Source organism: Streptococcus mitis (genome assembly GCF_946190065.1).
In the GTDB taxonomy this organism is placed as follows: Bacteria; Bacillota; Bacilli; order Lactobacillales; family Streptococcaceae; genus Streptococcus; species Streptococcus mitis_DE.
The window spans coordinates 1-53,861 of record NZ_CAMHZD010000017.1 but is presented as its reverse complement, the minus strand read 5'-3'; the positions used below and the strand labels follow the sequence as shown (position 1 = coordinate 53,861).

At 41.2% G+C, this 53,861-nt stretch carries 65 protein-coding genes, 1 pseudogene and 1 riboswitch; of the genes and pseudogenes, 60 read left to right on the top strand and 6 right to left on the bottom strand.

Annotated elements, in window-relative coordinates; translation table 11 throughout:
- Positions 1-75: 75 nt before the first annotated feature.
- The 4 genes and pseudogenes from OCF96_RS08130 to nrdI all read left to right on the top strand — a co-directional run.
- Positions 76-1,218, top strand: a pseudogene (locus OCF96_RS08130) (sensor histidine kinase); the annotation flags it as partial.
- Between the two features lie 11 nt (positions 1,219-1,229).
- Positions 1,230-2,516 carry a response regulator transcription factor gene (locus tag OCF96_RS08125; protein ID WP_261446882.1) on the top strand — a complete coding sequence of 429 codons (1,287 nt, stop codon included), beginning with the start codon at positions 1,230-1,232 and terminating at the stop codon, positions 2,514-2,516.
- Between the two features lie 60 nt (positions 2,517-2,576).
- The gene (locus OCF96_RS08120) at positions 2,577-3,110 is read left to right on the top strand and encodes an ABC transporter permease (RefSeq protein WP_261446881.1); all 534 of its coding nucleotides are present in this window, start codon (positions 2,577-2,579) and stop codon (positions 3,108-3,110) included.
- Between the two features lie 74 nt (positions 3,111-3,184).
- On the top strand, positions 3,185-3,664 hold the full coding sequence (gene nrdI, locus OCF96_RS08115) for a class Ib ribonucleoside-diphosphate reductase assembly flavoprotein NrdI (RefSeq protein ID WP_261446880.1): 480 nt from the start codon (positions 3,185-3,187) through the stop codon (positions 3,662-3,664).
- Between the two features lie 275 nt (positions 3,665-3,939).
- Here the strand turns inward: nrdI and OCF96_RS08110 are convergent, their stop codons facing one another.
- Together OCF96_RS08110 and OCF96_RS08105 are read right to left on the bottom strand one after the other, a co-directional pair.
- Entirely contained in the window at positions 3,940-4,398 is a 459-nt protein-coding gene (locus tag OCF96_RS08110; RefSeq protein ID WP_261446879.1) for a DUF3021 domain-containing protein, read from the bottom strand.
- The gene (locus OCF96_RS08105; RefSeq protein ID WP_261446878.1) at positions 4,395-4,835 is read right to left on the bottom strand and encodes a LytTR family DNA-binding domain-containing protein; all 441 of its coding nucleotides are present in this window, start codon (positions 4,833-4,835) and stop codon (positions 4,395-4,397) included. Before OCF96_RS08105 ends, OCF96_RS08110 begins: the two co-directional genes overlap by 4 nt.
- 206 nt (positions 4,836-5,041) lie before the next feature.
- On the opposite strand from OCF96_RS08105, the gene mutL reads away from it, so the two are divergent.
- The 3 genes from mutL to OCF96_RS08090 are packed head-to-tail and all read left to right on the top strand — an operon-like array spanning position 5,042 to position 8,173.
- The gene (gene mutL / locus OCF96_RS08100; protein ID WP_261446877.1) at positions 5,042-6,991 is read left to right on the top strand and encodes a DNA mismatch repair endonuclease MutL; all 1,950 of its coding nucleotides are present in this window, start codon (positions 5,042-5,044) and stop codon (positions 6,989-6,991) included.
- A 15-nt stretch (positions 6,992-7,006) separates the two neighbouring features.
- Positions 7,007-7,600 carry a Holliday junction branch migration protein RuvA gene (gene ruvA, locus OCF96_RS08095; RefSeq protein WP_033685590.1) on the top strand — a complete coding sequence of 198 codons (594 nt, stop codon included), beginning with the start codon at positions 7,007-7,009 and terminating at the stop codon, positions 7,598-7,600.
- A 9-nt stretch (positions 7,601-7,609) separates the two neighbouring features.
- Entirely contained in the window at positions 7,610-8,173 is a 564-nt protein-coding gene (locus OCF96_RS08090; RefSeq protein WP_261446876.1) for a DNA-3-methyladenine glycosylase I, read from the top strand.
- An 83-nt stretch (positions 8,174-8,256) separates the two neighbouring features.
- Here OCF96_RS08090 and OCF96_RS08085 read toward each other — a convergent pair whose 3' ends face one another.
- From OCF96_RS08085 to OCF96_RS08070, 4 genes are all read right to left on the bottom strand, one after another.
- The gene (locus OCF96_RS08085; protein WP_000166114.1) at positions 8,257-8,520 is read right to left on the bottom strand and encodes a SemiSWEET family transporter; all 264 of its coding nucleotides are present in this window, start codon (positions 8,518-8,520) and stop codon (positions 8,257-8,259) included.
- Between the two features lie 105 nt (positions 8,521-8,625).
- The gene (locus OCF96_RS08080; RefSeq protein WP_261446875.1) at positions 8,626-9,660 is read right to left on the bottom strand and encodes a S66 family peptidase; all 1,035 of its coding nucleotides are present in this window, start codon (positions 9,658-9,660) and stop codon (positions 8,626-8,628) included.
- 138 nt (positions 9,661-9,798) lie between these two features.
- Positions 9,799-10,476, bottom strand: coding sequence for a DUF1129 domain-containing protein (locus tag OCF96_RS08075; protein WP_000078011.1), 678 nt, complete (start codon positions 10,474-10,476; stop codon positions 9,799-9,801).
- A gap of 11 nt (positions 10,477-10,487) precedes the next feature.
- Positions 10,488-11,432 (bottom strand): magnesium transporter CorA family protein, encoded by a 945-nt coding sequence (locus OCF96_RS08070; RefSeq protein ID WP_000815623.1) that lies wholly within the window; start codon positions 11,430-11,432, stop codon positions 10,488-10,490.
- A gap of 131 nt (positions 11,433-11,563) precedes the next feature.
- Between OCF96_RS08070 and uvrA the strand changes: the two genes are divergently transcribed.
- The 53 genes from uvrA (at position 11,564) to OCF96_RS07805 (ending at position 53,650) form a co-directional block, all read left to right on the top strand.
- On the top strand, positions 11,564-14,395 hold the full coding sequence (uvrA, locus tag OCF96_RS08065; protein WP_261446874.1) for an excinuclease ABC subunit UvrA: 2,832 nt from the start codon (positions 11,564-11,566) through the stop codon (positions 14,393-14,395).
- Complete coding sequence (locus OCF96_RS08060; RefSeq protein WP_247932515.1) at positions 14,388-15,449, top strand: M24 family metallopeptidase; 1,062 nt, start codon at positions 14,388-14,390, stop codon at positions 15,447-15,449. The genes uvrA and OCF96_RS08060 overlap by 8 nt, the downstream gene beginning before the upstream one ends.
- Before the next feature lie 57 nt (positions 15,450-15,506).
- A riboswitch (M-box (ykoK) riboswitch) is annotated at positions 15,507-15,657 on the top strand.
- A 194-nt stretch (positions 15,658-15,851) separates the two neighbouring features.
- The gene (mgtA, locus tag OCF96_RS08055; protein WP_261446873.1) at positions 15,852-18,512 is read left to right on the top strand and encodes a magnesium-translocating P-type ATPase; all 2,661 of its coding nucleotides are present in this window, start codon (positions 15,852-15,854) and stop codon (positions 18,510-18,512) included.
- Between the two features lie 135 nt (positions 18,513-18,647).
- Positions 18,648-19,046 carry a transcriptional regulator Spx gene (gene spx / locus OCF96_RS08050; RefSeq protein WP_000591165.1) on the top strand — a complete coding sequence of 133 codons (399 nt, stop codon included), beginning with the start codon at positions 18,648-18,650 and terminating at the stop codon, positions 19,044-19,046.
- A 60-nt stretch (positions 19,047-19,106) separates the two neighbouring features.
- Positions 19,107-19,676 (top strand): SP0191 family lipoprotein, encoded by a 570-nt coding sequence (locus OCF96_RS08045; protein WP_261027252.1) that lies wholly within the window; start codon positions 19,107-19,109, stop codon positions 19,674-19,676.
- A gap of 86 nt (positions 19,677-19,762) precedes the next feature.
- Positions 19,763-20,029, top strand: a complete 267-nt coding sequence (locus tag OCF96_RS08040) for an IreB family regulatory phosphoprotein (RefSeq protein WP_000507059.1) — start codon at positions 19,763-19,765, stop codon at positions 20,027-20,029.
- A gap of 3 nt (positions 20,030-20,032) precedes the next feature.
- Positions 20,033-20,452, top strand: coding sequence for a Holliday junction resolvase RuvX (gene ruvX, locus OCF96_RS08035; protein WP_004269741.1), 420 nt, complete (start codon positions 20,033-20,035; stop codon positions 20,450-20,452).
- A 15-nt stretch (positions 20,453-20,467) separates the two neighbouring features.
- Positions 20,468-20,773: a DUF1292 domain-containing protein gene (locus tag OCF96_RS08030; protein ID WP_000017620.1), complete on the top strand. Its 306-nt coding sequence runs from the start codon at positions 20,468-20,470 to the stop codon at positions 20,771-20,773.
- 305 nt (positions 20,774-21,078) lie between these two features.
- Complete coding sequence (locus OCF96_RS08025; protein ID WP_261446872.1) at positions 21,079-22,329, top strand: folylpolyglutamate synthase/dihydrofolate synthase family protein; 1,251 nt, start codon at positions 21,079-21,081, stop codon at positions 22,327-22,329.
- A gap of 86 nt (positions 22,330-22,415) precedes the next feature.
- Complete coding sequence (locus OCF96_RS08020) at positions 22,416-22,880, top strand: SP_0198 family lipoprotein (RefSeq protein WP_033682416.1); 465 nt, start codon at positions 22,416-22,418, stop codon at positions 22,878-22,880.
- A gap of 254 nt (positions 22,881-23,134) precedes the next feature.
- Entirely contained in the window at positions 23,135-24,667 is a 1,533-nt protein-coding gene (cls, locus tag OCF96_RS08015; protein ID WP_115904525.1) for a cardiolipin synthase, read from the top strand.
- 254 nt (positions 24,668-24,921) lie between these two features.
- Positions 24,922-26,472, top strand: a complete 1,551-nt coding sequence (locus tag OCF96_RS08010; protein ID WP_261446871.1) for a damage-inducible protein CinA — start codon at positions 24,922-24,924, stop codon at positions 26,470-26,472.
- A gap of 119 nt (positions 26,473-26,591) precedes the next feature.
- A complete protein-coding gene (gene nrdD / locus OCF96_RS08005; protein ID WP_261446870.1) occupies positions 26,592-28,799 on the top strand; it encodes an anaerobic ribonucleoside-triphosphate reductase in 2,208 nt (735 codons plus the stop codon).
- Positions 28,800-28,810: 11 nt separating this feature from the next.
- On the top strand, positions 28,811-28,951 hold the full coding sequence (locus OCF96_RS08000) for a hypothetical protein (protein WP_000521618.1): 141 nt from the start codon (positions 28,811-28,813) through the stop codon (positions 28,949-28,951).
- A gap of 43 nt (positions 28,952-28,994) precedes the next feature.
- Positions 28,995-29,501 (top strand): GNAT family N-acetyltransferase, encoded by a 507-nt coding sequence (locus OCF96_RS07995; protein WP_261446869.1) that lies wholly within the window; start codon positions 28,995-28,997, stop codon positions 29,499-29,501.
- Entirely contained in the window at positions 29,494-30,084 is a 591-nt protein-coding gene (gene nrdG, locus OCF96_RS07990; protein WP_261446868.1) for an anaerobic ribonucleoside-triphosphate reductase activating protein, read from the top strand. Before OCF96_RS07995 ends, nrdG begins: the two co-directional genes overlap by 8 nt.
- Before the next feature lie 253 nt (positions 30,085-30,337).
- Positions 30,338-30,646 (top strand): 30S ribosomal protein S10, encoded by a 309-nt coding sequence (gene rpsJ / locus OCF96_RS07985; RefSeq protein WP_001284513.1) that lies wholly within the window; start codon positions 30,338-30,340, stop codon positions 30,644-30,646.
- 81 nt (positions 30,647-30,727) lie between these two features.
- Positions 30,728-31,354 carry a 50S ribosomal protein L3 gene (gene rplC / locus OCF96_RS07980; RefSeq protein ID WP_000160197.1) on the top strand — a complete coding sequence of 209 codons (627 nt, stop codon included), beginning with the start codon at positions 30,728-30,730 and terminating at the stop codon, positions 31,352-31,354.
- A gap of 24 nt (positions 31,355-31,378) precedes the next feature.
- Positions 31,379-32,002 carry a 50S ribosomal protein L4 gene (gene rplD, locus OCF96_RS07975; RefSeq protein WP_000024549.1) on the top strand — a complete coding sequence of 208 codons (624 nt, stop codon included), beginning with the start codon at positions 31,379-31,381 and terminating at the stop codon, positions 32,000-32,002.
- Positions 32,002-32,298 carry a 50S ribosomal protein L23 gene (locus tag OCF96_RS07970; protein WP_001055347.1) on the top strand — a complete coding sequence of 99 codons (297 nt, stop codon included), beginning with the start codon at positions 32,002-32,004 and terminating at the stop codon, positions 32,296-32,298. The genes rplD and OCF96_RS07970 overlap by 1 nt, the downstream gene beginning before the upstream one ends.
- A gap of 17 nt (positions 32,299-32,315) precedes the next feature.
- Positions 32,316-33,149 (top strand): 50S ribosomal protein L2, encoded by an 834-nt coding sequence (gene rplB / locus OCF96_RS07965; protein WP_000512911.1) that lies wholly within the window; start codon positions 32,316-32,318, stop codon positions 33,147-33,149.
- Positions 33,150-33,252: 103 nt separating this feature from the next.
- Positions 33,253-33,534 carry a 30S ribosomal protein S19 gene (gene rpsS, locus OCF96_RS07960; protein WP_000533766.1) on the top strand — a complete coding sequence of 94 codons (282 nt, stop codon included), beginning with the start codon at positions 33,253-33,255 and terminating at the stop codon, positions 33,532-33,534.
- Positions 33,535-33,545: 11 nt separating this feature from the next.
- Positions 33,546-33,890, top strand: coding sequence for a 50S ribosomal protein L22 (gene rplV / locus OCF96_RS07955; RefSeq protein WP_000818137.1), 345 nt, complete (start codon positions 33,546-33,548; stop codon positions 33,888-33,890).
- Between the two features lie 12 nt (positions 33,891-33,902).
- Positions 33,903-34,556 (top strand): 30S ribosomal protein S3, encoded by a 654-nt coding sequence (gene rpsC / locus OCF96_RS07950; RefSeq protein WP_000529936.1) that lies wholly within the window; start codon positions 33,903-33,905, stop codon positions 34,554-34,556.
- A 3-nt stretch (positions 34,557-34,559) separates the two neighbouring features.
- Positions 34,560-34,973, top strand: coding sequence for a 50S ribosomal protein L16 (rplP, locus tag OCF96_RS07945; protein ID WP_000960946.1), 414 nt, complete (start codon positions 34,560-34,562; stop codon positions 34,971-34,973).
- A 9-nt stretch (positions 34,974-34,982) separates the two neighbouring features.
- The gene (gene rpmC / locus OCF96_RS07940; RefSeq protein ID WP_000772918.1) at positions 34,983-35,189 is read left to right on the top strand and encodes a 50S ribosomal protein L29; all 207 of its coding nucleotides are present in this window, start codon (positions 34,983-34,985) and stop codon (positions 35,187-35,189) included.
- A gap of 24 nt (positions 35,190-35,213) precedes the next feature.
- Positions 35,214-35,474: a 30S ribosomal protein S17 gene (rpsQ, locus tag OCF96_RS07935; protein WP_000440801.1), complete on the top strand. Its 261-nt coding sequence runs from the start codon at positions 35,214-35,216 to the stop codon at positions 35,472-35,474.
- Positions 35,475-35,499: 25 nt separating this feature from the next.
- Positions 35,500-35,868, top strand: a complete 369-nt coding sequence (rplN, locus tag OCF96_RS07930) for a 50S ribosomal protein L14 (protein ID WP_000616545.1) — start codon at positions 35,500-35,502, stop codon at positions 35,866-35,868.
- Between the two features lie 78 nt (positions 35,869-35,946).
- Complete coding sequence (rplX, locus tag OCF96_RS07925; protein WP_000497691.1) at positions 35,947-36,252, top strand: 50S ribosomal protein L24; 306 nt, start codon at positions 35,947-35,949, stop codon at positions 36,250-36,252.
- 23 nt (positions 36,253-36,275) lie between these two features.
- Positions 36,276-36,818: a 50S ribosomal protein L5 gene (gene rplE / locus OCF96_RS07920; RefSeq protein ID WP_000013542.1), complete on the top strand. Its 543-nt coding sequence runs from the start codon at positions 36,276-36,278 to the stop codon at positions 36,816-36,818.
- 17 nt (positions 36,819-36,835) lie between these two features.
- The gene (locus OCF96_RS07915) at positions 36,836-37,021 is read left to right on the top strand and encodes a type Z 30S ribosomal protein S14 (protein ID WP_001085697.1); all 186 of its coding nucleotides are present in this window, start codon (positions 36,836-36,838) and stop codon (positions 37,019-37,021) included.
- Between the two features lie 284 nt (positions 37,022-37,305).
- Complete coding sequence (gene rpsH / locus OCF96_RS07910) at positions 37,306-37,704, top strand: 30S ribosomal protein S8 (RefSeq protein WP_000245504.1); 399 nt, start codon at positions 37,306-37,308, stop codon at positions 37,702-37,704.
- Between the two features lie 192 nt (positions 37,705-37,896).
- Positions 37,897-38,433 (top strand): 50S ribosomal protein L6, encoded by a 537-nt coding sequence (gene rplF, locus OCF96_RS07905; protein ID WP_000086626.1) that lies wholly within the window; start codon positions 37,897-37,899, stop codon positions 38,431-38,433.
- An 83-nt stretch (positions 38,434-38,516) separates the two neighbouring features.
- A complete protein-coding gene (gene rplR / locus OCF96_RS07900) occupies positions 38,517-38,873 on the top strand; it encodes a 50S ribosomal protein L18 (protein WP_000624044.1) in 357 nt (118 codons plus the stop codon).
- A gap of 17 nt (positions 38,874-38,890) precedes the next feature.
- Positions 38,891-39,385, top strand: a complete 495-nt coding sequence (gene rpsE / locus OCF96_RS07895; protein WP_000874202.1) for a 30S ribosomal protein S5 — start codon at positions 38,891-38,893, stop codon at positions 39,383-39,385.
- Between the two features lie 13 nt (positions 39,386-39,398).
- Positions 39,399-39,581 carry a 50S ribosomal protein L30 gene (gene rpmD, locus OCF96_RS07890; RefSeq protein ID WP_000057241.1) on the top strand — a complete coding sequence of 61 codons (183 nt, stop codon included), beginning with the start codon at positions 39,399-39,401 and terminating at the stop codon, positions 39,579-39,581.
- 144 nt (positions 39,582-39,725) lie between these two features.
- Positions 39,726-40,166, top strand: coding sequence for a 50S ribosomal protein L15 (rplO, locus tag OCF96_RS07885; protein WP_000766087.1), 441 nt, complete (start codon positions 39,726-39,728; stop codon positions 40,164-40,166).
- A 12-nt stretch (positions 40,167-40,178) separates the two neighbouring features.
- Positions 40,179-41,489: a preprotein translocase subunit SecY gene (gene secY / locus OCF96_RS07880; RefSeq protein ID WP_261446867.1), complete on the top strand. Its 1,311-nt coding sequence runs from the start codon at positions 40,179-40,181 to the stop codon at positions 41,487-41,489.
- A gap of 150 nt (positions 41,490-41,639) precedes the next feature.
- Positions 41,640-42,278, top strand: coding sequence for an adenylate kinase (locus OCF96_RS07875; protein ID WP_001050436.1), 639 nt, complete (start codon positions 41,640-41,642; stop codon positions 42,276-42,278).
- 116 nt (positions 42,279-42,394) lie between these two features.
- Positions 42,395-42,613, top strand: a complete 219-nt coding sequence (infA, locus tag OCF96_RS07870) for a translation initiation factor IF-1 (protein WP_001029883.1) — start codon at positions 42,395-42,397, stop codon at positions 42,611-42,613.
- Positions 42,614-42,637: 24 nt separating this feature from the next.
- Positions 42,638-42,754, top strand: a complete 117-nt coding sequence (gene rpmJ / locus OCF96_RS07865; protein ID WP_001808836.1) for a 50S ribosomal protein L36 — start codon at positions 42,638-42,640, stop codon at positions 42,752-42,754.
- Positions 42,755-42,771: 17 nt separating this feature from the next.
- Positions 42,772-43,137 (top strand): 30S ribosomal protein S13, encoded by a 366-nt coding sequence (gene rpsM, locus OCF96_RS07860; RefSeq protein WP_000090781.1) that lies wholly within the window; start codon positions 42,772-42,774, stop codon positions 43,135-43,137.
- 17 nt (positions 43,138-43,154) lie between these two features.
- Positions 43,155-43,538, top strand: coding sequence for a 30S ribosomal protein S11 (rpsK, locus tag OCF96_RS07855; RefSeq protein ID WP_001118385.1), 384 nt, complete (start codon positions 43,155-43,157; stop codon positions 43,536-43,538).
- A gap of 42 nt (positions 43,539-43,580) precedes the next feature.
- Positions 43,581-44,516: a DNA-directed RNA polymerase subunit alpha gene (locus OCF96_RS07850; protein ID WP_000568987.1), complete on the top strand. Its 936-nt coding sequence runs from the start codon at positions 43,581-43,583 to the stop codon at positions 44,514-44,516.
- 11 nt (positions 44,517-44,527) lie between these two features.
- Positions 44,528-44,914, top strand: coding sequence for a 50S ribosomal protein L17 (rplQ, locus tag OCF96_RS07845; RefSeq protein WP_000331493.1), 387 nt, complete (start codon positions 44,528-44,530; stop codon positions 44,912-44,914).
- Positions 44,915-45,178: 264 nt separating this feature from the next.
- A complete protein-coding gene (locus tag OCF96_RS07840) occupies positions 45,179-45,445 on the top strand; it encodes an ACT domain-containing protein (protein ID WP_000644130.1) in 267 nt (88 codons plus the stop codon).
- A gap of 9 nt (positions 45,446-45,454) precedes the next feature.
- Entirely contained in the window at positions 45,455-46,792 is a 1,338-nt protein-coding gene (locus OCF96_RS07835; protein WP_261446866.1) for a PFL family protein, read from the top strand.
- 244 nt (positions 46,793-47,036) lie between these two features.
- Positions 47,037-47,729, top strand: coding sequence for a histidine phosphatase family protein (locus OCF96_RS07830; protein ID WP_084930196.1), 693 nt, complete (start codon positions 47,037-47,039; stop codon positions 47,727-47,729).
- A gap of 160 nt (positions 47,730-47,889) precedes the next feature.
- Positions 47,890-50,391, top strand: a complete 2,502-nt coding sequence (gene leuS, locus OCF96_RS07825; RefSeq protein WP_261446865.1) for a leucine--tRNA ligase — start codon at positions 47,890-47,892, stop codon at positions 50,389-50,391.
- Between the two features lie 92 nt (positions 50,392-50,483).
- Complete coding sequence (locus OCF96_RS07820) at positions 50,484-50,939, top strand: MarR family winged helix-turn-helix transcriptional regulator (protein ID WP_261049874.1); 456 nt, start codon at positions 50,484-50,486, stop codon at positions 50,937-50,939.
- 56 nt (positions 50,940-50,995) lie between these two features.
- Entirely contained in the window at positions 50,996-52,228 is a 1,233-nt protein-coding gene (locus OCF96_RS07815) for an acyl-CoA thioesterase/BAAT N-terminal domain-containing protein (RefSeq protein WP_261446864.1), read from the top strand.
- Between the two features lie 298 nt (positions 52,229-52,526).
- Positions 52,527-53,222, top strand: a complete 696-nt coding sequence (locus OCF96_RS07810; protein WP_261446863.1) for a GNAT family N-acetyltransferase — start codon at positions 52,527-52,529, stop codon at positions 53,220-53,222.
- Between the two features lie 11 nt (positions 53,223-53,233).
- Positions 53,234-53,650, top strand: a complete 417-nt coding sequence (locus tag OCF96_RS07805; protein ID WP_261446862.1) for a GNAT family N-acetyltransferase — start codon at positions 53,234-53,236, stop codon at positions 53,648-53,650.
- Positions 53,651-53,861 lie beyond the last annotated feature (211 nt).

Below are 53,861 nucleotides of genomic sequence, written 5' to 3'. Positions count from 1 at the left end.
ATCTTCATAAGTTAATTTCATAATAAAACACCCCAAAAGTTAGATTTTTTCTGTCTAACTTTTGGGGTGCAGTTCAATCAATCTATAGGGGTTGTTTATATTTCCTTGGATCCAGAAATCTTATACCATGCTGTGGATAATACCCGAGGTCATATCCCGATGGCTGTTACTGTGACATCGCCTTTTGATACGGAGATTTTTCATATTGGTGAGAGAGTCAATAGGGAGCATGAAAACTGGTTTGTTAGTGTGACCTCTCATGGCTATCAGGTTCAGGTGGCAGTTCCTAAGAACTTTGTTTTACAAGGAACAGTGACCAGCTCTGCTTTGATTGTGGGCTTAAGCCTTCTCTTTATTGTTATTCTCTATCTGACTTTGAGGAAGACCTTTGCTAATTACCAAAAGCAGGTAGTGGATTTGGTGGATTCCATTCAGACTATTGCCCAAGGACAAGAAGGTCTTCGCATTGACACGCTTGAAAAGGATCAGGAATTGCTCTTAATCGCAGAGACCACCAATGATATGTTGGATCGCTTGGAAAAGAATATCCATGATATTTATCAGTTGGAGCTTAGTCAAAAAGATGCCAATATGCGAGCCTTACAGGCGCAAATCAATCCTCATTTTATGTATAATACGCTGGAATTTTTGCGCATGTATGCAGTTATGCAGAGTCAAGATGAGTTAGCAGATATCATTTATGAATTCAGTAGTCTCTTGCGTAACAATATTTCCGACGAAAGAGAAACTCTTCTCAAGCAGGAATTGGAATTTTGCCGTAAATACAGCTATCTCTGCATGGTTCGCTATCCCAAGTCCATTGCCTATGGTTTCAAGATAGACCCAGGGTTAGAAAATATGAAGATTCCTAAGTTTACCTTGCAACCGCTGGTAGAAAATTATTTCGCGCATGGTGTTGACCATAGACGAACAGATAATGTGATTAGCATCAAGGCTCTTAAACAGGATGGTTTTGTAGAAATTTTGGTGGTCGATAATGGCCGTGGAATGTCGGTTGAAAAACTGGCAAATATTCGAGAAAAATTAAATCAGAGACATTTTGAACACCAAGCCAGTTACAGTGATCAAAAGCAGTCTATCGGGATTGCCAATGTCCATGAGCGTTTTGTGCTCTATTTTGGAGACCGCTATGCCATTAGTGTAGAGTCTGCAAAGCAAGCAGGTGTTCAGTATCGTATTACAATTCAAGATGAGTAGAAAGGGAGAAAATGTATAAAGTATTATTAGTAGATGATGAGTACATGGTGACAGAAGGTCTGAAACGTTTGATTCCCTTTGATAAGTGGGATATGGAGGTCGTCGCAACAGCCAGTCATGCCGATGAAGCCCTAGAATATGTTCAGGAAAATCCTGTCGATGTGGTCATTTCCGATGTCAATATGCCCGACAAAACAGGGCTTGATATGATTCGGGAAATGAAAGAAATCTTACCAGATGCTGCCTATATCCTACTTTCAGGTTATCAGGAGTTTGATTACGTAAAAAGAGCTATGAACCTTAGTGTGGTGGACTATCTGGTCAAGCCTGTTGATAAGGTAGAGTTGGGAAATCTGCTGGAGAAGATTGCAGGTCAGCTCGGCGAGAGAGGAAAGAAAAGTCAGACCCTTAGTCAAGATTTAGACGAGGCTGGATTTGCTAGTTATCTAGGAGGTAAGGAGAACTGGTGGATAGGCCTATCCAAGGAAAAACAAGGCTCCTTCACCATTCCCTACTATGTCTTGGGGCAAGACTGGCAGATTTTCATTTCTGACCAACCCCTAGATGGTTTAGTCGTTACCCCTTTTGAGACTCCTTATCAAGAACACTTTGAACGCTGGAAGCTGAATGCTGAGAAAGCCCTCTTTTACGGCTCTGTAAATCTAAAACAGTCTCAGAGTCTCTTTGCCTATTACGAACCGATTTATAGGGTTATCATTCAGGGGAACCTCAATCAAATCGTGGAAGAGTTAAACCTCTTGGAGAAGGTGGTTCTTGAAAATACACCCCGTGTTCCGATTACCAAACAGCTTTTTATCCAGTTTGTCATGGATGTCTTTCACTTGTTTGAACACCTCAAAGCTGATGATATGACGGACATTGTCAAAACCATTCATGCTATTCAATCCTTCGATGAATTGGTTCCTTATATCAAGGAAACTCTGACCCGCTTTTTTGGGCAATATCGCATGAATGAAAATGTGGTCAGTGTACTGGAAGTCATTGGGCGTGATTATCAGAAAGAACTTTCGCTCAAGGATATCAGTAAGGATCTTTTTATCAATCCTGTCTATCTAGGTCAGTTGATTAAGCGAGAAACCAATTCGACTTTCGCAGAGTTACTAAACAAACAACGCATTAAGGCTGCCCAACAACTCTTGCTTTCGACTAGTGACAGTATCGAAGATATTTGTTATGCTGTTGGTTACAGTAACGTGGGATATTTCTATAAAGTGTTCCGAAAATTGTGCGGAAAATCGCCAAAAGCCTACCGAAAACAGGTAGAAACTATACTATAAGATTTGTATTCCCTTACAAAAGGTGCTATAATATCAATAATAATATCAGGAGGTTCTATCATGAAAAAGAAACCGATTTATCTATGGGTCTTGCTAATCTTGTCTGCTCTTATTTCAGCTACGTCTCTGTTTGGAATGTTGAGTCCCTTACCTAGCAAAGAAGCCCTTCGTGCCGCTCAGAAACAAGTTGCAGGGGTCAGTGCTCAGCAATTAGAAGACAACATCAATTACACCTATAGAGTAGCAGAATCAACTCATTCTATTTTTAATATGGCCTTGATTGTGCTATCTGCTATTTTAGTTGTAGTAGCGATTGTCTTCCTTATTCGTAAGAATTTGCAATATGCAAACTATACTTATGTCGGCTATGTTTTGCTAGCCATTATTGGTTCGATTTATGGCTATGTTAGTTTACAGGACGCTGTGCAGTTAGTTCACGATGAGACCATGCGTTTAGGGATAAGTGTTATTTCACAAGCCGTTAGCATTCTCTCTATCGTCATCAATGTTCTCTTCCTAGCCCTTGTTTTCTATAAGATTTGGCGTCAACAGAAAGCCTTGGCTGAAGAAGAGGAAACAGAAGAACTTGCCTAAGTATTGACAAAAAAGAACTATCAAGTTACAATCTTGATAGTTCTTTTCGATTATATAAAATGATGGAGGTACATATGAAGACAATTTCTTTAGTTTATATTAGTCTGAGTGGCAATACTGAAAGTTTTGTGACGCGCTTGAAAGACTATCTCTTGTCCCAGTACGAGGGAATTGAGGTTCAAAAGATTCATATCAAGGATTTGGTCAAAGAAGGTCAAGATTTCTATGAAATGGATCATCCCTATGTCGCTTTTTTGCCGACTTACCTAGAAGGTGGGAATGGCGTGGATAACGGAGATGTCGAGATTTTGACGACACCAGTGGGAGATTTTATCGCCTATGGTAACAATGCTAGTAAGTGTTTTGGCGTAGTTGGTTCAGGAAATCGTAACTTTAATAACCAATACTGCCTGACAGCCAAGCAATATAGTCAACGCTTTGGTTTCCCTGTCTTGGCTGATTTTGAAATGCGAGGCATGCTGGGAGATATCAAACATGTCGCAGCGATTATCGCGGATTTGTATGAGTTGGAAGAGGCTGGGACAAAAGTCTAACCTTAAATATAAAAAGCGAACAAAACGAGTTATCTGAAACTTAGAATACTGTTTTGTTCGTTTTTTTGTCTAACCTATCGATTTTATACTCAATGAAAATCAAAGAGCAAACTAGGAAGCTAGCCGTAGGCTGTACTTGAGTACGGCAAGGCGAAGCTGACATGGTTTGAAGAGATTTTCGAAGAGTATTAAAATTTTATAATAAAGAATTTCCAAAATCAAAATTTTTTTGTCTCAGCCTCTTTTTACTATCCTAGGCAGTTTTATCAGAACTCTTACTTTCTATGCTCCAAGAGTTGATTGATATGGTCTACTTTTTTTGATGCTCTTTTATAGGAAATAGTCCAAATGATGAGGTAGACAATCGCAAACTCGATAATGAGTTGGAGGTAGAAATTCCAGTGGAAGGGGAACCAACCTGCTAGGGTTGCTAATGGGATAAAGCCTACTAGCATAAGGAAGAAATGGGTCAGAGTTGCACGGAGCAAGCTCCAGTCACGGCTGAATAATCGCTTGCCAAAGTTGAAGAGAATACCGATGACTGCCCAGATCAGTGTGCAGTAGAGCAAGACCAGGGCACCGTGAATCTGATGTTGGGTCATCACTTGGCCGATGAGAGAGTCGGAACTTAGTGGAGCGTAGGTATTTGGTGCATAAATGAGTGAAAAGATGATAGAGAGGATGAGGCCGATGAGGACACCAGTAGCTGCGTCGTGGAAGATTTGTTTTTTCATAGTTCTAATTTCTCCTTGATGGTTTTTAGATAACGGCGTGAAGAGTAGGTGAAGCTTTCGTTTTTCAAGAAAATTTCTACTAGGCCGTTGGGGGTGAGCTTGAGATGAGAGATGGAATCGATATTGACGATTTCAGATTGGGAAATTTGGATAAAAGTTGTTGGCAGAATTTCAAGGACCTGATAGAGTCGCAAATCAATGCTGTAGGTCTGACTCGCTGTTTCTGCTAGAACCTTCCGATTCTCGACATAGAAGCGTTGAATCTTGCCAATCTCAACGAGATAGACCTGATTATCGATTTTCCCTTTGATTTTTTCTGTTAGATCCAGATTTTCTGCGAACTCGATGACTTTCTGGACTTTCTTGGTTTCTTGAGGTGCTTGAACAATCAGCTTTTCCTCTTCGTAAGTTTCACTAATCTGTAGTTCTACTTTCATAAATTTCTCTCCTTGTTTTTTATACAAAATTGTGATCACTTCCTGTATATCTTTATTAAACACTATTTTCCAGCCCCTTGCAAGGGAGTTTGTCTATGTGGAGGGATTTGGTTTCTATGTGGTGCTTGTTTTTCTGTCCTTTCTGAAATATGGTATAATAGCACTAATCAATTTCTAGAAAAATAGATACGGAAAGGGGCTGAAAGATGTCTCATATTATTGAATTGCCAGAGGTGCTGGCAAACCAGATTGCGGCTGGAGAGGTCATTGAACGTCCTGCCAGTGTGGTCAAAGAGTTGGTAGAAAATGCCATTGATGCGGGCTCTAGTCAGATTATCATTGAGATTGAGGAAGCTGGTCTCAAGAAGATTCAAATCACAGATAATGGTCAAGGAATTGCCCACGATGAAGTAGAATTGGCCCTGCGTCGTCATGCGACCAGTAAGATAAAAAATCAAGCAGACCTCTTTCGGATTCGGACGCTTGGTTTTCGAGGTGAAGCCCTGCCCTCTATCGCTTCTGTCAGTGTCTTAACTTTGTTGACAGCGGTGGATGGTGCCAGTCATGGGACCAAGCTCGTCGCGCGTGGGGGTGAAGTTGAGGAAGTCATACCAGCGACTAGTCCTGTGGGGACCAAAGTTTGTGTGGAGGACCTCTTTTTCAACACGCCTGCTCGTCTCAAGTATATGAAGAGCCAGCAAGCGGAGCTGTCTCATATCATTGATATTGTCAACCGTCTGGGCTTGGCCCATCCTGAAATTTCGTTTAGTTTAATCAGTGATGGCAAGGAGATGACGCGGACAGCTGGGACTGGTCAATTGCGCCAAGCTATCGCAGGGATTTACGGTTTGGCGAGTGCCAAGAAGATGATTGAAATTGAGAATTCTGACCTAGATTTCGAAATTTCAGGTTTTGTGTCCTTGCCTGAGTTAACTCGGGCCAATCGCAATTATATCAGCCTCTTCATCAATGGCCGTTATATAAAGAATTTCCTGCTCAATCGTGCAATTCTAGACGGCTATGGTAGTAAGCTTATGGTAGGCCGTTTTCCACTGGCTGTCATTCACATTCATATCGACCCTTATCTAGCGGATGTCAATGTGCACCCAACCAAGCAAGAAGTGCGGATTTCCAAGGAAAAGGAACTGATGACCCTGGTTTCAGAAGCTATTGCAAACAGTCTCAAGGAACAAACCCTGATACCAGATGCCTTGGAAAATCTTGCCAAATCGACCGTCCGCAATCGTGAGAAGGTGGAGCAAACTATTCTCCCACTCAAAGAAAATACTCTCTACTATGAGAAAACTGATTCGTCAAGATTTAGTCAAGCTGAGGTAGCTGATTATCAGGTGAATCTGACTGAAGAGAAACAGGATTTAACCCTGTTTGCCAAGGAAACTTTGGAGCAGCTGACTAAGCCTAGCAAACTCCATTTTGCGGAGAGAAGGCCTGCTAATTATGACCAACTAGACCATCCAGAGCTAGATTTAGCCAGTCTTGATAAGGCTTATGACAAGCTGGAGCGAGAAGAATCTTCAAGCTTCCCAGAGTTGGAATTTTTCGGGCAAATGCATGGAACCTATCTCTTTGCCCAGGGGAGAGATGGGCTTTACATCATAGACCAGCATGCGGCTCAGGAACGGGTTAAGTACGAGGAGTACCGTGAAAGTATTGGCAATGTTGACCAGAGCCAGCAGCAACTCCTAGTGCCCTATATTTTTGAATTTCCCGCAGATGATGCCCTTCGTCTCAAGGAAAGAATGGCACTGTTGGAGGAAGTTGGGGTCTTTCTAGCAGAGTACGGAGAAAATCAATTTATCTTACGTGAACATCCTATTTGGATGGCAGAGGAAGAGATTGAGTCAGGCATCTATGAAATGTGTGACATGCTCCTTTTGACCAAGGAAGTTTCTATCAAGAAATATCGAGCAGAGCTGGCTATCATGATGTCCTGCAAACGGTCTATCAAGGCCAATCATCGTATCGATGACCATTCGGCTAGACAACTCCTCTATCAACTTTCTCAGTGTGACAATCCCTATAACTGTCCCCATGGACGTCCTGTTTTGGTGCATTTTACCAAGTCAGATATGGAAAAGATGTTCCGACGTATTCAGGAAAATCACACCAGTCTCCGTGAGTTGGGGAAATATTAAACTAAAAGGAAAACTATGTACGAATATTTAAAAGGAATCATTACCAAAATCACTGCTAAATACATTGTTCTTGAAGTCAACGGTATCGGCTATATCTTGCATGTGGCCAATCCTTATGCCTACTCAGGACAGGTTAATCAGGAGGCTCAGATTTATGTGCATCAGGTTGTGCGTGAGGACGCCCATCTGCTTTATGGTTTTCGCTCAGAAGACGAGAAGAAGCTCTTTCTCAGTCTGATTTCGGTGTCTGGGATTGGGCCTGTATCAGCTCTTGCTATTATTGCTGCTGATGACAATGCTGGCTTGGTTCAAGCCATTGAAACCAAGAACATCACCTACTTGACTAAGTTTCCTAAAATTGGTAAGAAAACAGCCCAGCAGATGGTGCTGGACTTGGAAGGCAAGGTAGTAGTTTCAGGAGATGACCTTCCTGCCAAGGTAGCAGTGCAAGCTAGCGCTGAAAACCAAGAACTGGAAGAAGCTATGGAAGCCATGTTGGCACTGGGCTACAAGGCAACCGAACTCAAGAAAATCAAGAAATTCTTTGAAGGAACGACAGATACAGCTGAGAACTATATCAAGTCGGCCCTTAAAATGTTGGTCAAATAGGAGTAGAGCATGACAAAACGTTGTTCGTGGGTCAAGATGACCAATCCTCTCTACATCGCTTATCATGATGAGGAGTGGGGCCAGCCCCTCCATGATGACCAAGCATTGTTTGAGTTGTTGTGTATGGAAACCTATCAGGCAGGCCTGTCTTGGGAAACGGTACTAAACAAACGCCAGGCTTTCCGAGAAGCCTTTCATGGCTATCATATTCGAGCAGTCGCAGAGATGACCGATACCGAATTGGAATCCTTGCTGGATAATCCAACTATCATCCGAAATAGAGCCAAGATTTTTGCTACACGCGCTAACGCCCAATCCTTTCTACGGCTACAGGAAGACTATGTCTCTTTTGATGTCTATCTTTGGTCTTTTGTTGAGGGGAAAACGATCGTTAACGATGTTCCCGATTACCGCCAAGCCCCAGCTAAAACACCTCTGTCTGAGGAGTTAGCCAAAGATCTCAAAAAACGAGGCTTCAAGTTCACAGGCCCAGTCGCCGTCTTGTCTTTTCTACAGGCTGCAGGGCTAGTTGATGATCACGAGAATGATTGTGAGTGGAAAAGCAGGAATTAGTGAGTATAGGTAATTAGAATATCTGAGAATATATAAAAAGCTGAGAAACTTTTCCCAGCTTTTTATATATACTATTAGATTTGTTAGAGTGAAGTCAAAAAAGTGATTCCACCTAAAATAACACCGGCTGAATTTGGAATGATTAGTATCCAATCCTTCTTAGGTTCTTTTGTCCATCCATAAATAACCCAGATTAAGCAAGATATAGCAGCTGATAAAGGTTGAAATGGTTGAGCTTTATTTCCCTGTAAATTAGCGATAATTTGAGGTATGTAGGCAATAAATACTATAATTCCAATAAAGGCACCAATAGAACCTACGATTCGATTAATTTTTTGTTTTGTCATATACACCTCCTTCAAAAGGATATCATAGAAATTAGCGAAATGCAATAAATTCAGATACAAATTGTAACGAAAACCAATACAAAAGCACAAAAATAGAGAAACTATTTATTTTTTGTTATAGTCAAAGCGAATGACTTGCTCTTTTGCATCTACGTGGGCGTGGACTCCGAAGGGAATAATGGCTCTTGGAGTTGCGTGGCCGACATTGAGATTATAGACAATCGGGATATTGCTGCCAATGATATCCAATAGTGCCTCTTTATAGTCGTCATAGAAAGTTTCATCCATAGGTTTTCCGACCAGGAGTCCACTGATGCCCTCGAATATGCCAGTGTCTTTTAAAGTTCGCAACATCTTTTTGAAGTCTTCTGGCTCAGGCTTTTCTTCGCTTGTTTCTAGCAAGAGGATCTTTCCTTCCCAGTCTGACAAGTCAGGGAAAAGTTTGTATTCTTGGCAGAGCTCCGTGCTATCTGCGTATCGAGAGTTGTCAAAGATATCGTAGAGGGATTCGAGGCAACCACCGAGGATTTTTCCCTCGAACTGGGCATTTCCTTGCAACAACTCAAAACCGGTATTTGTATGACTGACACGAGGTGTCCCCAGAGCCTTGGGACTGAAGTCAGTCCTTTCATCATACCAAACGTCACTAGAGCGGATTTCTGAGATTCTTCCCGTCTCAATCAATTCTTTAAAGTAGTGAAGGCTATAGGTTAGCATTTCTTTTTCTAATTCACAAATGTCTGCTAAGAAGGATTGACCATAAAAAGTCTTGATTCCTAGTTTATGCAACATGAGATGGTTCATGGTTGTATCCGAGAAGCCAAGAAAAATTTTTTGTTTGATAACCTTTTGTAGTTGGTCATTTTCAAAAAGATAAGGTAGTAGGCGATAGGTATCATCTCCACCGATGGCACATAGGATCATATCGATGCTATCATCAGAAAAGGCATGAATCAAATCCTCTGCACGAGCTTCAGGATGGTCCTTGATAAAGTCTAATCCTTTTAGCGAATGGGGCAAAAAGATAGGATTGAGTCCCAGATCCTTGAGACGTTGGACACCCAAGTCCACTTCGTGTTTGACAAAGTCCTCTCCGATAATGCCACTAGATAAACTAACAACACCAATAGTAGAAACCATATTTCTTCCTCCTAGAAATTGATTGAGCCTATTTTATCATAAAAGATGGGAGAAAACTATAGGGAAAAGGGTAGAGGGAAGCTTGTAGGCAAGCAAGTGAAAAAGCAACCGCACCTGCAGTTGCTTTTATGATTCTTCTTAATAGCGTGTTGGTCCTGCACTTGCGCTACGGATATTCAAGCGTTTCTTGAGATAGAAGCGAAGAGCTAGGAGGGCTGCTCCGATAATAGCCAGTGGCAATGGAGCAAGTACTGGGTTAAGGCTAGCTGGTAGGAAGCTTGTTGCAAAGAAGACAAGCAGCCAAAGGAACATAGAAGCTAGGATAACCAGTACAGATTTCCAGAAAGGTGGACGTTGGCTGCGGTCCATATCTGGTCCATAGTATTGGTAAACAAAGTAGTACATCAAGTAGAAGGCAAATCCACCAACAAGTCCAACTAATAGGAGAGTGACAAATCCATAGCCGAAAGCTTGATCTGCCGCAAAGAAGGTTGTGAGGGCGCTGACAAGGGCAAAGAGGCTAGTGATGAAAAGAGCTGAGTCCATAATCATGAGTTTCGGATCATCATTTTCTTTTGGATGCTCTTTTTCATATTGCTCCTTAACAGTGAAGCTGTGCGCCCAGTGGGTCGGTGCGCCGTAGAGGGAACGAGCAGTCGTACCCTTGGCTTGCTCTTCAAGGATTTGGGGAATAACTTCCTCAAAAATAGCCTTGATTTCAGCGTCTGTTTTCCCATCTTTGATGAATTGTTGGGTAGCGATGTGGACAAACTCTTGGTTTTTCTTGGTTAATTTTTGTAGATCAATCTGAGACATAGGAACTCCTCTTAGAACCATTTTTTATGGATGAGATAGAGAGTGAGCGAGACACTCATAGCAAAAGCGATAAAGACGATTAACCAGAAGGCATTCGGCTCGCCGTTTAGGGGGATTTCATTATCCTTAAAGTTCATCCCGTAGGCAGAAAAGACCATGGTTGGGATGGACATGACGATGGTCACAAGGGCCAAGGTTTTCATGATGTTGTTCTGGTTGTTGGAAATGATAGAGGCGAAGGTCTCTGTCATAGAATGCAAGACGTTTCCATAAATGTCTGCCATCTCGATGGCCTGTTGGGTTTCAATCAGGGTATCTTCAAGCAGGTCTTCGTCCTCAAGGTATTTCTTGATATTGCTGGTTGAGCTGGTCAATTTCTTAATCACACGCTCATTTGTTTTGAGGGAAGCCTTGAAATAGACGATAGTTTTTTCCAATTCCATGAGCTCAATCAATTCTTCATTACGAGTTGATTGATGCAGTTGACTTTCGATTTGTTCACTCTTACGGTCAATCGAACGAAGGGCTGTTAGGTAAAGCTCTGCATTGCGATAGAGAATCTGGAAGATGAAACGCGAACGCATGAAGGTATAGAAATTACGCAAACGACGGTTGATAAAGACATCAAGGACTGGTAATGGTTCCAAACACGTAGTGATAATGGTTTCCTCGGTGATGATAATACCAAGAGGGATGGTTACGTAGTAGGTGCGGTTATTTCTTTCCTCTGTGACCGGCACGTCAACGATAATCAGGGTATACTCGTCTTCAATGGTAATACGAGACATTTCTTCCGCATCGAGCGGTGCTCGAAGGTCGGCAATATCGATATCGAAGGCGTTGGCGATTTCGAGTGATTCATTTTGAGTTGGATTGACGAGATTGATCCAAGTACCCGGTTCAAGTGTATCGATCTCTTTAAATTCAGTTGTTGTAGAGAGAAAAACTTGTTTCATATCCCTTATCCTTTCTCATTTTTCAGATTTTTTCACACCGTACTATTATACTACAAATTAAGTCTTTTGGGTAATAGAATCTCACTTTTTTTGGTATAATGGTAAGCAATAATGGACTAGAAAGAACAAAAATGCAAGATAAAATTGTCATTCATGGGGCGCGTGCCCATAATTTAAAAAATATTGATGTGGAGATTCCGCGAGACAAGTTGGTTGTTGTGACCGGTTTGTCAGGTTCAGGGAAATCCAGTCTGGCCTTTGATACCCTCTATGCGGAGGGGCAACGTCGCTATGTGGAGAGTTTGTCAGCCTATGCTCGTCAGTTCTTGGGGAATATGGAGAAGCCTGATGTAGATGCTATTGATGGTCTCAGCCCAGCTATTTCTATCGACCAGAAAACGACTAGTAAAAACCCTCGCTCGACGGTGGGAACAACGACTGAAATCAATGACTATCTGCGTCTCCTCTACGCACGTGTGGGGACGCCTTACTGTATCAACGGGCATGGAGCTATCAAGGCCTCTTCAGTGGAGCAAATCGTGGATAAGGTTTTAGAATTGCCTGAACGCCAGCGCTTGCAGATCTTGGCCCCTGTCATCCGCAAGAAAAAAGGCCAACATAAGAGTGTTATCGAGAAGGTTCAGAAAGATGGGTATGTCCGTGTCCGTGTGGATGGGGAAGTCTATGATGTGACCGAAGTGCCAGAGTTATCTAAGAGCAAGCAACACAATATTGATGTCGTGGTTGATCGTATTGTTATCAAGGAGGGCATTCGTAGTCGTCTCTTTGATTCTATTGAGGCTGCCCTTCGTATCGCAGAAGGCTATGTCATTATCGACACCATGGACGATTCTGAGTTGCTCTTCTCTGAGCATTATGCCTGTCCAGTTTGTGGCTTTACTGTTCCAGAGTTAGAGCCGCGTCTCTTCTCCTTCAATGCTCCTTTTGGTTCTTGTAGTGAGTGTGATGGCTTGGGCATCAAGCTGGAGGTGGATACTGATTTGGTAGTGCCAGATGCCAGCAAAACCTTACGTGAGGGAGCCTTGGCTCCGTGGAATCCTATCTCATCCAACTACTATCCAAACATGCTAGAGCAGGCTATGACAGCCTTTGGAGTGGATATGGATAAGCCTTTTGAGGACTTGTCAGAAGAAGATAAGAACTTGATTCTCTACGGCTCAGATGGTAAGGAATTCCATTTCCACTATGAGAATGAATTTGGTGGCGTGCGCGATATCGATATTCCTTTTGAGGGAGTTGTTAATAATATCAAACGTCGCTACCATGAAACTAATAGTGACTACACTCGCACCCAGATGCGCCTTTACATGAATGAGCTGACCTGCGGAACCTGTCATGGTTACCGTCTCAATGACCAGGCCTTGTCTGTCCGTGTTGGTGGTGCGCAAGGACCACATATCGGAGAAATTTCAGACCTGTCTATCGCAGACCACTTGGAGTTAGTGAGCCGGTTAACCTTGTCTGAAAATGAAACTATTATTGCTCGTCCCATTCTCAAGGAAATCAAGGACCGTTTGACCTTCCTTAATAACGTGGGTCTTAACTATCTGACTCTGTCTCGTTCGGCAGGAACCCTTTCAGGTGGGGAAAGTCAGCGTATTCGTTTGGCAACCCAGATTGGTTCTAACCTATCAGGCGTCCTCTATATCTTAGACGAGCCATCGATTGGGCTCCACCAAAGGGACAATGATCGTTTGATCGCCAGTCTCAAAAAGATGCGCGACTTGGGCAATACTCTCATCGTGGTAGAACACGATGAAGATACCATGCGTGAGGCTGATTATCTGATTGACGTTGGTCCTGGTGCAGGTGTTTTTGGTGGGGAGATTGTTGCTGCAGGTACGCCCAAACAGGTGGCTCGTAACAGTAAGTCTATCACAGGCCAGTATTTGTCAGGCAAACGTGCGATTCCAGTACCAGAAGAGCGACGTGTCGGAAATGGTCGTTTTATCGAAGTGACAGGAGCGCGAGAGAACAACCTGCAAAATGTTACTGCTCGCTTCCCACTAGGAAAATTTATCGCAGTGACAGGTGTGTCGGGCTCAGGGAAATCAACCTTAATCAACAGCATCCTCAAAAAAGCTATTGCCCAGAAGCTCAACCGTAATTCAGACAAACCTGGTAAATTTAAGACTATTACAGGGATTGAGCATGTTGATCGTTTGATTGACATTGACCAGAGCCCTATAGGACGAACGCCAAGGTCTAACCCTGCTACCTATACGGGAGTTTTTGACGATATACGTGACCTCTTTGCTCAGACTAATGAAGCCAAGATTCGAGGCTACAAGAAGGGGCGTTTCAGTTTCAATGTCAAGGGTGGTCGCTGTGAAGCCTGCTCAGGTGACGGGATCATCAAGATTGAGATGCACTTCTTGCCAGATGTTTATGTGGCTTGTGAGGTCTGCCACGGAACCCGCTACAACAGTGAAACCCTAGAAGTTCACTACAAGGAAAAAAATATTTCACAGGTCTTGGACATGACGGTCAACGATGCGGTGGAATTCTTCCAACATATTCCGAAAATTCAACGTAAACTTCAGACTATCAAGGATGTGGGACTGGGCTATGTGACGCTAGGTCAACCAGCTACCACTCTTTCTGGGGGAGAAGCCCAGCGTATGAAGCTGGCTAGCGAACTCCACAAACGCTCGACAGGCAAGTCATTCTATATTCTGGATGAACCGACGACAGGGCTTCATACTGAGGATATCGCTCGCTTGCTCAAGGTTTTAGCTCGCTTTGTTGACGATGGCAATACAGTCCTTGTCATTGAGCACAATCTAGACGTTATCAAGACAGCAGACCATATCATCGACTTGGGACCAGAGGGCGGTGTCGGCGGTGGAACTATCATCGCAACAGGAACTCCAGAAGAAGTAGCGGCCAATGAAGCCAGCTACACAGGACATTATTTGAAAGGAAAGTTACATCATGAATAAACGCGTACAAGCATTTCTAACTAAAATGCAAGAAAAAGAACTGGATGGCATTATCATCAACAATCTTAAAAACGTCTATTACTTGACTGGTTTTTGGGGTTCAAATGGAACAGTATTCATCAGCCGTGACCGTCAGGTCTTGGTGACAGACTCTCGCTATATCATTGCAGCTAAGCAAGAAACCAGTGGGTTTGAGATTGTGGCTGACCGTGATGAATTGGCTGTCATTGCAGGCATTGTTAAGGACATGGGCTTGTCTCGAATCGGTTTTGAAGATGAGATTTCAGTTTCTTATTATCACCGTATGCAGGCAACCTTTGAAGGAATTGACTTGCTTCCACAAACTCAGTTTGTCGAAGGTCTTCGAATGATTAAGGATGAAGCGGAGATTGCAGCTATTCGCAAGGCTTGTTCTATCTCAGACCAAGCTTTCCGCGACGCGCTTGACTTTATTAAGCCAGGAAAGACTGAGATTGAGATTGCCAACTTCCTTGATTTCCGCATGCGTGAGTTGGGAGCATCTGGCTTATCTTTTGACACTATCTTAGCTAGCGGAATCAACTCTTCTAAGCCCCATGCCCATCCAATGCACAAACCAGTGGAGCTGGGAGAAGCCATTACCATGGATTTCGGATGTCTTTATGACCACTATGTCAGTGATATGACACGGACTATCTATCTGGGGCATGTCAGCGACGAGCAGGCAGAGATTTACAATACGGTTTTGAAAGCCAACCAAGCCTTGATTGACCAGGCTAAGGCAGGATTAGGTTTCCGAGACTTTGACAAAATTCCTCGTGATATTATCATCGAGGCTGGCTATGGCGACTACTTTACCCACGGCATTGGCCACGGTATTGGGCTGGATATTCATGAGGAACCATACTTTAGCCAAACTTCTACAGAAACTATTAAGGCAGGTATGACCTTGACCGATGAGCCAGGTATCTATATCGAAGGCAAATATGGCGTTCGTATCGAGGATGATATCCTGATTACAGAGACAGGTTGTGAATTGTTGACCCTAGCTCCAAAAGAGTTGATAGTTATCTAAGAGTTAAACAACTCAAATGATTGACTTTTAAATTTTAAAGGTTTATACTGAAAAACGAAAACGGTAGGTGAGGCTACCATAGGGATACGGATGACTACCGCAAAGCAGTGGAGACACTACTCGTTGGTCAACAGTCCTGGTCGCGAAGGCCAAGACTAAGCTCATTACATTGCCCTATGGAGTTAAAGCTTGAACGAAAAACAGATAATTAGTTTTTTAATCCTGCCATTTTATGGTGGGATTTTCTACTGTTTAAATCAAAGAAAGGAGATAGACGATGCAAATTGACGATCATCCGGAACCGCACATACACAGCCAATCGCTGATTTGTGTCGTTCTGCCCTTATAAAGTGATTGGTCTCTGTGTATGAAACACATCATTCATACAGATAGGAGAAACCAATGAAAACTACAAAAGAAAGATTAGCAACAGCTATTCATACATCTTTAAACGAAACTCTCTCTTTTTATAAGACAAGTCTAACAGGCTTGACTGAGGAGCAGGTGGAGAAAAATCGTGACCTATATGGCGAAAATACCATCACAAAGGGTCAAGAAGACAGTATCCTCAAAAAGATTTACGAATCCATTATCAATCCTTTTACAATCATCTTACTGGTCATCGCCGTGATTTCCTTGGTGACCAATGTCTGGTTGGCAAAACCAGGTCAAGAAGATCCGACGACTTCTATTATCATCGTTGTCCTAGTCCTCATTTCTGGTGGCATACGCTTTGTCCAAGAACTCCGTAGTGATAAGGCTGCGACCAATCTATCAAAAATGATTGTCAACACAGCGACTGTCATTCGTCAAGGAGAAATCCAAGAAGTACCTATCGATGATTTGGTAGTGGGTGACGTGGTTAAATTAAGCGCTGGAGACATGATTCCAGCAGATCTTCTTTTATTTGAGTCGCGTGATTTCTTTGTACAACAGTCGGGCTTGACAGGTGAAAGTGAATCGGTTGAAAAATTGGCCTTGACCAAGGCAACAGTTCAACAATCTGATAGTCTGCTAGAAGCAGAAGCGCTCGCCTTTATGGGAACCAATGTCTTGTCTGGTAGTGCCAAGGCTGTGGTTTTAGCAGTTGGTGATGATACCATGATGGGGGCCATTGAGCAGACTTTGAACACCTATGACGAGCCTACTTCGTTTGAGCGGGAGATGAATAGTATTTCGTGGCTCTTGATTCGTTTGATGCTGGTCATGGTGCCCATCGTTTTCTTGTCCAATGGTTTAACAGATGGAGATTGGTTAGAAGCTGGCGTATTTGCTTTGAGTGTTGGTGTTGGATTGACACCTGAGATGCTTCCTATGATTATCACGGCCAGTCTAGCAAAAGGCTCCATTATCATGGCCAAGGAAAAAGTGGTTATCAAGAAACTCAATGCCATACAGGATTTAGGGGCGATTGATATCTTGTGTACGGATAAAACCGGAACCCTCACTCAAGACGAAATTGTTCTTGAATATCCTTTGGATATACATGGAGATTTGGATTTGACCGTCTTGAGACGAGCTTATCTCAATTCTTATTTTCAAACGGGCTTGAAAAATTTGATGGACAGAGCCATCATCAAACGGACTGAAAAGGAAGCAAAAGAACACACCCTCTTGCAAAATCTGGCTCAAACTTTTCAAAAAATAGATGAGCTTCCCTTTGATTTTGAACGTAGACGGATGAGTGTTATCGTTAAGGATGAACACGAAGTTGTTAGTTTGGTAACCAAGGGTGCCCTAGAGGAAATGTTGACGATTTCCAGTCATGCGGAATACCAAGGAGTGATTACTCCCTTGACAGATGCTATTAGAGAAGAAATTTTAGCAGAAGTCAGACAACTCAATCAACAAGGTTTGCGTGTCTTGGGAGTAGCCTATAAGTCAGGTTTGAGGGAAGGACATGCCTATACAGTTGATGATGAAGGGGATATGATTCTAACTGGTTATTTAGCTTTCCTAGATCCTCCTAAACCATCTGCAGCACCAGCAATTAAGGCACTGTTAGAACATGGGGTTCAAACAAAGATTCTGACGGGAGACAATGAAAAAGTTACCCAAGCAGTTTGTGAAAAGGTTGGATTAGATATTAATCAGATGCTGTTAGGGTCTGAAATTGACCAGATGAGTGATCAAGAATTGGCTCAAGCCGTAGAGGAGGTAACAGTCTTTGCCAAACTTTCTCCTGACCAAAAAGCAAGGATTATTTTGCAATTTAAGGCTAACGGTCATGCTGTCGGCTATATGGGAGATGGGATCAATGATGCTCCTTCTATGAAAGTTGCAGATGTGGGGATTTCTGTTGATACAGCAGTAGATATTGCCAAAGAAACAGCTGATGTTATCCTACTTGATAAGGATCTAATGGTGCTTGAAAAAGGACTTGTTGAAGGTCGTAAGGTCTATGCCAATATGACCAAATATATCAAAATGACAGTGAGTTCTAATTTTGGGAATATCTTATCCCTATTGGTCTCTGGAATCTTTTTGCCATTTTTACCAATGGCACCAGTCCATTTGATTATCCTAAATCTAGTCTATGATTTGTCTTGTATTGCCTTGCCTTTTGATAAGGTGGATAAAGATTTTTTGAGAAATCCGCATACTTGGGAAGCTAAGTCCATCACACGTTTCATGGTTTGGATGGGGCCTATATCTTCTGCCTTTGATATTTTGACCTTTATTTTGCTCTATTTTATCATTGTACCCATGACGACAGGTCAAGCCTATGTCCATGGAGCGGAGTCTGCCGTAGGATTTATTGTCTTGTTTCAGACAGGTTGGTTTATTGAGTCCATGTGGTCACAGACCATGGTTATCCATATGCTGCGTTCAGCTAAAATTCCCTTTTTACAAAGTCGTCCAGCTTGGCTAGTCCTTGTGACAACCTTATTGGCTGCAGCCTTTGTGACCTTCCTTCCCTACAGTCCACTATCTAGCCTTCTCCATCTAACTCCTTTAAAACCGATTTATTTCATCTTCTTACTTTTCATCATTATTTTGTATATGATTAGCGTGACAATTGTGAAAAAAATCTATATCAAGAAATATCAAGAATGGCTGTAAATTTCATTTTGTCAAGAAAAAAGTACGAAAATGACGAAAAAAGTCAAAAAAATTTAAAAATAGGTCGCAAGTCGGATGTTTTTTATGGTATAATAGACTAAACTGATAGTAACATGTAGCGAAAGGGGTAGGTACATGATTAAAATTTATACAGTCTCAAGTTGTACTAGCTGTAAAAAAGCAAAAACCTGGCTCAATGCCCACCAGTTAAGTTATAAAGAACAAAACCTTGGTAAAGAAGGAATTACGAGAGAAGAATTACTGGATATTCTAACCAAAACAGATAACGGAATAGCCAGCATCGTTTCGTCTAAAAATCGCTATGCCAAAGCCCTTGGAGTGGATATTGAAGATTTGAGCGTCAATGAAGTTCTCAATCTGATTATGGAAACACCGAGAATTTTAAAGAGCCCAATTCTTGTAGATGAAAAACGCCTGCAAGTTGGCTATAAGGAAGACGATATTCGTGCCTTCCTACCACGCTCTGTCCGTAATGTAGAAAATGCAGAAGCACGTTTGCGTGCAGCTCTATAAACATCAAGGCTGGGAGCAACTCCCAGTCTTATTTTAATTTCAAAAAGAAAGAAGAAAGAAATGAAAAAAATAGTTCTTGTTAGTCTAGCTTTCCTTTTTGTCCTAGTTGGTTGCGGACAGAAAAAAGAAACTGGAACAGCTACAAAAACAGAAAAGGATACGCTTCAGTCGGCATTGCCAGTTATTGAAAATGCTGAGAAGAATACAGTTGTGACCAAGACTTTGGTCTTGCCCAAGTCAGATGATGGTAGCCAGCAAACCCAAACCATTACATACAAGGACAAAACTTTTTTGAGCTTAACGATTCAACAAAAACGTCCAGTTTCTGATGAGTTGAAGACTTATATCGACCAACATGGAGTGGAAGAAACTCAAAAAGCTCTTCTCGAGGCGGAGGAGAAGGATGAGTCTATCATAGAAGCTCGCAAATTAGCAGGATTTAAGCTTGAAACCAAACTATTGAGTGCAACAGAACTTCAAACAACAACTAGTTTTGATTTTCAAGTTTTGGATGTCAAGAAGGCTTCTCAGTTAGAATATTTGAAGAACATTGGTTTAGAAAATCTCTTGAAGAATGAACCAAGCAAATATATTTCAGACAGATTGGCAAATGGCGCGACAGAACAATAGAAAATCCAAATAAATAGACTGCCTGATTTGTAGAACGTAAGGAATTATGCTATAATAGTAATATTCTAAGGAAAGAGGGTGTTAGAATGGGATTTACTGAAGAAACAGTACGTTTTAAATTGGACGATTCCAATAAAAAAGAAATTAGCGAAACTTTGACTGATGTTTATGCTTCGTTGAACGATAAGGGCTACAACCCAATTAACCAAATCGTAGGTTACGTATTGAGTGGAGACCCTGCCTACGTTCCTCGTTATAATAATGCACGAAATCAAATCCGTAAGTATGAGCGTGATGAAATCGTTGAGGAATTGGTCCGCTACTACCTTAAAGGACAAGGAGTCGATCTATAACCTATGAGAATTATGGGATTGGACGTCGGTTCAAAAACGGTAGGGGTGGCTATTAGCGATCCGCTCGGTTTTACGGCTCAAGGACTTGAAATCATCCAAATCAATGAGGAACAAGGCCAATTTGGTTTTGACCGAGTTAAGGAGTTGGTTGAAGCTTACAAGGTGGAACGATTTGTAGTGGGCTTGCCTAAAAACATGAACAATACAAGCGGACCGCGCGTGGAAGCTAGTCAAGCCTACGGAGCAAAGCTAGAAGAGCTTTTTGGTTTGCCAGTAGACTATCAAGATGAACGCTTGACAACAGTTGCCGCTGAGCGCATGTTGATTGAACAAGCAGATATTAGTCGTAACAAGCGCAAGAAAGTCATTGATAAATTAGCAGCTCAGCTGATTTTACAAAATTATTTAGATAGAAAATTTTAATACAAAGGAGAGGCTATGTCACACGATCATAACCACGACCACGAAGAACGTGAACTAATCACACTAGTAGATGAACAAGGAAACGAAACCTTGTTTGAAATCCTTTTGACGATTGATGGAAAAGAAGAATTTGGTAAAAACTATGTTCTTCTAGTACCAGTTAATGCAGAAGAAGACGAAGACGGACAAGTTGAAATCCAAGCTTACTCATTCATCGAAAACGAAGATGGAACAGAAGGTGAATTGCAACCAATCCCAGAAGACTCAGAAGACGAATGGAACATGATTGAAGAAGTCTTCAATAGTTTTATGGAGGAGTAAAAACGTCCGGGGGACGTTTTTAGCCCTGCTTTTAGAAAAAAGAAAGAGCAGGCAGTCTGGGAGACTGTATCACCCCAACTCCTAGAAATTGGGAAGAGTTGGAACGTCCAGTGGACGTGTTTAGCCTGACGCTAAAAATAAAAACCGTCAGTAAGTTCGGGGGATGTTTTACCCCACGTTAACTTCATAGTAGCTAGTTATTAGCTAACCAGGTGAGAGGTCGGGACGAAAATCCTGGCCTCGTTTTTGTTAGTTATGAGACTTTATTGAGGCAGTTGATTGAACCTGTAATTAAGGAGATGTATATGTTTGAAGTAGAAGAATGGCTCCATAGTCGGATTGGTTTGAATTTTCGATCAGGTTTGAGCCGAATGCAGCAAGCGGTGGATTTGTTAGGAAATCCCGAGATGTCTTACCCTATTATCCACGTCACTGGGACTAATGGGAAAGGTTCTACCATTGCTTTTATGAGGGAGTTATTTATGGGGCATGGCAAAAAAGTTGCGACCTTTACCTCCCCTCATATCGTCTCCATCAATGACCGAATCTGCATTAATGGAGAACCTATAGCAGACTCAGACTTTATCCGTTTAGCTGAGCAGGTCAAGGAGATGGAAAAAACACTTCTGCAAACTCATGACCAGTTGTCCTTTTTTGAATTGCTGACCTTGATTGCTTTTCTTTATTTTAGAGAGCAAGAGGTGGATTTGGTTTTATTAGAAGTGGGAATTGGTGGCTTACTTGACACAACCAATGTGGTAATTGGAGAGATTGCTGTCATCACCTCCATCGGACTTGACCATCAGGAGACTCTGGGTGACAGTATAGCAGCAATTGCAGAGCAGAAAGCTGGTATTTTTAAGGCTGGTAAAAAGGCAGTGATTGCTAAGTTGCCTTCAGAAGCTAGGCTTGTTTGTCAGAAAAAAACAGACTCTTTAGCTGTTGACCTTTATCAGGCAGGTCAGGATTTTTCAATGCTGAATGGGGATTTTTCAAGCTCTTTGGCTTACCTTTCACAGTTGAAAATAGGTTTGGAAGGAGCTTATCAGCAGGAAAATGCGGCCTTGGCGTTGCAAACGTTTCTTCTTTTTATGGGAGAAAGAAAGGAAGCTGTTGATGAACAGGTTGTAAGACAGGCTTTGGAGAAGACCCATTGGGCTGGGCGTTTGGAGCGTATTCGTCCTCAGATTTACTTGGACGGTGCTCATAACCTTCCTGCCTTGGCTCGCTTGGTTGAGTTTATTAAAGAAAAAGAGCAGGAAGGTTATCGTCCTCAAATCCTATTTGGAGCCTTGAAACGGAAGGATTATCAAGGGATGTTGGCTTATCTGACTGAAAAATTGTCTCAGGTGGAACTCAAGGTGACCGGCTTTGACTATCAAGGTTCTTTGGATGAAACAGATGTAACAGGTTACGATATAGTTCCTTCTTACCGAGAATTTATTAGCAATTTTGAAGCAAGAGCAGGTGCCCAGGATTTGTTGTTCGTTACAGGGTCTCTCTATTTTATCTCAGAAGTACGGGGCTACTTGCTGACCCATGAGCAGATGAATTGACCTCCTTTTTTGAACTTGTTATACTAGGGAAACTACTAGTTAGAGGGAAAAAATTCTGTAAATTGGTAGCAGAAAGGAAATTTATCATGAAATTAAAAAGATTCACACTTTCTCTTGCTTCTCTAGCAAGTCTTAGTCTTTTAGTAGCTTGTTCACAAAGAGCACAACAAGTTCAACAACCAGCAACTCACTCGCAAACACAACAAACTCAGCAATCACAATCTGCTGCTTCATCTTCTACAGAAAATAGCAGCCAGGCAGCAACAAGTTCTTCACAAAATGCTCCTGAGGCTCAACCAACTGATATTGATGGAACCTATACCGGTCAGGACGAGGGAGACCGTATCACTTTAGTGGTAACTGGTACAACGGGCACCTGGACACAGGTAGAAACTGACGGAGATCAAGAAATCAAGCAGGTTAGCTTCGATGCCGCTAATCAACGTATGATTATTGGGGATGATGTCAAGATTTATGCAATCAATGGAAATCAGATGATTATCGACGATATGGATAGAGAAGCGTCTGATCGCATTGTTTTATCAAAATAGACTAGAAGGAGACTGGTTTTGTCAGTCTCTTTTGTTTTTACGCAGAAAAATGATTATAAATACTTGCCTTCTACCGAATACCTGAGTTATACTAGTATCAATTACCTGTTTTTAGCATTCATACTCTTCGAAAATCTCTTCAAACCACGTCAGCTTCCATCTGCAACCTCAAAACAGTGTTTTGAGCAACCTGCGGCTAGCTTCCTAGTTTGCTCTTTGCTTTTCATTGAGTATCAAAATATCAAGGAGGGGATATGAAATATAGAAAATTTCAATTATTAATGTCCAAGTATGGCTTTAGTCTTTCGATTATGCTGCTTGAACTTTCTCTTGTTTTTGGTCTCTTTCTTTACTTAGGGCGTATGGCTCCTATTCTATGGGTTATTCTCTTAATCTTTATGAGTATGGCGACTATTGTCGCAATTGTCAATCGTTCAATGACACCTGATAGTAAAGTAATGTGGTTAGTGGTAACTTTTGTTCCTGTCATCGGACCCTTGCTCTATCTGATGTTTGGTGAAAGGCGATTGTCCAAAAAAGAAATCAAGCAGTTGGACAAACTTGGTTCTATGCATTTTCGGGAGGATAACAGTAAAGCTCTCCGCCAGAAATTGAAGGAAGATGATAAGGCGGCTTACGGAGTTATCAAATCTTTGCTAAGTATGGATAGCAATGCCGATGTCTATGATCGAACAGATTCACAATTCTTTTCTTCGGGTGAAAGCATGTGGCAACATATGTTGGAAGACCTCAAGAAAGCTGAGAAATTTATCTTTCTAGAGTACTATATTGTCGAAGAAGGTTTGATGTGGAATAGCATACTAGATATACTAGAGCAAAAGGCAGCTCAGGGTGTAGAGGTCAAGATGCTCTATGATGATATCGGCTGTATGGCGACTTTGCCTGGAGACTATACTATTCAACTTCGTAGTCGAGGAATTGAAGCCCATAAGTTTAACAAGGTGATTCCTCGTTTGACGGTGGCTTACAACAATCGGGACCATCGTAAAATCCTTGTCATAGATGGTCAGGTAGCCTATACAGGAGGCATTAACTTAGCCGATGAGTACATCAATCATATAGAACGCTTTGGCTATTGGAAGGACAGTGGGATTCGCTTAGATGGCCCTGGTGTCAAGGCTCTAACCCGTCTTTTTTTGATGACTTGGTACATCAATCGTGGGGAAATCAGCGATTTTGACCAGTATCACCTGGAAAATCAGCCTTGTTCTGGCCAAGGGCTCTGCATTCCTTACGGTAGTGGACCCAAGCCCATCTTCCGTACTCAAGTAGGGAAAAAAGTTTATCAAAGTTTGATTAATCAGGCTACTGATTCAGTCTATATCACAACACCCTATTTGATTATTGACTATGATTTAACTGAGAGTATTAAAAATGCAGCCATGAGGGGTGTTGATGTCCGCATCGTGACTCCTTTCATTCCGGATAAAAAATTAATCCAGCTCATAACAAGAGGAGCCTATCCGGATCTTTTGTCAGCAGGAGTCAGGATTTTTGAGTATAGTCCAGGCTTTATCCACAGTAAACAAATCCTAGTGGACAAGGACTTTGCTGCAGTTGGAACGATTAATTTAGATTATAGAAGTTTGCTTCATCACTATGAAGATGCAGTTTTGCTATATAAAACGGCATCAATCACAGAGATTCAAAAAGATTTTGAGGAGATTTTTTCAGTATCTCAAGAAATTTTCCCTCATACGATAAAAAATAGCTGGTATCAAAAATTGATTAAGGAAATTGCCCAGTTATTTGCCCCAATCTTATAAGAAATCTAGGACTTAGGACACAACCCAGTCCTATTTTTCTTGCCTTTTACGAATAGAAAGATAGAGGGGGAATGATGCTGACTCAGAAAGAATTGGATTATATCATGTCATTTAAACAGACGCATTTACACCGATTTCGGGAAATTGAAACCTTTGTGAAACTATGCAAAAAATCACTCAAACAGCCATCGCAAGCTGACAATTTTAGGTCTTTTTGATATACTAAGACAGATAAATTGAATAGGAGAAACGACATGGCTGTATATGGCAGAATCGAAGAAGTATCCGAAACGATACAGAGTAATGACATTGAAAATAGATTGGATAGGAACCTTGAATCTCATGTAGAAAAAGAAGAACAGGTAGCTTTCCCGTTTTTCAGACTCATCATTGGAAGTACGATTGCAACGTTTTTTTCTGTGGTGATACCTTTACTTTTAGATATGGTAAGTCCCTCTCAGGCGCAGGATTTGTATATAGGGTGGGCTTGGCATCAGGGAGGACAGCTCTACAGTAGCTATTATGCTAGTCACGGTCTTATTTATTACTTGCTACTTTACATCACCCAAGGAGGCATTCTTTTTGCCTTGGTAGAATGGCTAGCCCTCTTAGGAGGAGGTTATTTCCTCTTTTCTTCAACTGACTATCTGACGGGACAAAGGGAGCAAGCCAAGCAACTCTTAACCATATTTTATATTTTGGTATCCGGTCTCGGTTTTGGAGGAGGATATGCTACGATTTTAGCTTTGCCATTTCTGTTTGCAGGATTTTCGTTCATAGCAGCTTATCTATCAAATCCTAACCATGACAAGGGATTTCTACGTCTGGGGATTTTCTTGGCCCTATCATTTTTCATAGAGCCTCTTACAAGTCTTTTCTTTATTGCAGTAGTAACGATTGGTTTATTTGTCTTTAATGTTGGGCATGGCCGCCTTGCTCATGGAGTTTATCAGTTTTTTGCAGCAGCACTTGGCTTTTCTATCATCTTTTACCCAGTAGGATATTATGTTCTTGCTTCAGGTGGTTTTGGAGAGGCTCTAGGGAGTCTTTTATATCCGATTGATTCCCTTCAGGTCTTGAATCCTCAACTAATGGATAATGTTGTATTCTATGGTTTGTTGACCTTTGGTTTAGGAGCTCTCTTCCTTGTTTTTCTAGGATTGTTCCAATCAAAGGCATCAAGATTATATGTTATTTCAGTACCAGCTAGTTTTACTTTCTTATTTGTATTAGCCTTGTTGCTTTTTTCTCAAGAACCTCTTCACGGTTCGCGTTTGATTCTAATCCTTCCATTTTTACTCCTTCTTTTGATGACCAGTATTCGTGGGAAACATTCAGCTAGAGGAGCTCGTCGTCGGAGAAGAGAGGAAGTTCCTACTCTATGGAAAAAATTCATGAAAGGGAATCTCTACTTACCGATCCTAGTGGTGGTTTATCTGATTGCAATTCCTTTTGTAGCTCGTTTTGTCTTGCATCCAGCTTCTTATAGAGAACAACATCAAGTGGTAGATAGAGTCAAACAAGAGACGAGTGATGGTGACCAAATCTATATTTGGGATTCACATGTTCAGATGTATAAAGAAAGCCAGCGTTTGGCTGGATCCATGTTCCCATCACCTCTTCTTTACACGAGTACAGAAGAGAATAAAACTAGTTTAATCAATGACTTGAAAGAAAACCAACCTAAGGTGATTGTGGTGAATGATAAGGTAGCAGTCTGGTCTGAAGTGGAAACAATTTTGAAAGAAAATTACCAACAAGTAAAGACTGATTACTCAGAGTTTAAAGTCTATAAAATTAAATAACAAAATCAATATCTTGTGTATTTTTAAAAATTTTAGGATTTTTAACACAAGATATTGATTTTTCTTTTTAGAGTGGTATAATACTTTTTAGAAAGAACATTTTAGAAAAGAGCATGCATATGATTGCACTAGAAGAAAAAATTACAATTTTGCCAACTCTCTTCGTTGAAAAACGAGATGGGAGACGTGTTGTATTTGATGTGGACAAGATTGACAAGGCTCTCCACAAGGCGGCTGACAAGGTTATGGATGTGACACCCTTGGTCGAAAAACGCCTCAATGCTTTGACCGAGCGAATTGTCACAGAAATTCATAGTCGCTTTCCAAAGGGAGTTAAGATTTACGAAATCCAAAATATCGTAGAACATGAACTCCTTGAAGCTAAAGAATATGCGCTGGCTGAAGAGTATATCACTTATCGAACACAGAGGGATTTCGAGCGATCAAAAGCGACAGATATTAACTTTAGTATCCATAAACTTCTCAACAAAGATCAGGCAGTTGTCAATGAAAATGCTAATAAAGACAGCGATGTCTTTAACACCCAGCGTGATTTGACAGCAGGAATTGTTGGAAAGTCAATCGGACTGCAAATGCTTCCTAAGCACGTAGCCAATGCCCACCAAAAAGGGGATATCCACTATCACGATTTGGACTACAGTCCTTATACACCTATGACCAACTGCTGTTTGATTGATTTCAAGGGGATGTTGGAAAATGGTTTTAAGATTGGAAATGCAGAGGTAGAAAGTCCCAAGTCTATCCAGACTGCGACAGCTCAGATTTCCCAAATCATTGCCAACGTTGCTTCTAGCCAGTATGGAGGCTGTTCAGCTGACCGTATCGATGAAGTCTTGGCGCCTTATGCAGAGAAGAATTACCAAAAACATCTCAAAGATGCAGAAGAGTGGGTTTTACCTGAAAAACGGGAAGATTACGCTTGGAAGAAAACTCAAAAAGATATCTATGATGCCATGCAATCTCTTGAGTATGAAATCAACACCCTCTTCACTTCAAATGGGCAAACACCTTTCACTTCGCTAGGTTTTGGTCTAGGAACTAATCGTTTTGAGCGGGAAATTCAAAAAGCTATCTTAAACATTCGCATTAAGGGCCTTGGTTCAGAACACCGTACAGCCATCTTCCCTAAGCTCATTTTTACGCTAAAAAGAGGTCTTAACTTGGAAGAAGGGACTCCCAACTACGACATTAAGCAGTTGGCTCTTGAGTGTGCAACCAAGCGGATGTACCCAGACGTCTTGTCTTACGATAAGATTGTTGACTTGACAGGTTCCTTCAAGGTGCCTATGGGTTGCCGTTCGTTTCTTCAAGGTTGGAAGGATGAAAATGGTGTAGAAGTCAATTCAGGCCGTATGAATCTGGGTGTTGTGACAGTTAACCTACCTCGTATTGCTCTTGAGTCTGAGGGCGACATGAATAAGTTCTGGGAAATCTTCAACGAGCGGATGAATATCGCTGAAGATGCTCTTGTTTATCGTATCGAACGCACTAAAGAGGCGACACCAGCCAATGCTCCTATCCTTTATCAATACGGTGCTTTTGGCCATCGTCTAGGTAAAGAAGAAAGTGTTGACCAGCTCTTTAAGAATCGTCGTGCGACAGTTTCGCTGGGTTACATCGGTTTGTACGAAGTAGCGACAGTTTTCTTTGGAAATAGCTGGGAACACAATCTAGAAGCTAAGGAATTTACGCTGGATATCATTCGCGATATGAAACGCCGTGTAGAAGAGTGGTCTGACCAATATGGCTACCATTTCTCTATCTACTCAACACCATCTGAAAGTTTGACAGACCGTTTCTGCCGACTAGATACAGAGAAGTTTGGTTCTATTCCTGATATTACAGACAAGGAATACTACACTAACTCTTTCCACTACGATGTTCGTAAAAATCCAACACCATTTGAAAAATTAGACTTTGAGAAAGTCTATCCAGAAGCAGGTGCGTCAGGTGGTTTCATCCATTATTGTGAGTATCCAGTCCTTCAGCAAAATCCAAAGGCCTTGGAAGCTGTCTGGGACTATGCCTATGACCGTGTCGGCTATCTAGGGACCAATACACCAATCGACCGTTGCTACAAGTGTGACTTTGAAGGGGATTTTGAACCAACTGAGAGAGGATTTGCTTGTCCAAACTGTGGAAATAGCGACCCTAAAACAGTAGACGTTGTTAAACGGACTTGTGGCTATTTAGGCAATCCTCAAGCGAGACCTATGGTCAATGGGCGTCACAAGGAAATCGCTGCGCGTGTCAAACACATGAATGGCTCAACGATTAAAATAGCTGGCCATCAAGTAACAAATTAGAAAGAAATGAAATGGGAAAATATCAATTAGACGATAAGGGGCGTGCACAAGTGACCCGTTATCACGAGAAACACTCTAAAGGTGGAGCTGGTAAGAAAGAACGTTTGCTCAACCTCAGAGAACAATTTTTAAACAAGAACAAGAAAAAATAAAAGTGAGAGCCAGCTCTCGCTTTTCTCTTAGTGGGAGGTAAGAATGGAACTACGAAGACCAATATTAGCAGATAAAGTAACAGTTTTAGAGATGATGGAAGAGTTTGAAAAGAGCCAATCAGGACATGATGGAGGATTTTGGGATACAGAGAACTTTGTGTATGAAGAGTGGTTGGAAACAAATATGCAAAAAGAGATGGGAATAAACTTGCCTGAAAATCGTGTTCCTTCTATTCAATTTGTATCATTTGATGATGTAGGTCGTGCTCTAGGATTTTTGAATCTGCGATTGAGACTGAATGAGGGGTTACTGAATTATGCTGGCTACATTGGCTACACCATTCGTCTATCAGAAAGAGGTAAAGGTTATGCTAAGGAAACTCTCAGTCAGGGCTTGCAAGTTGCTAAGGAAAAGAACATCAAGAGAATTCTTGTGACCTGTAGCGTGAATAATCCTGCTAGCAGAGCAGTCATTTTAGCAAATGGAGGAATTCTTGAAGATGTTCGTAATGGAGTCGAGCGTTATTGGATAGAGGTAGCAAATGAATAATCCTAAACCACAAGAATGGAAAAGCGAGGAACTCAGTCAAGGGCGGATTATTGATTACAAGGCCTTCAACTTTGTAGATGGAGAGGGTGTGCGTAACTCTCTCTATGTAGCAGGTTGCATGTTTCACTGCGAGGGATGTTATAATGTAGCGACTTGGTCTTTCAAGGCAGGAATTCCCTATACAGCAGAATTAGAAGAACAGATTATGGCAGATCTTGCTCAACCCTATGTTCAAGGCTTGACTTTGCTGGGAGGGGAGCCTTTTCTCAATACTGGGATTCTTTTGCCACTCGTTAAGCGCATTCGGAAGGAATTGCCAGATAAAGACATCTGGTCCTGGACGGGCTATACTTGGGAAGAAATGATGTTGGAAACTCCAGATAAACTGGAACTATTGTCGCTAATTGACATCCTTGTCGATGGACGGTATGACCGAACTAAGAGAAATCTCATGCTCCAGTTTCGAGGTTCGTCCAACCAACGAATTATCGATGTGCAAAAATCGCTCCAAAGTGGGCAAGTAGTGATTTGGGATAAGCTTACTGACGGAAAAGAAAGCTATGAACAGGTGAAGAGAGAGTAACTTTCTTCCATAAAATACATAAATAAATGACCTGCTAAAAAAGAAAACATTTTCATGTTAAAAATTTTAAAAAACAGCAACAAATCCCTTGCAATCGCAGGGGCTTTGTGTTATTCTATTATGGTGCTGTAAATTACAGCTTTAGCTTTGATGCAAGAGGTTGCGACACGCTCGGTTGCATTGCCACGCAACACCGCGTCGGTTTTCTTGTGGAGCTAGCCTATTATCTTAAATAGACGAAAAGGAGAAAAAGATGGCAAACAAAAAAATCCGTATCCGTTTGAAAGCTTACGAACACCGTACGCTTGACACAGCGGCTGCAAAAATCGTAGAATCAGCTACTCGTACAGGTGCACAAGTTGCGGGTCCAATCCCACTTCCAACTGAACGTAGCCTCTACACAATCATTCGTGCGACTCACAAATACAAAGACTCTCGCGAACAATTTGAAATGCGTACACACAAACGTTTGATCGATATCGTTAACCCAACTCAAAAAACAGTTGATGCTTTGATGAAATTGGATCTTCCAAGTGGTGTAAACGTAGAAATCAAACTTTAATCTAAAGCTTGATATCTTGAGCATAAAAAACGCTCGTTAAAAACTTTTTGAATAAAAATATAGAAAAGGAACTATTTTCTCATGACAAAAGGAATCTTAGGGAAAAAAGTGGGAATGACTCAAATCTTCACTGAAGCTGGCGAATTGATCCCTGTAACAGTTATTGAAGCAACTCCAAACGTTGTTCTTCAAGTTAAAACTGTTGAAACAGACGGATACAACGCTATCCAAGTTGGTTTTGATGACAAACGCGAAGTATTGAGCAACAAACCTGCTAAAGGACATGTAGCGAAAGCTAACACGGCTCCTAAGCGCTTCATTCGTGAATTCAAAAACGTTGAAGGCTTGGAAGTTGGTGCTGAAATCACAGTTGAAACATTCGCAGCTGGAGACGTTGTTGACGTAACTGGTACTTCTAAAGGTAAAGGTTTCCAAGGTGTTATCAAGCGCCACGGACAATCACGTGGACCAATGGCTCACGGTTCTCGTTACCACCGTCGTCCAGGTTCTATGGGACCTGTTGCACCTAACCGCGTATTCAAAGGTAAAAACCTTGCAGGACGTATGGGTGGTGACCGCGTAACAATTCAAAACCTTGAAGTTGTACAAGTTGTTCCAGAAAAGAACGTTATCCTTATCAAAGGTAACGTACCAGGTGCTAAGAAATCTCTTATCACTATCAAGTCAGCAGTTAAAGCTGGTAAATAATAAGGAAAGGGGAATACAGTCAAAATGGCAAATGTAACATTATTCGACCAAACTGGTAAACAAGCTGGCGAAGTTGTTCTTAACGATGCAATCTTTGGTATCGAACCAAACCAATCTGTTGTGTTTGATGTGATCATCAGCCAACGTGCTAGCCTTCGTCAAGGAACTCACGCAGTTAAAAACCGCTCAGCTGTTTCAGGTGGCGGACGCAAACCATGGCGTCAAAAAGGAACTGGACGTGCTCGTCAAGGTTCTATCCGCTCTCCACAATGGCGTGGTGGTGGAATCGTCTTCGGACCAACTCCACGTAGCTATGCGTACAAACTTCCTCAAAAAGTTCGTCGCCTTGCGCTTAAATCTGTTTACTCAGAAAAAGTTGCTGAAAATAAATTTGTAGCCGTTGATTCTCTTGAATTTACAGCTCCAAAAACTGCTGAATTTGCAAAAGTTCTTGCAGCTTTGAGCATCGATTCTAAAGTCCTTGTTATTCTTGAAGAAGGAAACGAATTCGCAGCTCTCTCAGCTCGTAACCTTCCAAACGTGAAAGTTGCGACTGCTACAACTGCAAGTGTTCTTGACATCGCAAATAGTGACAAACTTCTTGTTACTCAAGCAGCTATCTCTAAAATCGAGGAGGTTCTTGCATAATGAATTTGTATGATGTTATCAAAAAACCTGTAATCACTGAAAGCTCAATGGCTCAACTTGAAGCAGGAAAATATGTATTTGAAGTTGACACTCGTGCACACAAACTTTTGATCAAGCAAGCTGTTGAAGCTGCTTTCGAAGGTGTTAAAGTTGCAAATGTTAACACAATCAACGTAAAACCAAAAGCTAAACGTGTTGGACGTTACACTGGTTTTACTAACAAAACTAAAAAAGCTATCATCACACTTACAGCTGATTCTAAAGCAATCGAGTTGTTTGCTGCTGAAGCTGAATAATCTAAGGAGGAAATATCGTGGGAATTCGTGTTTATAAACCAACAACAAACGGTCGCCGTAATATGACTTCTTTGGATTTCGCTGAAATCACAACAAGCACTCCTGAAAAATCATTGCTTGTTGCATTGAAGAGCAAGGCTGGTCGTAACAACAACGGTCGTATCACAGTTCGTCACCAAGGTGGTGGACACAAACGTTTCTACCGTTTGGTTGACTTCAAACGTAACAAAGACAACGTTGAAGCAGTTGTTAAAACAATCGAGTACGATCCAAACCGTTCTGCAAACATCGCTCTTGTACACTACACTGACGGTGTGAAAGCATACATCATCGCTCCAAAAGGTCTTGAAGTAGGTCAACGTATCGTTTCAGGTCCAGAAGCAGATATCAAAGTCGGAAACGCTCTTCCACTTGCTAACATCCCAGTTGGTACTTTGATCCACAACATCGAGTTGAAACCTGGTCGTGGTGGTGAATTGGTACGTGCTGCTGGTGCATCTGCTCAAGTATTGGGTTCTGAAGGTAAATACGTTCTTGTTCGTCTTCAATCAGGTGAAGTTCGTATGATTCTTGGAACTTGCCGTGCTACAGTTGGTGTTGTCGGAAACGAACAACACGGACTTGTAAACCTTGGTAAAGCAGGACGTAGCCGTTGGAAAGGTATCCGCCCAACAGTTCGTGGTTCTGTAATGAACCCTAACGATCACCCACACGGTGGTGGTGAAGGTAAAGCACCAGTTGGTCGTAAAGCACCATCTACTCCATGGGGCAAACCTGCTCTTGGTCTTAAAACTCGTAACAAGAAAGCGAAATCTGACAAACTTATCGTTCGTCGTCGCAACGAGAAATAATATTAAACTAGTCGCTTAAGCAACTAGTAAATCCGCCAGCTCGGTAGCGCTCCATAGGAGCGCAAGCCGCTGTGGTACAACATTTAAAGGAGAAAATATAAAAATGGGACGCAGTCTTAAAAAAGGACCTTTCGTCGATGAGCATTTGATGAAAAAAGTTGAAGCTCAAGCTAACGACGAAAAGAAAAAAGTTATTAAAACTTGGTCACGTCGTTCAACGATCTTCCCAAGTTTCATTGGTTACACTATTGCAGTTTATGACGGACGTAAACACGTACCTGTTTACATCCAAGAAGACATGGTAGGTCACAAACTTGGTGAATTTGCACCGACTCGTACTTACAAAGGTCACGCTGCAGACGACAAGAAAACACGTAGAAAATAAGGAGAACATAAATGGCAGAAATTACTTCAGCTAAAGCAATGGCTCGTACAGTACGTGTTTCACCTCGTAAATCACGTCTTGTTCTTGATAACATCCGTGGTAAAAGCGTAGCCGATGCAATCGCAATCTTGACATTCACTCCAAACAAAGCCGCTGAAATCATCTTGAAAGTTTTGAACTCAGCTGTAGCTAACGCTGAAAACAACTTTGGTTTGGATAAAGCTAACTTGGTAGTATCTGAAGCATTCGCAAACGAAGGACCAACTATGAAACGTTTCCGTCCACGTGCGAAAGGTTCAGCTTCACCAATCAACAAACGTACAGCTCACATCACTGTAGCTGTTGCAGAAAAATAAGGAGGTAAAATCGTGGGTCAAAAAGTACATCCAATTGGTATGCGTGTCGGCATCATCCGTGATTGGGATGCCAAATGGTATGCTGAAAAAGAATACGCGGATTACCTTCATGAAGATCTTGCAATCCGTAAATTCGTTCAAAAAGAACTTGCTGACGCAGCGGTTTCAACTATCGAAATCGAACGCGCAGTAAACAAAGTTAACGTTTCACTTCACACTGCTAAACCAGGTATGGTTATCGGTAAAGGTGGTGCTAACGTTGATGCACTCCGTGCGAAACTTAACAAATTGACTGGAAAACAAGTACACATCAACATCATCGAAATCAAACAACCTGATTTGGATGCTCACCTTGTAGGTGAAGGAATTGCTCGTCAATTGGAGCAACGTGTTGCTTTCCGTCGTGCACAAAAACAAGCAATCCAACGTGCAATGCGTGCTGGAGCAAAAGGAATCAAAACTCAAGTATCAGGTCGTTTGAACGGTGCAGATATCGCCCGTGCTGAAGGATACTCTGAAGGAACTGTTCCACTTCACACACTTCGTGCAGATATCGATTACGCTTGGGAAGAAGCAGATACTACATACGGTAAACTTGGTGTTAAAGTATGGATCTACCGTGGTGAAGTTCTTCCAGCTCGCAAAAACACTAAAGGAGGTAAATAACCAATGTTAGTACCTAAACGTGTTAAACACCGTCGTGAATTCCGTGGAAAAATGCGCGGTGAAGCAAAAGGTGGAAAAGAAGTAGCATTTGGTGAATACGGTCTTCAAGCTACAACTAGCCACTGGATCACTAACCGCCAAATCGAAGCTGCTCGTATCGCCATGACTCGTTACATGAAACGTGGTGGTAAAGTTTGGATTAAAATCTTCCCACACAAATCATACACTGCTAAAGCTATCGGTGTGCGTATGGGATCTGGTAAAGGGGCACCTGAAGGTTGGGTAGCACCAGTTAAACGTGGTAAAGTGATGTTCGAAATTGCTGGTGTATCTGAAGAGATTGCACGCGAAGCGCTTCGTCTTGCTAGCCACAAATTGCCAGTTAAATGTAAATTCGTAAAACGTGAAGCAGAATAAGGAGAAGGCATGAAACTTAATGAAGTAAAAGAATTTGTTAAAGAACTTCGTGGTCTTTCTCAAGAAGAACTCGCGAAGCGCGAAAACGAATTGAAAAAAGAATTGTTTGAACTTCGTTTCCAAGCTGCTACTGGTCAATTGGAACAAACAGCTCGCTTGAAAGAAGTTAAAAAACAAATCGCTCGTATCAAAACAGTTCAATCTGAAGCGAAATAATAGACTAGGGAAGGAGAAATTTCAATGGAACGCAATAATCGTAAAGTTCTTGTTGGACGTGTTGTATCTGACAAAATGGACAAGACAATCACAGTTGTAGTTGAAACAAAACGTAACCACCCAGTCTATGGTAAACGTATTAACTACTCTAAAAAATACAAAGCTCATGATGAAAACAATGTTGCCAAAGAAGGCGATATCGTACGTATCATGGAAACTCGCCCGCTTTCAGCTACAAAACGTTTCCGTCTTGTAGAAGTTGTTGAAGAAGCGGTCATCATCTAATCAAACCTGAAAGGAGAAAACTGAAATGATTCAAACAGAAACTCGTTTGAAAGTCGCAGACAACAGCGGTGCTCGTGAAATCTTGACTATCAAAGTTCTTGGTGGTTCAGGACGTAAATTTGCAAACATCGGTGATGTTATCGTGGCATCTGTAAAACAAGCTACTCCTGGTGGTGCGGTTAAAAAAGGTGACGTTGTTAAAGCAGTTATCGTTCGTACTAAATCAGGTGCTCGTCGTGCTGATGGTTCATACATCAAATTTGACGAAAACGCAGCAGTTATCATCCGTGAAGACAAAACTCCTCGCGGAACACGTATCTTTGGCCCAGTTGCACGTGAATTGCGTGAAGGTGGCTTCATGAAGATCGTGTCACTTGCTCCAGAAGTACTTTAATTTTTAGAAACAAACTAGTCCCCTGGATTTACCTCCAGGGTGCCCTTATGGGCGTAAGAAAAATCAAGGAGAAACCTAATGTTTGTAAAAAAAGGCGACAAAGTTCGCGTAATCGCTGGTAAAGATAAGGGAACAGAAGCTGTTGTCCTTACTGCCCTTCCAAAAGTAAACAAAGTTATCGTTGAAGGTGTTAACATCGTTAAGAAACACCAACGTCCAACTAACGAGCTTCCTCAAGGTGGTATCATCGAAAAAGAAGCAGCTATCCACGTATCAAACGTTCAAGTTTTGGACAAAAATGGTGTAGCTGGTCGTGTTGGTTACAAATTTGTAGACGGTAAAAAAGTTCGCTACAACAAAAAATCAGGCGAAGTGCTTGATTAATCACGAAGGAAAGGAGAAGTATAATGGCAAATCGTTTAAAAGAAAAATATCTTAATGAAGTAGTTCCTGCTTTGACAGAACAATTCAACTACTCATCAGTGATGGCTGTGCCTAAAGTAGATAAGATCGTTTTGAACATGGGTGTTGGTGAAGCTGTATCAAACGCTAAAAGCCTTGAAAAAGCTGCTGAAGAATTGGCACTTATCTCAGGTCAAAAACCACTTATCACTAAAGCTAAAAAATCAATCGCCGGCTTCCGTCTTCGTGAAGGTGTTGCGATCGGTGCAAAAGTTACCCTTCGTGGTGAACGTATGTACGAATTCTTGGATAAATTGGTTTCAGTTTCACTTCCACGTGTACGTGACTTCCACGGTGTTCCAACAAAATCATTTGATGGACGCGGAAACTACACACTTGGTGTGAAAGAACAATTGATCTTCCCAGAAATCAACTTCGATGACGTTGACAAAACTCGTGGTCTTGACATCGTTATCGTAACAACTGCTAACACTGACGAAGAGTCACGTGCATTGCTTACAGGCCTTGGAATGCCTTTTGCAAAATAATATAGGAGGTAAATCTAATGGCTAAAAAATCAATGATTGCTAAGAACAAACGTCCAGCGAAGTTCTCTACTCAAGCTTATACTCGTTGTGAAAAATGTGGTCGTCCACATTCAGTTTACCGCAAATTTAAACTTTGCCGTGTTTGCTTCCGTGAATTAGCTTACAAAGGACAAATTCCTGGTGTAACAAAAGCATCTTGGTAATTTAAGATATCAAGGGCGTCAAAACTCTAAGTGAAAATAGGAAACTTGACGAAGAAACTGAAGTTTCTAGGAAAGTTTATCTTTTTCACACAGAGTTTAGCCCGGGTTCAGTTGGACTTGCCAATTTGAACACGAGCTACAGCTTTGGCAAAACAGACCAATTTTCTTTGGAGCATCGCTCCTGTATCAAATTGCCTATTTTTGCTCTTGCTGTTACGCTCTTTGTATCATGTATTAACTAGCAAGTGCAACTTGCAAACTACTAGTAAGAGGAGAAAAACAAAATGGTTATGACTGACCCAATCGCAGACTTCCTAACTCGTATTCGTAACGCTAACCAAGCTAAACACGAAGTACTTGAAGTACCTGCATCAAACATCAAAAAAGGGATTGCTGAAATCCTTAAACGCGAAGGTTTTGTAAAAAACGTTGAAATCATCGAAGATGACAAACAAGGCATCATCCGTGTATTCCTTAAATACGGACCAAACGGTGAAAAAGTTATCACTAACTTGAAACGTGTTTCTAAACCAGGACTTCGTGTCTACAAAAAACGTGAAGACCTTCCAAAAGTTCTTAACGGACTTGGAATTGCTATCCTTTCAACTTCTGAAGGTTTGCTTACTGATAAAGAAGCACGCCAAAAGAATGTTGGTGGAGAAGTTATCGCTTACGTTTGGTAAAATCAAGATACAAAGCTCGTAAAGAACAAAGCAAAATTAGGAAGTTGGAGAAGTTTGTTTACAAACAAGCCAACTTATCTATTTTGCACAGTTCTTAGAGCGTGTTCAATTTAGCTATTGAACTCAATAAGTATCTTTAACCCCGTGAAAACTGGCCATTATGGCCTGACAATTTAACAGGAGAAAATAAACATGTCACGTATTGGTAATAAAGTTATCGTGTTGCCTGCTGGTGTTGAAATCACTAACAATGACAACGTTGTAACTGTAAAAGGACCTAAAGGAGAACTTACTCGTGAGTTCTCAAAAGATATTGAAATCCGTGTGGAAGGTACTGAAGTAACTCTTCACCGTCCAAACGATTCAAAAGAAATGAAAACTATTCACGGAACTACTCGTGCCCTTTTGAACAACATGGTTGTTGGTGTATCAGAAGGATTCAAGAAAGAACTTGAAATGCGCGGGGTTGGTTACCGTGCACAACTTCAAGGATCTAAACTTGTTTTGGCTGTTGGTAAATCTCATCCAGACGAAGTTGAAGCTCCAGAAGGAATTACTTTTGAACTTCCAAATCCAACAACAATCGTTGTTAGCGGAATTTCAAAAGAAGTAGTTGGTCAAACAGCTGCTTACGTACGTAGCCTTCGTTCACCAGAACCATATAAAGGTAAAGGTATCCGTTACGTTGGTGAATTCGTTCGCCGTAAAGAAGGTAAAACAGGTAAATAATGTTGAGTGGTTGATTCTCAACCACCAACCTATTTTCCAACTTTGTGCATAGCACACGATTTAAAACTAAAGAGGTGAAAACTGTGATTTCAAAACCAGATAAAAACAAACTCCGCCAAAAACGCCACCGTCGCGTTCGCGGAAAACTCTCTGGAACTGCTGATCGCCCACGTTTGAACGTATTCCGTTCTAATACAGGCATCTACGCTCAAGTGATTGATGACGTAGCGGGTGTAACGCTCGCAAGTGCTTCAACTCTTGACAAAGAAGTTTCAAAAGGAACTAAAACTGAACAAGCCGTTGCTGTCGGTAAACTCGTTGCAGAACGTGCAAACGCTAAAGGTATTTCAGAAGTGGTGTTCGACCGCGGTGGATATCTATATCACGGACGTGTGAAAGCTTTGGCTGATGCAGCTCGTGAAAACGGATTGAAATTCTAATAGGAGGACACTAGAAAATGGCATTTAAAGACAATGCAGTTGAATTAGAAGAACGCGTAGTTGCTGTCAACCGTGTTACAAAAGTTGTTAAAGGTGGACGTCGTCTTCGTTTCGCAGCTCTTGTTGTTGTTGGTGACCACAACGGTCGCGTAGGATTTGGTACTGGTAAAGCTCAAGAAGTTCCAGAAGCAATCCGTAAAGCAGTAGATGATGCTAAGAAAAACTTGATCGAAGTTCCTATGGTTGGAACAACAATCCCACACGAAGTTCTTTCAGAATTCGGTGGAGCTAAAGTATTGTTGAAACCTGCTGTAGAAGGTTCTGGAGTTGCCGCTGGTGGTGCAGTTCGTGCCGTTGTGGAATTGGCAGGTGTGGCAGATATTACATCTAAATCACTTGGTTCTAACACTCCAATCAACATTGTTCGTGCAACTGTTGAAGGTTTGAAACAATTGAAACGCGCTGAAGAAGTTGCTGCCCTTCGTGGTATTTCAGTTTCTGATTTGGCATAAGAAAGGGGATAAAATGGCTCAAATTAAAATTACTTTGACTAAGTCTCCAATCGGACGCATTCCATCACAACGTAAAACTGTTGTAGCACTTGGACTTGGCAAATTGAACAGCTCTGTTATTAAAGAAGACAACGCTGCTATCCGTGGTATGATCACAGCAGTATCTCACTTGGTAACAGTTGAAGAAGTAAACTAATGAATTTTTAGGGGATGTGCAGTATACCATCCCCTAAAACTAGATATAGTCATTTATGATGACGTCGTATAGGCGAGTTGATGGGGGAGACAACCTTTTCTCCCTTATCGGCGCTAGCATTTTACAAAAGAGGAGAAAATAAAAATGAAACTTCATGAATTGAAACCTGCAGAAGGTTCTCGTAAAGTACGTAACCGCGTTGGTCGTGGTACTTCATCAGGTAACGGTAAAACATCTGGTCGTGGTCAAAAAGGTCAAAAAGCTCGTAGCGGTGGCGGAGTTCGCCTTGGTTTTGAAGGTGGACAAACTCCATTGTTCCGTCGTCTTCCAAAACGTGGATTCACTAACATCAACGCTAAAGAATACGCAATTGTGAACCTTGACCAATTGAACGTCTTTGAAGATGGTGCTGAAGTTACTCCAGTTGTTCTTATCGAAGCAGGAATTGTTAAAGCTGAAAAATCAGGTATTAAAATTCTTGGTAACGGTGAGTTGACTAAGAAATTGACTGTGAAAGCAGCTAAATTCTCTAAATCAGCTGAAGAAGCTATCACTGCTAAAGGTGGTTCAGTAGAAGTCATCTAAGAGAGGTGACCTATGTTTTTTAAATTATTAAGAGAAGCTCTTAAAGTCAAGAAGGTTCGATCAAAAATTTTATTTACAATTTTTATCGTTTTGGTTTTTCGTATCGGAACTAGCATTACAGTTCCTGGTGTGAATGCCAATAGCTTGAATGCTTTAAGTGGATTATCCTTCTTAAACATGTTGAGCTTGGTGTCAGGGAATGCCTTGAAAAACTTCTCAGTTTTTGCTCTTGGTGTTAGCCCTTACATTACGGCCTCTATCGTTGTTCAACTCTTGCAAATGGATATTTTACCCAAGTTTGTAGAGTGGGGTAAACAAGGGGAAGTAGGTCGAAGAAAATTGAATCAAGCTACTCGTTATATTGCTCTTGTTTTAGCCTTTGTGCAATCTATCGGGATTACAGCTGGTTTTAATACTTTGGCTGGAGCTCAATTGTTGAAAACAGCTCTTACTCCACAAGTCTTTATCATGATTGGTATCATCTTAACAGCTGGTAGCATGATTGTTACTTGGTTGGGGGAGCAAATTACAGATAAGGGATACGGAAATGGTGTTTCTATGATTATCTTTGCCGGGATTGTTGCCTCAATTCCAGAGATGATTCAGGGCATCTATGTGGACTACTTTGTGAACGTCCCAAGTAGCCGTATCAACTCATCTATCATTTTCGTAATCATTTTGATTATTACTGTATTGTTGATTATTTACTTTACAACTTATGTTCAACAAGCAGAATACAAAATTCCAATCCAATATACTAAGGTTGCACAAGGTGCTCCATCTAGCTCTTACCTTCCTTTGAAGGTAAACCCTGCTGGAGTTATCCCTGTTATCTTTGCAAGTTCGATCACTGCAGCGCCAGCGGCTATTCTTCAGTTTTTGAGCGCTACAGGTCATGATTGGGCTTGGGTAAGAACAGCACAAGAAATGCTGGCAACAACTTCACCAACTGGTATTGCCATGTATGCTTTATTGATTATTCTCTTTACATTCTTCTATACGTTTGTACAGATTAATCCTGAAAAAGCGGCAGAGAACCTACAAAAGAGCGGTGCCTATATCCACGGAGTTCGTCCTGGTAAAGGTACAGAAGAATATATGTCTAAACTTCTTCGTCGTCTTGCAACTGTTGGTTCTCTCTTCCTTGGTGTGATTTCTATTTTACCGATTGTAGCAAAAGATTTCTTTGGACTTTCAGAGGCAGTTGCTTTTGGAGGAACCAGTCTTTTGATCATTATCTCTACAGGTATTGAAGGAATCAAACAATTGGAAGGTTACCTATTGAAACGTAAGTATGTTGGTTTCATGGATAGAACAGAATAAAAGCATTTACTGACTCAGTAAATGCTGAGGGAGTGGAGGTTTAAACTCTGACATTTGTGAGAGTTTGGTCTCCCCTCTTCTATTTTGTTTTTAAATAGGGGTGAAAAGACTTTTTGCTTCTATTTAAAAATAAAATAAGGAGATCAAATCATGAATCTTTTGATTATGGGCTTACCTGGTGCAGGTAAGGGAACTCAAGCAGCAAAAATTGTAGAACAATTCCATGTTGCACATATCTCAACAGGTGATATGTTCCGTGCTGCTATGGCAAATCAAACTGAAATGGGTGTTCTTGCTAAGTCATACATTGACAAGGGTGAATTGGTTCCTGATGAAGTTACAAATGGAATCGTAAAAGAACGTCTTTCACAAGATGATATTAAAGAAACAGGATTCTTGTTGGATGGTTACCCACGTACAATCGAACAAGCTCATGCCTTGGACAAAACATTGGCTGAACTTGGCATTGAACTAGAGGGTGTCATCAACATTGAAGTGAATCCAGATAGCCTCTTGGAACGTTTAAGTGGCCGTATTATCCACCGCGTAACTGGAGAAACTTTCCACAAGGTCTTTAACCCACCAGTTGACTATAAAGAAGAAGATTATTACCAACGTGAAGATGATAAACCTGAGACAGTGAAACGTCGTTTGGATGTTAATATTGCTCAAGGAGAACCAATCATTGCTCACTACCGTGCCAAAGGTTTGGTTCATGACATCGAAGGTAATCAAGATATCAATGATGTCTTCTCAGATATCGAAAAAGTATTGACAAATTTGAAATAAAGCGTTTTTCACACTTGCAAAAATCCGCTACAAATGTTATACTGAGATAGTCTGACTTATAATTGTTGTCTCTGTGTCTAGAGGCATCGAATCGAAATTTATGGAGGTGCTTTTGCGTGGCAAAAGACGATGTGATTGAAGTTGAAGGCAAAGTAGTTGATACAATGCCGAATGCAATGTTTACGGTTGAACTTGAAAATGGACATCAGATTTTAGCAACAGTTTCTGGTAAAATTCGTAAAAACTATATTCGTATTTTAGCGGGAGATCGTGTTACTGTCGAAATGAGTCCATATGACTTGACACGTGGACGTATCACTTACCGCTTTAAATAATCGAAAAACTTGGAGGGATAAGAAATGAAAGTAAGACCATCGGTCAAACCAATTTGCGAATACTGTAAAGTTATTCGTCGTAATGGTCGTGTTATGGTAATTTGCCCAGCAAATCCAAAACACAAACAACGTCAAGGATAAGATAGAAAGGAGAAAACATGGCTCGTATTGCTGGAGTTGACATTCCAAATGACAAACGCGTAGTAATCTCATTGACTTATGTTTATGGTATCGGACTTGCAACATCTAAGAAAATTTTGGCTGCTGCTGGAATCTCAGAAGATGTTCGTGTACGTGATCTTACATCAGATCAAGAAGATGCTATCCGTCGTGAAGTGGATGCAATCAAAGTTGAAGGTGACCTTCGTCGTGAAGTAAACTTGAACATCAAACGTTTGATGGAAATCGGTTCATACCGTGGTATCCGTCACCGTCGTGGACTTCCTGTCCGTGGACAAAACACTAAAAACAACGCTCGCACTCGTAAAGGTAAAGCTGTTGCGATTGCTGGTAAGAAAAAATAATATAGGAGGTAAAAGTCTTGGCTAAACCAACACGTAAACGTCGTGTGAAAAAGAATATCGAATCTGGTATTGCTCATATTCACGCTACATTTAATAACACTATTGTTATGATTACTGATGTGCATGGTAATGCAATTGCTTGGTCATCAGCTGGTGCTCTTGGTTTCAAAGGTTCTCGTAAATCTACACCATTCGCTGCTCAAATGGCTTCTGAAGCTGCTGCTAAATCTGCACAAGAACACGGTCTTAAATCAGTTGAAGTTACTGTAAAAGGTCCAGGTTCTGGTCGTGAGTCAGCTATTCGTGCGCTTGCTGCCGCTGGTCTTGAAGTAACAGCAATTCGTGATGTGACTCCAGTGCCACACAATGGTGCTCGTCCTCCAAAACGTCGCCGTGTATAATCATCGCATTACACTGCTTTTCGTTTAAGAGGGAGTAACTAAATGATCGAGTTTGAAAAACCAAATATAACAAAAATTGATGAAAATAAAGATTATGGCAAGTTTGTAATCGAACCACTTGAACGTGGCTACGGTACAACTCTTGGTAACTCTCTTCGTCGTGTACTTCTAGCTTCTCTACCAGGAGCAGCTGTGACATCTATCAATATTGATGGTGTGTTACATGAGTTTGACACAGTTCCAGGTGTTCGTGAAGACGTGATGCAAATCATTCTGAACATTAAAGGAATTGCAGTGAAATCGTACGTTGAAGACGAAAAAATCATCGAACTAGATGTTGAAGGTCCTGCTGAAGTAACAGCTGGTGACATTTTGACAGATAGCGATATCGAAATTGTAAATCCAGATCATTATCTTTTTACAATCGGTGAAGGTTCTTCTCTAAAAGCGACTATGACTGTTAACAGTGGTCGTGGATATGTACCTGCTGATGAAAATAAAAAAGATAATGCACCAGTTGGAACACTTGCTGTAGATTCTATTTATACACCAGTTACAAAAGTCAACTATCAAGTGGAACCTGCTCGTGTAGGTAGCAATGATGGATTTGACAAATTAACCCTTGAAATCTTAACTAATGGAACAATTATTCCAGAAGATGCTTTAGGGCTTTCAGCACGTATTTTGACAGAACATCTTGATTTGTTTACAAATCTTACTGAGATTGCCAAGTCAACTGAAGTGATGAAAGAAGCTGACACTGAATCTGACGACCGTATTTTGGATCGTACGATTGAGGAACTGGATTTGTCTGTGCGTTCATACAACTGTTTGAAACGTGCCGGTATCAATACCGTGCATGACTTGACAGAAAAATCTGAAGCAGAGATGATGAAAGTACGAAATCTTGGACGCAAGAGTTTGGAAGAAGTGAAATTCAAACTTATTGATTTGGGTCTTGGATTAAAAGATAAATAAAGGAGGAATAAATGGCTTACCGTAAACTAGGACGCACTAGCTCACAACGTAAAGCAATGCTTCGCGATTTGACAACTGACCTTTTGATCAACGAATCAATCGTGACAACTGAAGCTCGTGCTAAAGAAATCCGTAAAACTGTTGAAAAAATGATTACTCTAGGTAAACGTGGTGATTTGCATGCACGTCGTCAAGCAGCTGCTTTCGTACGTAATGAAATCGCATCTGAAAACTATGATGAAGCAACTGACAAGTACACTTCTACTACAGCACTTCAAAAATTGTTCTCAGAAATCGCACCTCGTTATGCTGAACGTAACGGTGGATACACTCGTATCCTTAAAACTGAACCACGTCGTGGTGATGCAGCGCCAATGGCGATCATCGAATTAGTATAAAATCATCAATTTTGTTGAGTGTTATGATGATGGAGTCTTGTACTCTTAGTCTAGCTCTGGTCTACCGCTAGGATTTAGGTCCTAGCGGGAACACTCATCATAAGTTGGGATAGTAGACGCTTGTTTACGAAATTGTTTTTTTCCTAAGAACAACTTCGTAAGCAGGCGTTTTTGAGTATTTTAGTTAGAATTATGCTATACTATTTAAGAAGAAATCTGCTAAATGTTCAGGTTTCCTATTTTAAGAAGAATTGGAGTTTGCTTATGAAAGCGATTATAACTGTTGTTGGTAAAGATAAATCTGGAATTGTTGCAGGTGTTTCTGGTAAAATTGCAGAATTGGGATTGAATATTGACGATATCTCTCAAACTGTTTTGGATGAATATTTCACGATGATGGCTGTCGTCTCTAGTGATAAAAAGCAAGATTTTACCTATCTTCGTAATGAATTTGAAGCTTTTGGGCAAACTTTGAATGTAAAAATCAATATTCAGAGTGCAGCGATTTTCGAAGCTATGTATAACATCTAGGAGGTGCACATGGATATTAGACAAGTTACTGAAACCATCGCTATGATTGAGGAGCAAAACTTCGATATTAGAACCATTACCATGGGAATTTCCCTTTTGGACTGTATTGATCCAGATATTGAACGTGCTGCGGAGAAAATTTATCAAAAGATTACGACCAAGGCGGCTAATTTAGTGGCTGTTGGGGATGAAATTGCAGCTGAGTTGGGAATTCCTATCGTTAATAAGCGTGTATCGGTGACTCCTATTTCTCTGATTGGAGCAGCGACAGATGCGACAGACTATGTGGTTCTGGCAAAAGCGCTTGATAAGGCTGCGAAAGAAATTGGTGTGGACTTTATCGGTGGTTTCTCTGCCTTGGTACAAAAGGGTTATCAAAAGGGAGATGAGATTCTCATCAATTCTATTCCTCGGGCTTTGGCAGAAACAGACAAGGTCTGCTCGTCAGTTAATATCGGCTCAACCAAGTCTGGTATTAATATGACTGCTGTGGCAGATATGGGACGTATTATCAAGGAAACGGCAACTCTATCTGATATGGGTGCTGCTAAGTTGGTTGTATTCGCTAATGCTGTTGAGGACAATCCGTTTATGGCAGGTGCCTTCCACGGTGTTGGAGAAGCTGATGTTATCATCAATGTCGGGGTTTCTGGTCCTGGTGTGGTAAAGCGTGCCTTGGAAAAAGTTCGTGGTGAGAGCTTTGACGTAGTAGCCGAAACAGTCAAGAAGACTGCATTTAAAATCACTCGTATTGGTCAATTGGTTGGACAGATGGCCAGCGAGAGACTGGGTGTGGAGTTTGGTATTGTTGACTTGAGTTTGGCGCCAACTCCTGCGGTTGGAGACTCTGTAGCACGTGTCCTAGAAGAAATGGGACTAGAGACGGTTGGTACGCATGGAACGACGGCTGCCTTGGCTCTCTTGAACGACCAAGTTAAGAAGGGCGGAGTTATGGCTTGCAACCAAGTTGGTGGTTTGTCTGGTGCTTTTATCCCTGTTTCAGAGGATGAAGGAATGATTGCTGCAGTGCAAAATGGCTCTCTTAATCTGGAAAAACTAGAAGCTATGACTGCTATCTGTTCCGTTGGTTTGGATATGATTGCCATTCCAGAAGATACACCTGCTGAAACCATTGCGGCCATGATTGCAGATGAGGCTGCAATTGGTGTTATCAACATGAAAACTACGGCTGTTCGTATCATTCCCAAAGGAAAAGAAGGTGATATGATTGAGTTTGGAGGCCTATTAGGAACTGCACCTGTTATGAAAATCAATGGAGCTTCGTCTGTCGATTTCATCTCTCGTGGAGGACAAATTCCAGCACCAATTCATAGTTTTAAAAATTAAGAAAATAGGAGAAATTTTAAGTTCTATTTAAGGTTAGGTATGTATACTGTAATCATTAAATAAAGACCTCCTAATATTATTTGAAACAGATAACACTGATTTAGTTTGAATTTGATTTTCATCTAATATCTTTATTTAATAGAACTCCTAAACTTTTTCATAATAATCTCCTGCAAAAGTCGCCTGTATGGGTGGCTTTTGTTTTATCATCCATGATATAATAGAAACAAACGGAGGACGGAAAATGGTAAAAGTACGATTGTATTTGGTACGTCATGGCAAGACTATGTTTAACACGATTGGTCGCGCGCAAGGTTGGAGCGATACACCCTTAACAGCTGAAGGTGAGCGAGGGATTCAAGAATTAGGAATCGGTTTGAGAGAATCTGGTCTACAGTTTGAGCGCGCTTATTCGAGTGATTCTGGCCGCACCATTCAGACAATGGGAATCATCCTTGATGAACTTGGTTTGCAGGGGAAAATCCCTTATCGCATGGACAAGCGTATCAGAGAATGGTGTTTCGGTAGTTTTGACGGAGCTTATGATGGTGATCTTTTCATGGGCATTATTCCTCGTATCTTTAATGTGGACCATGTTCATCAATTGTCTTATGCTGAACTGGCTGAGGGCTTGGTAGAGGTCGATACAGCTGGTTGGGCTGAAGGTTGGGAAAAACTCAGTGGTCGAATCAAGGAAGGATTTGAAGCGATTGCCAAAGAAATGGAAGAACAAGGCGGTGGCAATGCCCTTGTCGTCAGCCACGGAATGACCATTGGAACCATTGTTTATCTGATTAATGGCATGCATCCGCATGGTCTAGATAATGGTAGCGTGACGATCCTTGAATATGAGGACGGCCAGTTTAGCGTAGAAGTTGTCGGCGACCGTAGTTACCGAGAACTAGGACGTGAGAAGATGCTAGAGAAAAATAATTGATAGAAGTTAGCTCCAAGTGTGGGCTAATTTTTTGTACTGCTAAATAAGCTGGATTTGCGATTCGGTCTTTCTTGGCATACAAGCCCAAAAGAACATTTCTCGTCTTTCAAATTCCCTCAAAAATGGTATAATAGTAACATCACAAAATTGGAGAGAGACCATGAGTTTTTACAATCATAAAGAAATTGAGCCTAAGTGGCAGGGCTACTGGGCAGAACATCATACATTTAAGACAGGAACAGATGCCTCAAAACCGAAGTTTTATGCTCTTGATATGTTCCCTTATCCATCTGGAGCGGGTCTGCACGTAGGACACCCAGAAGGTTATACTGCAACCGATATCCTCAGCCGTTACAAACGTGCGCAAGGCTACAATGTCCTTCACCCAATGGGATGGGATGCCTTTGGTTTGCCTGCAGAGCAATACGCTATGGATACGGGGAATGACCCAGCAGAATTTACAGCTGAGAACATTGCCAACTTCAAACGCCAAATCAATGCGCTTGGATTTTCTTACGACTGGGATCGTGAAGTCAATACGACAGATCCAAACTACTACAAGTGGACTCAATGGATTTTCACTAAGCTTTACGAAAAAGGATTGGCCTATGAAGCGGAAGTACCAGTAAACTGGGTTGAGGAATTGGGAACAGCCATCGCTAACGAAGAAGTTCTTCCTGACGGAACATCTGAGCGTGGAGGCTATCCAGTTGTCCGCAAACCAATGCGCCAATGGATGCTCAAAATCACGGCTTACGCAGAGCGCTTGCTCAATGACTTAGATGAACTTGATTGGCCAGAGTCTATCAAGGACATGCAACGCAACTGGATTGGGAAATCAACTGGTGCTAATGTAACTTTTAAAGTTAAGGGAACAGACAAGGAATTCACAGTCTTTACAACTCGTCCTGATACTCTTTTCGGTGCAACTTTCACTGTTTTGGCTCCTGAGCATGATTTGGTTGACGCTATCACAAGTCCAGAGCAAGCAGAGGCAGTAGCTGACTATAAACACCAAGCTAGCCTCAAGTCTGACTTGGCTCGTACGGACCTTGCCAAAGAAAAAACAGGGGTTTGGACTGGTGCTTATGCCGTCAACCCTGTCAATGGTAAGGAAATTCCAATCTGGATTGCCGACTATGTTCTTGCTAGTTACGGAACAGGTGCCGTTATGGCTGTGCCTGCCCACGATCAACGTGACTGGGAATTTGCCAAACAATTTGACCTTCCAATCGTAGAAGTACTTGAAGGTGGAAATGTAGCAGAAGCTGCCTACACAGAAGATGGCCTTCACGTTAATTCAGACTTCCTAGATGGACTCAACAAAGAAGACGCAATTGCTAAGATTGTGGCTTGGTTGGAAGAAAAAGGCTGTGGTCAAGAGAAGGTGACCTACCGTCTCCGCGACTGGCTCTTTAGCCGTCAACGTTACTGGGGTGAGCCAATTCCTATCATTCATTGGGAAGACGGAACTTCAACAGCTGTTCCTGAAAATGAATTGCCACTTGTCTTGCCAGTAACCAAGGATATCCGTCCTTCAGGTACTGGTGAAAGTCCACTAGCTAATTTGACAGATTGGCTTGAAGTGACTCGTGAAGATGGTGTCAAAGGTCGTCGCGAGACCAACACAATGCCACAATGGGCAGGTTCAAGCTGGTACTACCTCCGCTATATTGACCCGCACAATACTGAGAAATTGGCCGATGAGGAGCTCCTCAAACAATGGTTGCCAGTAGATATCTACGTGGGTGGTGCAGAGCATGCCGTTCTTCACTTGCTTTATGCTCGTTTCTGGCACAAATTCCTCTATGACCTCGGTGTTGTTCCAACTAAGGAACCATTCCAAAAACTCTTTAACCAAGGGATGATTTTGGGAACCAGCTACCGTGACCACCGTGGGGCTCTTGTGGCGACTGACAAGGTTGAAAAACGTGACGGTTCCTTCTTCCATGTAGAAACAGGTGAAGAGTTAGAGCAAGCGCCAGCTAAGATGTCTAAATCGCTCAAGAACGTGGTTAACCCTGACGATGTGGTGGAACAATACGGTGCCGATACCCTTCGTGTTTATGAAATGTTTATGGGACCACTTGATGCTTCGATTGCTTGGTCAGAAGAAGGTCTGGAAGGAAGCCGTAAGTTCCTTGACCGTGTTTACCGCTTGATTACAAGTAAAGAAATAGCTGCGGAAAACAATGGCGCTCTTGACAAAGTTTACAACGAAACTGTTAAAGCTGTCACAGAACAAATCGAATCCCTCAAATTCAACACAGCCATTGCCCAACTTATGGTCTTTGTCAATGCAGCTAACAAGGAAGACAAGCTTTATGCAGACTACGCCAAAGGCTTTATCCAATTGATTGCACCATTTGCGCCTCACTTGGCAGAAGAGCTCTGGCAAACAGTTGCAGCAACAGGTGAGTCAATCTCTTATGTGGCTTGGCCAACTTGGGACGAAAGCAAATTGGTTGAAGACGAAATCGAAATTGTCGTCCAAATCAAAGGTAAAGTCCGTGCCAAACTCATGGTCGCTAAAGACCTATCACGAGAAGAATTGCAAGAAATTGCTCTGGCTGACGAAAAAGTCAAAGCAGAAATTGACGGTAAGGAAATCGTGAAGGTGATTGCGGTACCGAATAAATTGGTTAATATTGTTGTGAAATAAGATAGGAATCCTTCAGAATAGAATCTGGAGGATTTTTTATTTGACAGGAAGTTTCTATTTTGTTAATATGATTAACAAAGAAAAGAGAGATTATGGATAAAAAAGACTTTATTACATTTAATAATCGTTTCAATAGGTTTATTTTAGCGTTTGAACAGTTAAAAAAAAATCAACATAAAAGTGGTGTTGACAAATCTATTACGTTGAATGAGGTACATTTGATTGTTGTGATTGGGAAAAATCAGCCCTTAAATCTAGTAAAATTATCTGAATTATTAGAAGTTTCAAGAAGTGCAATAACTCAAAGTGTTAGGAGATTGATTCAAAAAAATTTAGTTGTTTTTGATTTTGATCCGAATAATGGGAAAAATAAATATTTGAGATTATCTGAAAAAGGCATCGAAATTTTTAAAATCCATAAGGAGCAACAAGAATATATTGAAAAATCAATCTTTTCAGTTTTAAACAACTATAGCGAGGTGGAACTTAAAACCGTTGTGAAATTGATGGATGATATTGAAAAGGTGTGGGGAGAATTACCGTGGTAAAAGTCACGGTAAATTTCAAATATAATTGTTAAGCAAATTAACAAAAAGGAGAAGATATGACTGTAAACATAGAACTGATTTCACAAACAGATTTAGCGGATGAATCTTTTTATATTGCTATTAATGGTTTAGAACCAAGGGCAATGTATTGTGTAGAAATGTACCTGTCTGATTATTACTGTATAAATGCTCCCTTGCTTTTAGATCATGATGTTATATGGAAATCAACCGCAATTTTTTTATCTGATCAGGACGGTATGATTGATACCTCTCAGACAGCATCTATTTCGGGATCTTATAAAGGAGTTTCAGAAATGGGATTATTCTTTAATGCGAAACCGTTGAAGAATAGGAAAAGGAGATTACCTAGTTCTCTTGATAGAATTCCATTACGAGATTGTTTTGGTGTTGAAATTAAAATCAGGCTGGGGAAAGATATGGTCGCGGAGCAAAGTTTTGTAAGGCGTTATATGAATCTGGGAGTAAGATATCAAGATATCTATGACAAGCATTTTCAAGGTCGATTATTTTATGATGAAAAGTTAAGAAGGGCGCCAGCCGTGATTATTGTTAGCGGTAGTGAGGGAAGAATTGAAAAAGCTCAGAATATTGCCCAACTTTTATCTTCAAGAGGCTATATTTGTCTTGCGATAGCTTATTTTGGTTTAGAGGGATTACCCCAAAATTTAGAACGAATTCCAATAGAATGTCTGGAGGAGGCGAAAGATTTTCTATATCATCATCCTCAAGTTGATAATACAAAAATAGGAATATATGGTCGCTCTAAAGGAGCAGAGCTTGTTCTGGCTGGACAAAGTATTTTGGAAGATGTTCAATGTTTGGCACTCAATTCCCCCTCAAATGTAATATTTGAGGGAATAAAGGGAAAACTCAACTCTCATTCATCTTCTTGGACATATTTACAAAAGGAACTTCCTTATCAAAAATTTCAGTTAGGAGATTATTTGTTAAACAAGTTTTTTGGAAAACATATTCCTGAAGATAGAAGGGCTCAGATTGATGTGAGTAAAATTGTCTCTCCTTTATTATTACTAGGAAGTGATGTTGATGAAATATGGAATGCATCATCCGCGATAGATGATATTATTTCACACTATAAAGGGGAATCCATTTTGTTTAAAAAATACCATGAAACAGGGCATATGTTGACGGTTGCTTATCAACCGAATCATCGTTATCGAAAATATTGGCGCTTATTAATGAAAGAAAGTGTAGACTCTTGGTTTGCTACGATAAATTTTTTTGATACACATCTGAAGAATTTGTAGATAGTGCTGAACAGTACTATAATAGTCCTAACTAAGATAAAAACACAGTTCTGGTTGGTAGTCCAGTCTACAAAAGCAAACACTAAAACAAGAGAAATTTGAATACAAACAGTAAAAAATAGAGAGAAGCATAAGGGGCATTACCTCACTCGTTCCCATATTTGATTATTCCTCCATAAAGTGGATGGATGATTTTTATAAGAGGAGTTTGCATTATTGAATAGAAAACCAAGTGTTTCCTAAAATTTTCATTGAGATATGTTATACTATATTCAATAAGTGAAACAAGGAGAATACTATGCCAGTAAATGAATATGGTCAGATGATTGGTGAGTCAATGGAAGGTTATACACCAGGTGAATTGCCTGCTATTGATTTCTTAGAAGGGCGTTATGCTAGGATAGAGGCTCTCTCGGTAGAAAAGCATGCGGAGGATTTGCTAGCTGTTTATGGGTCTGATACGCCTCAGGAGATGTGGACCTACCTTTTTCAGGAGCCAGTAGCAGATATGGAGGAGCTGGTTACCCTTTTAAATCAGATGTTGGCTCGTAAGGACCGTTTTTACTATGCAATCATAGACAAGGCGACTGGTAAGGCTTTGGGAACTTTTTCCCTCATGCGAATTGATCAGAATAACCGAGCAATAGAAGTGGGAGCTGTCACTTTTTCTCCAAAACTCAGGGGGACACGGATAGGGACAGAAGCCCAGTATCTCTTGGCTTGCTATGTCTTTGAAGAGCTTAACTATCGTCGCTATGAGTGGAAATGCGATGCCCTAAATCTGCCATCCAGACGAGCAGCGGAACGTTTGGGATTTGTCTATGAAGGAACCTTCCGTCAGGCAGTCATTTATAAGGGGCGTACGAGGGATACGGATTGGTTGTCTATGATTGATAAGGACTGGCCTCAAGTCAAAGCTCGTTTGGAAGCATGGTTGCGTCCTGAAAATTTTGATAAAAATGGACAGCAGTACAAGAGCTTGAGGGAACTCTAAGAGGTGTTGACATGATAACCATTAGAAAGCAAGAAATTGTCAAGCTAGAGGATGTTTTGCATCTCTATCAGGCTGTCGGTTGGACAAATTATACCCATCAACCAGAGATGCTGGAGCAGGCCTTATCTCATTCATTAGTGATTTATGTGGCGCTTGATGGCGATGCTGTGGTGGGCTTGATTCGTTTGGTTGGAGATGGATTCTCATCAGTATTGGTTCAAGATTTAATCGTTTTACCTATCTATCAGCGTAAAGGGATTGGTAGCGCCCTAATGAAAGAGGCTTTAGAGGATTACAAAGATGTCTATCAAGTCCAGCTGGTGACAGAACAGACAGAAAAAACCTTGGGATTTTATCGTTCTATGGGTTTTGAAACTTTATCCACCTATGATTGTACAGGAATGATTTGGGTAAACAGAGAAAAATAACAAAACTTGTTTTTCTTAAGCAAAGTTTAAGGATGGTCTAGTATTATATAACCATTAAATAAAGACCTCCTAACTTTATTTAATGAAATCCTAAAACTTTTTTTTCATCATAATCTCCTAATGAAGTCACCCAATCGAGTCTACTGAAAAAGTCATCAACTTGATGGCTTTTTTGTTATACTAGAGATGAGGTGAAATAATGCTTGATAAT

What these genes read in the sequence shown, in the direction of transcription:
- OCF96_RS07970 (WP_001055347.1), top strand. Translation starts at nt 32,002, where the DNA reads ATGAATTTGTATGATGTTATCAAAAAACCTGTAATCACTGAAAGCTCA.
- rplQ (WP_000331493.1), top strand. Translation starts at nt 44,528, where the DNA reads ATGGCTTACCGTAAACTAGGACGCACTAGCTCACAACGTAAAGCAATG.
- OCF96_RS07995 (WP_261446869.1), top strand. Translation starts at nt 28,995, where the DNA reads ATGGAACTACGAAGACCAATATTAGCAGATAAAGTAACAGTTTTAGAG.
- cls (WP_115904525.1), top strand. Translation starts at nt 23,135, where the DNA reads ATGAAATATAGAAAATTTCAATTATTAATGTCCAAGTATGGCTTTAGT.
- OCF96_RS08020 (WP_033682416.1), top strand. Translation starts at nt 22,416, where the DNA reads ATGAAATTAAAAAGATTCACACTTTCTCTTGCTTCTCTAGCAAGTCTT.
- spx (WP_000591165.1), top strand. Translation starts at nt 18,648, where the DNA reads ATGATTAAAATTTATACAGTCTCAAGTTGTACTAGCTGTAAAAAAGCA.
- mutL (WP_261446877.1), top strand. Translation starts at nt 5,042, where the DNA reads ATGTCTCATATTATTGAATTGCCAGAGGTGCTGGCAAACCAGATTGCG.
- OCF96_RS08045 (WP_261027252.1), top strand. Translation starts at nt 19,107, where the DNA reads ATGAAAAAAATAGTTCTTGTTAGTCTAGCTTTCCTTTTTGTCCTAGTT.
- OCF96_RS08010 (WP_261446871.1), top strand. Translation starts at nt 24,922, where the DNA reads ATGGCTGTATATGGCAGAATCGAAGAAGTATCCGAAACGATACAGAGT.
- OCF96_RS08060 (WP_247932515.1), top strand. Translation starts at nt 14,388, where the DNA reads ATGAATAAACGCGTACAAGCATTTCTAACTAAAATGCAAGAAAAAGAA.
- OCF96_RS08125 (WP_261446882.1), top strand. Translation starts at nt 1,230, where the DNA reads ATGTATAAAGTATTATTAGTAGATGATGAGTACATGGTGACAGAAGGT.
- rplN (WP_000616545.1), top strand. Translation starts at nt 35,500, where the DNA reads ATGATTCAAACAGAAACTCGTTTGAAAGTCGCAGACAACAGCGGTGCT.
- rplF (WP_000086626.1), top strand. Translation starts at nt 37,897, where the DNA reads ATGTCACGTATTGGTAATAAAGTTATCGTGTTGCCTGCTGGTGTTGAA.
- rplV (WP_000818137.1), top strand. Translation starts at nt 33,546, where the DNA reads ATGGCAGAAATTACTTCAGCTAAAGCAATGGCTCGTACAGTACGTGTT.
- rpmD (WP_000057241.1), top strand. Translation starts at nt 39,399, where the DNA reads ATGGCTCAAATTAAAATTACTTTGACTAAGTCTCCAATCGGACGCATT.
- secY (WP_261446867.1), top strand. Translation starts at nt 40,179, where the DNA reads ATGTTTTTTAAATTATTAAGAGAAGCTCTTAAAGTCAAGAAGGTTCGA.
- OCF96_RS08085 (WP_000166114.1), bottom strand. Translation starts at nt 8,520, where the DNA reads ATGACAAAACAAAAAATTAATCGAATCGTAGGTTCTATTGGTGCCTTT.
- rplC (WP_000160197.1), top strand. Translation starts at nt 30,728, where the DNA reads ATGACAAAAGGAATCTTAGGGAAAAAAGTGGGAATGACTCAAATCTTC.
- OCF96_RS08090 (WP_261446876.1), top strand. Translation starts at nt 7,610, where the DNA reads ATGACAAAACGTTGTTCGTGGGTCAAGATGACCAATCCTCTCTACATC.
- OCF96_RS08040 (WP_000507059.1), top strand. Translation starts at nt 19,763, where the DNA reads ATGGGATTTACTGAAGAAACAGTACGTTTTAAATTGGACGATTCCAAT.
- nrdI (WP_261446880.1), top strand. Translation starts at nt 3,185, where the DNA reads ATGAAGACAATTTCTTTAGTTTATATTAGTCTGAGTGGCAATACTGAA.
- OCF96_RS08075 (WP_000078011.1), bottom strand. Translation starts at nt 10,476, where the DNA reads ATGTCTCAGATTGATCTACAAAAATTAACCAAGAAAAACCAAGAGTTT.
- nrdG (WP_261446868.1), top strand. Translation starts at nt 29,494, where the DNA reads ATGAATAATCCTAAACCACAAGAATGGAAAAGCGAGGAACTCAGTCAA.
- leuS (WP_261446865.1), top strand. Translation starts at nt 47,890, where the DNA reads ATGAGTTTTTACAATCATAAAGAAATTGAGCCTAAGTGGCAGGGCTAC.
- OCF96_RS08025 (WP_261446872.1), top strand. Translation starts at nt 21,079, where the DNA reads ATGTTTGAAGTAGAAGAATGGCTCCATAGTCGGATTGGTTTGAATTTT.
- OCF96_RS08030 (WP_000017620.1), top strand. Translation starts at nt 20,468, where the DNA reads ATGTCACACGATCATAACCACGACCACGAAGAACGTGAACTAATCACA.
- rpsE (WP_000874202.1), top strand. Translation starts at nt 38,891, where the DNA reads ATGGCATTTAAAGACAATGCAGTTGAATTAGAAGAACGCGTAGTTGCT.
- OCF96_RS07820 (WP_261049874.1), top strand. Translation starts at nt 50,484, where the DNA reads ATGGATAAAAAAGACTTTATTACATTTAATAATCGTTTCAATAGGTTT.
- OCF96_RS07915 (WP_001085697.1), top strand. Translation starts at nt 36,836, where the DNA reads ATGGCTAAAAAATCAATGATTGCTAAGAACAAACGTCCAGCGAAGTTC.
- OCF96_RS07815 (WP_261446864.1), top strand. Translation starts at nt 50,996, where the DNA reads ATGACTGTAAACATAGAACTGATTTCACAAACAGATTTAGCGGATGAA.
- rplO (WP_000766087.1), top strand. Translation starts at nt 39,726, where the DNA reads ATGAAACTTCATGAATTGAAACCTGCAGAAGGTTCTCGTAAAGTACGT.
- uvrA (WP_261446874.1), top strand. Translation starts at nt 11,564, where the DNA reads ATGCAAGATAAAATTGTCATTCATGGGGCGCGTGCCCATAATTTAAAA.
- mgtA (WP_261446873.1), top strand. Translation starts at nt 15,852, where the DNA reads ATGAAAACTACAAAAGAAAGATTAGCAACAGCTATTCATACATCTTTA.
- rplD (WP_000024549.1), top strand. Translation starts at nt 31,379, where the DNA reads ATGGCAAATGTAACATTATTCGACCAAACTGGTAAACAAGCTGGCGAA.
- rpsJ (WP_001284513.1), top strand. Translation starts at nt 30,338, where the DNA reads ATGGCAAACAAAAAAATCCGTATCCGTTTGAAAGCTTACGAACACCGT.
- rplP (WP_000960946.1), top strand. Translation starts at nt 34,560, where the DNA reads ATGTTAGTACCTAAACGTGTTAAACACCGTCGTGAATTCCGTGGAAAA.
- rplE (WP_000013542.1), top strand. Translation starts at nt 36,276, where the DNA reads ATGGCAAATCGTTTAAAAGAAAAATATCTTAATGAAGTAGTTCCTGCT.
- OCF96_RS07830 (WP_084930196.1), top strand. Translation starts at nt 47,037, where the DNA reads ATGGTAAAAGTACGATTGTATTTGGTACGTCATGGCAAGACTATGTTT.
- OCF96_RS08120 (WP_261446881.1), top strand. Translation starts at nt 2,577, where the DNA reads ATGAAAAAGAAACCGATTTATCTATGGGTCTTGCTAATCTTGTCTGCT.
- rpsQ (WP_000440801.1), top strand. Translation starts at nt 35,214, where the DNA reads ATGGAACGCAATAATCGTAAAGTTCTTGTTGGACGTGTTGTATCTGAC.
- OCF96_RS08105 (WP_261446878.1), bottom strand. Translation starts at nt 4,835, where the DNA reads ATGAAAGTAGAACTACAGATTAGTGAAACTTACGAAGAGGAAAAGCTG.
- OCF96_RS08000 (WP_000521618.1), top strand. Translation starts at nt 28,811, where the DNA reads ATGGGAAAATATCAATTAGACGATAAGGGGCGTGCACAAGTGACCCGT.
- rpmJ (WP_001808836.1), top strand. Translation starts at nt 42,638, where the DNA reads ATGAAAGTAAGACCATCGGTCAAACCAATTTGCGAATACTGTAAAGTT.
- OCF96_RS08110 (WP_261446879.1), bottom strand. Translation starts at nt 4,398, where the DNA reads ATGAAAAAACAAATCTTCCACGACGCAGCTACTGGTGTCCTCATCGGC.
- OCF96_RS07805 (WP_261446862.1), top strand. Translation starts at nt 53,234, where the DNA reads ATGATAACCATTAGAAAGCAAGAAATTGTCAAGCTAGAGGATGTTTTG.
- rpsS (WP_000533766.1), top strand. Translation starts at nt 33,253, where the DNA reads ATGGGACGCAGTCTTAAAAAAGGACCTTTCGTCGATGAGCATTTGATG.
- rpsM (WP_000090781.1), top strand. Translation starts at nt 42,772, where the DNA reads ATGGCTCGTATTGCTGGAGTTGACATTCCAAATGACAAACGCGTAGTA.
- rpmC (WP_000772918.1), top strand. Translation starts at nt 34,983, where the DNA reads ATGAAACTTAATGAAGTAAAAGAATTTGTTAAAGAACTTCGTGGTCTT.
- nrdD (WP_261446870.1), top strand. Translation starts at nt 26,592, where the DNA reads ATGATTGCACTAGAAGAAAAAATTACAATTTTGCCAACTCTCTTCGTT.
- OCF96_RS08080 (WP_261446875.1), bottom strand. Translation starts at nt 9,660, where the DNA reads ATGGTTTCTACTATTGGTGTTGTTAGTTTATCTAGTGGCATTATCGGA.
- ruvA (WP_033685590.1), top strand. Translation starts at nt 7,007, where the DNA reads ATGTACGAATATTTAAAAGGAATCATTACCAAAATCACTGCTAAATAC.
- OCF96_RS07835 (WP_261446866.1), top strand. Translation starts at nt 45,455, where the DNA reads ATGGATATTAGACAAGTTACTGAAACCATCGCTATGATTGAGGAGCAA.
- OCF96_RS08070 (WP_000815623.1), bottom strand. Translation starts at nt 11,432, where the DNA reads ATGAAACAAGTTTTTCTCTCTACAACAACTGAATTTAAAGAGATCGAT.
- rpsH (WP_000245504.1), top strand. Translation starts at nt 37,306, where the DNA reads ATGGTTATGACTGACCCAATCGCAGACTTCCTAACTCGTATTCGTAAC.
- OCF96_RS07810 (WP_261446863.1), top strand. Translation starts at nt 52,527, where the DNA reads ATGCCAGTAAATGAATATGGTCAGATGATTGGTGAGTCAATGGAAGGT.
- OCF96_RS07850 (WP_000568987.1), top strand. Translation starts at nt 43,581, where the DNA reads ATGATCGAGTTTGAAAAACCAAATATAACAAAAATTGATGAAAATAAA.
- OCF96_RS07840 (WP_000644130.1), top strand. Translation starts at nt 45,179, where the DNA reads ATGAAAGCGATTATAACTGTTGTTGGTAAAGATAAATCTGGAATTGTT.
- OCF96_RS07875 (WP_001050436.1), top strand. Translation starts at nt 41,640, where the DNA reads ATGAATCTTTTGATTATGGGCTTACCTGGTGCAGGTAAGGGAACTCAA.
- ruvX (WP_004269741.1), top strand. Translation starts at nt 20,033, where the DNA reads ATGAGAATTATGGGATTGGACGTCGGTTCAAAAACGGTAGGGGTGGCT.
- rplX (WP_000497691.1), top strand. Translation starts at nt 35,947, where the DNA reads ATGTTTGTAAAAAAAGGCGACAAAGTTCGCGTAATCGCTGGTAAAGAT.